We start from the raw sequence: 44058 nt of genomic DNA, 5'->3' as shown, positions 1-44058 counted from the left end.
GAGATCTCCACCGGGTGACCGTAGACAAAAGTAGGTTGAATCAGGGTCTCTTCCACCTTTTGCTCGAAGAACTCATTCACCACGTGGCCAAATTGGTGATGCGGCTCCACCTTGATGCCATGCTCTTTCGCCAAAGCACGAGCTTCCTCGTCGCTCATATGCGCCCAGAAATCAACGCCCGTTTGTTCTTTGATCAAATCAACCATGTGGGCACGGCGCCATTGCGGAGTCAAATCAACAATTTTGCCTTGGTATTCCACTTTGGTCGTTCCAAGCACTTCCTCGGCAATATGGGCAACCATATTTTCAACCAGGACCATGATATCGCGGTAATCAGCGTATGCTTGATAAAGTTCAATCATTGTGAACTCTGGATTATGTCGAGTTGAAATCCCCTCATTACGATACACGCGGCCAATCTCATACACTTTTTCCAATCCGCCGACAATCAGGCGTTTCAAGTGCAATTCGATTGCAATACGCATATACAGTTGCATATCCAACGCATTGTGGTGCGTGATGAACGGGCGAGCCGCTGCACCACCTGCGATCGCATGCAGTGTTGGCGTCTCTACTTCCAAGAAGCCCATGCTATCGAGATAACGACGCATAGAAGTCAAAATGCGGCTGCGAGTCATAAACGTTTCCCGCACCTCTGGATTCACAATCAAATCAACATAACGTTTGCGGTAACGAATCTCGACGTCTTTCAGACCATGGTATTTTTCCGGCAACGGACGCAGCGATTTGGTCAGGAACGTAAACTGCTTCGCCTTTACGCTCAATTCACCGGTTTTTGTTTTGAACACGACGCCGGTGATCCCGATCAAGTCGCCGATGTCGCTCATATCGAACAGCTTGTACGCGTCTTCACCCACAGCATCTTGGCGAACATAGATTTGAATTTGGCCACTGCGGTCGAGCAGCTGGGCAAAGCTCGCTTTCCCCATCTCGCGCTTCGCCATCAAACGACCAGCCAGCGTAACAGTCGCATCTGCCGCTTCCAGTTCCTCTTTCGTTTTATCAGCAAATTGAGCAATAACATCCTTAGCGTGATGTGTTTGCTCAAATTTCTGACCAAATGGGTCAAGACCCGCTTGGCGGATGCGCTCCATTTTGTCATGTCTTACTTGAAGAAGCTCATGCAAGCCTTCTTCCTGGGTTTCCTCTTGCAACAACTCTTCGTCTCTGTTCATCTTCCCTGTCACTCCTTGGCATTCCTTGGTAAACAACTAATGATAGCGAGATGGCGTACCTAAGAGTTTCCAGAGGTACGCCGCGCATAAATTACAACTTAATATCCAAGATTTCGTACTGAAGCGTTCCCGCTGGAGCATGAACCTCAACGGTCGTTCCCTTCGATTTGCCAAGCAGCGCTTGCCCTACCGGGGATTCGTTGGAGATCTTGTTTTCCATCGGATTGGATTCAGCAGACCCGACGATCGTGTACTCAACCACGTCGCCAAACTCAATATCTTTCAGGGATACCGTCGATCCCACGCTCACCACATTGGTATCCACGTCTTCATTGGTGATGATGCGCGCATTGCGCAGCATTTTTTCCAGCGTAATGATGCGCCCCTCGATGAAGGCCTGCTCATTCTTGGCTTCTTCGTATTCGGAGTTTTCGCTGATATCGCCAAAGCTGATCGCTTCTTTAATCCGAGCGGCCACTTCTTTGCGTTTGACCGTCTTCAAGTCTTCCAGTTCTTGCTCAAGCTTGGATAAACCTTCTGGTGTCAGAATCACTTCTTTTTCAGACATTGTACTATTCCCCCGTTTATATAAATTCGTAATCCCCTACAAAAAGTAAAAGGATTATATGTATATGTCTTGCAGAATATACAATTGTTAGTGAAACGTTTTCACGCCGGAAAACAAGTGAAGGCTACAAGTTCCATCATAGCTAAAGCTGCCAGTCACCCCGGCAGCTCCACTACGATAATACGCTGTATTATAGGATATGAAGGTATCCTTGTCAATGTTTGGATTCCCTTAGTAATTGACGACATCTTCGGTTTGGGCTTCCGTCGATTCGACAAAATCATCGCCATGCGCTTCTACCCATTCGACGTAATCATAGAGCGCTTTCCGCAGCTCCGCTTCCGTTTCCACCGCGTTGATTATGTTTTTGGTATGGGTCGAGCCTCTCAGCCCTTTCAAATACCAGGCTGCGTGTTTGCGCATCTCCAACACGCCCACGCGCGGCCCTTTCAACGCGATCAGACGCTCCGCGTGCAGCAGACAAATCTCGATCTTTTCACGCGGTGTCGGATCAGGCAAAAGCTCGCCTTTTGTCAAATATTGAATCGTGCGGTACAGCATCCACGGATTCCCCAACGCAGCGCGCCCGATCATGACACCGTCACAACCAGTCGTATCCAGCATGCGACGCGCATCCTCAGGTGTTGCCACATCGCCGTTACCGATTACCGGAATCGAAACCGACTCCTTCACACGGCGAATCCAATCCCAATCCGCTTTCCCTTTATACATTTGCACGCGTGTCCGCCCATGCACAGCAATCGCTTTGCCGCCTGCACGTTCTACCGCCTGCGCATTTTCGATCGCATACAGATGGTTGTCGTCCCAGCCCAAGCGCATTTTCACCGTGATTGGTTTATCGACCGCGTCGACCACGCTGGACACGACCTCATAAATTTTGTTCGGATCAAGCAGCAGGCGCGCACCGGCATCACAGCTCGTGATTTTCGGCACAGGACAGCCCATATTAATGTCGATAATGTCCGCATTGGTGTTCTCGGACACAAACTTGGCAGCCTCCACCAATGTTTCCTTGTCACCGCCAAAAATTTGCAGACTCAACGGTTTTTCCCGCTCGTCGACAAATAACATGTCCATCGTTTTTTTATTCCCGTGCACGATCCCTTTATCGCTTACCATTTCCGCACAGACCAACCCTGTACCGAACTCTTTGGCAATCAAACGGAACGCCGGGTTGCAAACGCCAGCCATCGGAGCCAGCACGACGTTGTTTTTTAATTCAATGTCACCGATTTTCATTGTATATAAATCCTCCTGCAGTAAGCCTGGAAGTTCTGATTCGAGCAAAGACGTATCATTTATTAGTTATAGCACATAATTCTTCATAATCGACCTGTAAAGTGATGGCGATTTTGCGCAGGATCGATTCGGCCGGCTTCCGTGTGCCTCGCTCCAGAGCGCCGACAACCGACAGCGAAACGCCCATCTCCTCCGCCAGCGATTGCTGTGTATAACCCTTCAATTTTCGAAATGAGCGGATCCGGTTTCCAAGTTGAGAGTTCCCCATCTGCGTACCCCTTTTCGATCATTTGCCTGTTCCAACCATTGTTTCAGTGATTTTCCCTTTATGATGAATTTTGTCTGATCACAGATGTCGTTTAGCGGCACTAAAACAAACGCGCGGCCTGTCATTTCTGGATGCGGGATGTGAAGATGAGGAAGCGCCACGCTTTCTTCCCCATACAGCAAAATGTCAATATCGATCGACCGCGGTCCCCAGCGGATGATCCTCACGCGCCCCAGCTCCTGTTCGAGCTGCAGCACGGATTGAAGCAACGCTTCGGGCGAAAGGGACGTCTCGATTGCCACCGCCATATTGAGGAAGGCAGCTTGATCGGTGTAGCCGACCGGATCGGTCTCATACACCGCAGAAAGGTCAACGACACTGATCCCTTCGATCGCTTGCAGCCCTTTGACCGCCTCCAGCAAGTTTTGTTCACGCTCGCCGATATTTGTCCCCAGCGCAAGATAAGCTCGTACTGCCATAGCCGATCAGGATCCTTTCCGCCGTGTCCGCACCATTTCGATCGCGACCGCCTCGTAATGCCCATTGATCGGCGGGTTCGGTTTGGTCACCTTCACTTTTACTTCCTCAAATGGAAATTGCTCGAGCAGCCGATCCGCAATGGTTGACGTCAACGCTTCGACCAATTTATAGCGCTCTTTTTCGACAATATGCGCTACCAAATTGAAAATGTCGGCGTAGTTGACCGTATCGTTCAAATCGTCGCTTCTGCCGGCTTTGGATAAATCGAGCGAAACCTCGAGGTCCACGTAAAACCGTTGCCCCAACTGTGCCTCCGCCTCAAATACACCGTGATAGCCGTAGAACGACATTTTTTCAAAATAGATTTTATCCATGTGTGGTTCCTCCCTTAAGCATCGCATCCATCATGACGCAGAGCCGCTTCATTTCCTTCACATCATGAATGCGCATGATATGACAGCCCTTTGCGACTCCGAGCGCTACGGTAGCTGCGGTCCCTTCCAGCCGCTCTTCGGGAGGCAGATCGAGCACTCGTCCAATCATGGACTTTCGCGATGTTCCGAGCAACACGGGATACCCGAGTGCGACGATATCGTCGAGGCGGCGCATCGTTTCCAGGTTCTGCTCATGCGATTTAACGAAGCCGATGCCCGGATCGAGAATGATGTTTTCGGCTTTCACACCTGCCTCGAAAGCGATCCGTACAGACTCGCGCAAATCAGCGACCAGTTCGGTAAAGAAGTCATTGTATTCACGGTTTTCGCGATTGTGCATAAGGATGATCGGAACTTCGTGCTTTGCCGCCACAGGGGCCATCTGTTTGTCGTACTTCGCTCCCCACACGTCGTTGATGATGTGGGCTCCTGCCTCGATCGCCCGATCCGCCACCTCCGCCTTGTAGGTGTCGATCGAGATCGGGATTTGATAGGCCCTGGACAAAGCTGTGATAATCGGAATGACCCGCTCCAGCTCTTCCTCCGCGCTGACGGAAACGTGGCCCGGACGTGTCGATTCCCCGCCGATATCGATGATGTCAGCACCAGCGTCAATCATCTCTTTTGCATGCGCCAGCGCGCGCTCGATATCGTTGAACCGCCCGCCGTCCGAAAACGAATCCGGCGTCATGTTCAAAATCCCCATCACCAGCGTGCGATCCCCTAACGGAAGGCGGTGCGGGCCGCAGACAAGCTCTTTTCTGCGCTTTAACGTTTCCTGCCGGTGCAAAAGCTCTTCAATCTCGCCAACAAGCTGCTTGAAACCAAATGGCTGATTGCACAACGCCCGCAGCGCGGCAAACAACTGCTCTCTGGTTGCAACAATCAATACGCTTGATTCGGCGATTTCCAACGCAGGCACGTTTCTGTGCACCACACAGTCCCCGCCAATTGCCAGCAATTCCTGCTTCAGCATGAGCGCGGCTTGCAGCGAAACGTTCTCCAAACGGATGTGCAGCATTTCTGCTTTCGATGCCATCGCATTCATGACGCTGGGATCTGACCCGATCTTATTCATCTCAGCGACAATCTGCTCGTGTGTCGTGGTGTGAATCATGTACGGATTATGCTTCATCGTTCGAACTCCTTGCTAATATTGTGGTTAGCATACCACAATTGCCCATTCAATTCTACCGATCCACCCTGCTCGTATCTGCTCGTTTCCACACAAAAACCCGGCGTTTGGCCGGGCTTTTCGCAAGTAGTGCCATCGCCTGTTCAGACCCGCTTTGTTCCTTCATTGGCGGTCTGCGCAAGCGCAGGTGCATTGTCTTTGTCGTCTTGTTCGTCTTTGGTCAGGTCTTTGGCAGCAGCTTTAAACTCCGTCAACGTGCGGCCGAATGCGCGGCCGATCTCCGGAAGCTTGCTTGGGCCAAACACAATCAGCGCGATCATCAGGATCAAAATCAGCCCGGGAATACCGATACTGGATAACATACCATCGTCACTTCCTTCCACTAAGTTGAGAGATACGAGCAGCTTGGGATGACATTACCTTATTGATACCCGATGGCTCTCGAAACCATACGCTGGAAACGGAAAAAAGAGGCCTCCGCCTTTACGGCAGAACCCTCTCGATACGCTCTGTTCATTAGCTGTGTGCCTTTTCTTTTGCATAATGCGCCAAAAAGTTCGCCAGCAGTTGTTTTCCATGCTCTGTGATAATGGATTCCGGGTGGAACTGAACCCCTTCAATCGGATACTCCCGATGGCGAATGGCCATGATTTCCCCTTCCGCTGTCCGCGCCGATACTTCCAGCTCAGCCGGCAAGCTGTCCGGCTCGACAATCAGCGAATGGTAGCGCGCCACGACAAACGGCGACGGAATGCCTTTGAAAATCGTCTTTTGGTCATGGAAAACACTCGATGTTTTACCGTGCATTAACCGCTCGGCCCGAACAACGTTGCCCCCAAACGCCTGCCCGATGGACTGATGTCCCAGGCACACGCCCAAAATCGGGATTTTTCCCGCAAAATGCTTGATGGCTTCCAGGCTGATGCCCGCCTCATTGGGGGTGCACGGCCCTGGTGAAATCATCAAATAATCCGGATTCAACCGCTCAATCTCTGCGATCGTCACCTTGTCATTGCGGAAGACCTTCAGCTCTTCCCCAAGCTCGCCTACAAACTGCACGAGATTGTAGGTGAATGAATCATAATTGTCGATCATCACAATCATGCTCAGCTCTCCCTTTCTCTTCTATACTCGGCTCATCTCACTCAGTATATCATACCAGGCACAATTAATCTTCAAATTGGAACAACGGTGTAGAGAGGTAACGTTCGCCATTGCTCGGAATCACGACGACGACCTTTTTGCCTTTGCCCAAACGTTTCGCCACTTGCAATGCTGCATGAATGGCTGCACCCGAGGAAATCCCGACCAGAACACCTTCCTCGCGTGCGACGCGGCGTGCCACCTCAAACGCTTCTTCATTTTCTACCTTAATGATCTCATCATAAACTTGCGTATCCAACGTATCCGGAACGAAGCCGGCACCGATGCCTTGAATTTTGTGCGGACCTGGTTTGCCGCCGGACAATACCGGGGAAGCCGCAGGTTCCACTGCGATTACTTTTACCTCAGGGAACGCTTCTTTCAGCACCTGTCCAGCGCCTGTGATCGTCCCGCCTGTGCCGATGCCGGAAATGAACGCGTCAATGCCGCCGAGTTCTTTTGCTTGCTGCACGATCTCAGGACCGGTTGTCAGGCGATGCACCTCAGGGTTTGCCGGATTTTTGAACTGCTGCGGAATGAAGTAGGAATCGTTTTCGCGGGCGATTTCTTCCGCTTTGCGGATCGCTCCTCCCATGCCCTCTGCGCCTGGTGTCAAAATCAATTCAGCACCGTACGCGCGCAGCAAATTGCGGCGCTCCAAGCTCATGGTGTCAGGCATGACAAGAATCGCGCGATAGCCTTTCGCAGCAGCAACCATCGCCAAACCGATCCCGGTGTTTCCACTGGTTGGCTCGATGATGGTATCGCCTTCCTTCAAACGACCTTCGCGTTCCGCCGCTTCGATCATGGAAAGCGCGATCCGGTCTTTCACGCTGCTGCCCGGATTGAAAAACTCCAGCTTCAAATAAATATCAGCAATATCTTCAGTTGCAACACGGTTCAGTTTTACTAGCGGGGTGGAACCAATTAATTCGGTAATCGATTGAGCAACTCGCATATTTCCCGTCCTCCTCAATACCAAGTAAAATGCTAGGTTTTATTGGCATTATTATAGCAGACTATATTCAGAAACGTCAATTATTTCTTCAAGGCGATTCCTGCGTCTTACATGGACTGAAGAATTTGCTCCAGCTGCTTTTTGTCATAGTGATAGCGCTCGTTGCAGAAGTGGCAATGAATCTCGGCAGACTCCTGCTCGTCGATCATGTTTTGGATTTCTTCTTTCCCCAGCGTGATCAGCATATTGCTCACTTTCTCTTCCGAACACGTGCACGAGAACGTTATGTCCATCCGCTCGTGGATATTCGGCTCATCGACGATCTTGGCGATAATCTCTTCCGGCGTCAGCCCCTCGCCGATCATACGCGATACTTGCGGCAGCCCGGAAACGCGCTCTTCGATCAGCGCCACGACATCATCGGTCGTGCCCGGGAGCAATTGCAAAATGAAACCGCCGGAAGCCAGCACCGAGCGGTCGTCCGGGTTCACCAGCACACCGACGCCGACAGCTGACGGCGTTTGCTCGGATGCTACGAAATAGTACGTGAAGTCATCGCCGATTTCCCCGGAGACAATAGGCACGCTGCCTTGATACGGTTCGCGCAGGCCGAGGTCTTTAATCACGTACAAAAATCCGTCCATTCCTACCGCACGGCGCACGTCGAGTTTTCCTTTCTCATTCAGTTCGAAATGAACATGCGGATTGGTTACGTATGCACGCGCTTCTCCCTTTGCATTCGCTTCCGCGATGATTTGGCCAATCGGGCCGCCTCCCTTAATTTTCACGGAAAGCGATTCGTCTCCTTTGAGCATCGCTCCCATCATGGTTGTAGCCGTCAGCGTGCGTCCCATCGCTGCAGTTGCTGTGTTCCACATATCATGACGCTTTCTGATTTCCTCTACAATATGTGTCGTGCGCGCGGCAAACACGCGAACGTTGCCTCCAAAACCGGTTGCCCGTACCATGTAGTCTTTCACGGTGCAATCCTCCCTTTCTTTGTTGCCCAATAAGTTGTATTCGCGTTTAGTGTACCACAAAACAGGAATCACGCCGAACGCAAGCGGCACCTCTGTACAGTTGCGGCATGGGTCTGCCTTTACAAAAAAAGCCACACGATACGCTCGTGTGGCCGTCATTTCTTCAAGTATATGCCCGCAAATCAAGATAGATATTCCTTTAACTGGCGGGAGCCTTTTTGGTTTCGCAAGCGATCGATCGTTGTCGCTTCGATCTGGCGAATCCGCTCACGAGTAAGCCCGAACATTTTGCCAACCTCTTCAAGCGTGTAGATCTGGTCATCGTAGAGGCCGTAGCGCATGGCGATAATCTCTTGTGCCCGCGGATTCAGCCGGGCCAGCGCTGCCAGCATCTGCGTTTTCAGATCCACTTTTTCAACGTGGTCTTCAATGGAGGTTTCGCCGTCATCAACGACCTCTGCATAGCTTAACAGCTCCTCATCGCGTTGGATGTCGTCAAAACAATCATACAATTGTTCATCCAACGACTCCATCCGCATCATGATCGCAGCCTCGATCGCATCGACCTTTTCCAAAGGAATATCGAGCGACTCCGCAAGCTCGTTGCGGTCGGGGTAACGATGCAGCAAATTGGCCAGTTGCATGACACGCTTCTGGTATTGGCGAATCTGTTCGTGCATGTGCACGGGAATGCGAATCAAGCGTCCCTTATCGCTGATCGACCGGGTGATGGCTTGTGAAATCCACCAGTGTGAATAGTGGTAAAGCCGCACGCCTCTGTTTACGTCAAATTTATCGATTGCCGTAAATAAGCCGAACGTTCCTTCTTGAATCAAATCAAGAAAAGGCATGCCCTTTTTCAAGTGACGAAGTGCTGTGCTGACGACGTAACGCAAATAAGCACGTACCAACCGATCGCGTGCATCCAGGTCACCGTCGTGTTGATAACGAATCAAGCACTCCATTTCTTCATCTTTTTCCATCATGGGCGTCGCAGCTACCTCTTCCAAAAAGAGCAGGACAGAAGTATCCGACTTCAGCGACTTGGGGACGACTATGCCCAATATGGTTTCAACATTCCGCCAACGACGGGGTGAAGATTCAAAAGAGGAGTGGCTCACGTTCATCTGCAACCCTCGCTTCACTAGAAGTATAGCTGATGCAGGAAGTTACTCGTTCTTACTTACAGCGTATTTCGACAAAAAGAAATGGATTCCTTCTCAATTTACAGAATATTAACAAGAGGATAAATAGATGATTGCTGGTAACCCACCCATAAAAATGAAAACAAGGCTCCTTTTGCGTTTATCAGGGCCTTGTTCGTTCATTTTTTATTGATAGACATGGCAGGCGACAAAATGTTTAGGTGCCACCTCCTGCCAAATCGGCTTCTGCTGCGCGCAAATGTCCTTCGCGACTGGACAGCGCGTGCGAAACACGCAACCGCTTGGCGGATTAATCGGGCTCGGTACATCGCCTTCCAGAATGATACGCTCCCGGCTAAGCTCCAAGTCCGGATCAGGCATCGGAATGGCCGACAACAAGGCTTGCGTATACGGATGCTTGGGGTTGTCGTACAGCTGTTCACTTTCAGACAGCTCCACCAGATTGCCCAAATACATGACGCCGATGCGATCGCTGATATGCTTGACCATCGCCAAATCGTGCGCGATAAACAGATAGGTCAAATTTTTCTCGTGCTGCAGCTTTTTCATCAAATTGACCACTTGCGCCTGTACGGACACGTCCAAAGCAGAGATCGGCTCATCGGCGATAATGAACTCAGGATTCACAGCAAGAGCGCGGGCGATTCCGATCCGCTGGCGCTGCCCGCCGCTGAACTCATGCGGAAAACGGTTGGCGTGTTCCTTCTGGAGACCGACCATTTCGAGCAGCTCGATGACACGCTCCACCCTTTGCTTTCCTTTATATAGGCCATTGAGCGCCATACCTTCGGCGATGATTTCCGTCACGTTCATCCGCGGGTTTAACGACGCGTACGGGTCCTGGAAAATCATTTGCATTTTGCTGGTCAGCTTCTGCTTTTGCGCGCCTTTCGCTTTGTGCACATTTTGCCCGTCAAACAAAACCTCGCCTGCTGTCGGTCCGTACAGTCCAATGATCGTGCGTCCGGTAGTGGATTTTCCGCACCCGGATTCGCCCACCAGCCCAAGGGTTTCTCCTTGATAAATATTGAACGATACATCGTCGGTCGCTTTTAATAGTTGATCTTTTCCCAAGTTAAAGTGCTTTTTGAGGTTTTTCACCTCGACGAGCTTCTTCTTTTGCACCCGGCCAAACCTCCTGCTGTATTTCGATTTACCAATATCTCCGTGAGATCACATGTTCCTTCTCCAGCTTGTAGCCTGTCAAATTGACGATTTCAATGCTGGAGCGCGAATCAGGCGAATGGATCATCTGATTGTTCCCATAGTAAATGCCTACGTGGTGGACTCTTCCTTTTCCTTCTTCATGCGCGAAAAACAGCAGGTCGCCTGGCTGAAGCTCGCTTTTTTCCACCCATTGTCCGTCCTGCGCCTGATCGACTGCATCGCGCGGGATTTGGATGCCCACGGAACGGTGCATGTTGTAGGCAAAGCCGGAGCAATCATAGCCATAGGAGGACATGCCGCCCCACAAATAGTGCAGGTTGAGGAACCGTTTGCCCGATTCGACAATCGCTTCGCCGCGGTTGCCTTTTATGTCCACAGGACGGTTTGCGTGGACGATCGCCATATCCTCACGTCTCAAAAAGCCTTCACCATCCGTTGTCGCGACTTTGACCCAACCGCCATTTTCCGCCAGAATCGGCAACCGAGTCAAAAACGCAAGTTCAATGCCCGGCTGCCCGGCCGCATTGTGCAAGCGAGCAAACGATGCCGTCACCAGGGCCATCCGCTGTCCGTCCTGCACATCGAATGCATCATTCCATGCTGCCAACTGACGGGTTGGCACCCACCCCGGGTAACCTCGCTCATCTTTCCGGCACTGCTGATCAGGGATCAGGATATGCGCCCATTCCCCTTGCTCTTCCATAATTTCGACACGAGTGCCGTACAACGCTTGCGTTTGAATCGCGTTATTGTCATAAAATCCGAGCTTTTCCTCAACCGACAGGGAATCCAGCCACCCTCTCACATCAACAGGGTTGGTTAACGCGGCCTGATCCTGTTCCAACGGTTTCTCCGGATTTGTCCAGACGGTCGCTACGGATACTGCGATGATCGCTGTTTTCATTTTTTCAACACTCCTCTACACGTTTACCGAGCGGATGCCCAAGCCCGGCAAATCAGGCAATGTCATTAAGCGCCCATCATAGCGCACACCGCCATCCACAACATCGTTCAACAGCATGAGCGGCGCGTCAAAATCAAAGCGAGTGATGTTTTTCTTGCTCGCGGCAAAATGCGCTGCGGCCGTGACTGACAAGCGCGATTCGATCATGCAGCCTACCATGCATGGAACGCCGCACTCTTCCGCCATTTGGTTGATCAGCTGCGCCTTGAAAATCCCGCCGGATTTCATCAACTTGATATTGATCAAATCGGCAGCTCTCGTATGCAGGATCTCAAATGCTTGCGCAGGAGAAAATACGCTCTCATCCGCCATAACCGGTGTATCAACGGCATGGGTGACGCGACGCAAACCTTCGATATCATGCGCTTTTACCGGTTGTTCCACCAGCTCGATGTCCAGACCCATGTCCTCCATTTTGCGGATCGAGCGGATTGCTTCTTTCATATCCCAGCCCTGATTGGCATCGAGGCGAATTTTCACCTGGTTGCCGACCGATTTGCGAATCTCCTGAATACGCAGAATGTCTTCGTCAATATTATCTTTGCCTACCTTGATTTTGAGTACGTTGAAGCCTTGCTTCAAGTATTCCGCAGCATCTTCCCCCATCTCCTTCGGAGAATTGACGCTTACGGTATAGTCGGTTTCCAATTGATTTTGGTAACCGCCCAGCAGCTGGTACAGCGGTAAATTGCAACGTTGTGCGATCAAATCGTACAAAGCCATATCTACGGCAGCTTTCGCACTGCTGTTGCCCACCATGGACTGGTGCAGCGTATGGAACACTTGCTCGTACGCCAGCAGGCTTTTGCCGATCAGCTGCGGCTTCATCGTATTGACAATTGCCGCCTCAATGCTTTCAATGCTGTCACCGGTTATCACGATCGTCGCGGGCGCTTCCCCCCACCCGACCATGCCATTGTCGCAGGTGATTTTGACAAGGATCGAATCGAGATTGTAAGCTGTGCGCAGGGCAGTTTTGAAAGGCTTCTTCAGCGGTACTGAAAACCGCTTTACCTCGATGTCCTGAATCATCATATTTGACTCCACCTTCACTTGCTCTTCTTGTATTAGATTACGCGCGAACACCGGATTCCTCCAATAGAAGAGATTTTTTATACGTATTCATTGTCCCCTGCGCCCCGATTGGGATTGCGAAATTAGGCGAGCAGTGCCCAATCAAAAATCCGCTTAGCACAGGCTTTCCAGCAGGCTGGATATGATCGATGAAAACTTGCTCAAGGCTTAACGTTTGGGAGCGTTTTCCCGCTTCGCAATTTTTGAAATCAGCCAGCAGAACACCAGCCGCATCGTCAAACTTGCCTGCCATCTTCAATTGGTTCAGCATGCGGTCGACGCGGTAAATATCTTCATCCACCTCTTCGATCAGCAGCAGCTTTCCTTTTGTATCGATCTCAAATTCCGTACCGATCCCGCTCGACAATAGCGAGAGGTTGCCGCCAACAATTTCGCCGGTTGCCTCACCCTCCACCAAAGTACGCAACGGTGAAATATCTTCCGTATAAGTGAACTTAATAGGCGCAAAAGCTTGCTCCAGCGTATCCAGCGTGAGGGGATGCACATCGTCTTGGCCAATATCGGAGCTAAGCATCGGACCGTGAAACGTAACCAAACCCGCTTTTTGATAAAACGCATTCAGCAAAAAGGTAATATCGCTGTATCCCCAGAAAATCTTCGGGTTCTGGCGGATCAGATCGTAATTGAGCATCGCTGCGATTCGACCTGTTCCATACCCGCCGCACGCGCAAAAAATCCCTTTAATCGCCGGGTTGGCAAACATTTGGTGCAGCTCATCCACCCGCTCTTGATCGGTTCCGCCCAGATAGCCGTGCTGCCGTGTAAGCGAGGTCCCGAATTCTACCCGTATGCCCCGTTGTTCAAACCATTTCGCCCCGCGCAGCCCTTTCTCCGCGTTTGGCCAGCTCGCTGGAGCCACGATACCGATTGTATCGCCCGCCTGCAACGCTGCTGGTTTCACCTTCATCGTCACGATTTTCACCTGATTTCATCGGTAATTTGGTAAAAAAAGGGGGAGAATCATTCACTAAACGCAAATGACTACCCCCGGCGCATTATTTTATTATTTTAAGTCAGCCCATTTCAGGTCCATATAGCCCAATGCATGGCGCACAATGCCTTCGACTTTGTCGCTTTGCAGGTATGTGCTGTTGTAGAAGTACAATGGGGCAATTGGCGCATCTTCAAACAGCGTTTTCTCCGCTTCATGCATCAGCTCGAAGCGTTTTTTGTTGTCCGGCTGGTTGTATGCATCCTTGATCAGCTTGTCGAATTTCGGGTTGCTCCAACCAGTACGGTTCATAGGGTTGCCTGTTTGGAAGCCATCGATAAAGTTGATCGGGTCACCGAAGTCAGGCAAGAAGGAAGAACGGGACAGCTGCAGTTGGAGTTTCTTCTGCTCGGCTGACAGCACTTTGCTCTCCATCTTCTGCATTTTGACTTCTACGCCGATGTTTTGTTTGAACATTTCTTGCAGAGCTTGCGCAACTTTCTCGTTCGTCGTGCCACTGGTATAGCTCAGCGTCACTTCCGGCAATTGTTTGTAGCCTTTTTCTTTCATGCCTTGTTCCAGCAATTTTTTGGCTTCCGCCGCATCGAACTTCACATAGTCGCCGCCAACTTGACGGAAATCGCCGCCTGCCGGATCAGCCATTCCTGGCGATACAAATGCAAAGGCTGGTTTTTGTTTCTTTTGCAGCACGTAATCAACCAATGTTTGGCGGTCGATCGCCATGCTGAACGCTTTGCGGATGTTTACATTGTCGAACGGCTCTTTCGTTACATTGAACCGGTAGAAAGAAGTACCCGCGCTGTCTTCAACCGTTACTTTATTGTCCTTGAACAATTGCTCTGCCATATCCGCTGGAACACCGGACGTGTGCAGCTCTTCGTTCTGGAACATTTGATATTCAGTGTTTTCATCATCGATCATTTTCCACGTCACGCCGTCAAGCTTGACGTTTGCAGCATCCCAGTAGTTCTCGTTTTTGACCATTTTCACTTCGCTGTCGTGTGTCCACTCGGTCAGCTTGAACGGTCCATTGCTCAAGATTGTTTTGGCATCCGCAGCCCATTTCGGATCTTTCTCTACGGTTGCTTTATGAACCGGGAAGAACGCCGGGTTGGAAACCATGTGAATGAGATAAGGTGCTGGGTAAGCCAATTTCACTTCCAATGTCTTGTCATCAAGCGCTTTGATTTTGACATCTTCCGCTTTGCCTTTGCCATTGCCGAACGCTTCTCCACCCTCAAACACATAGCCCAGGAAAGCTGCTGGGGATGCCGTTTTCGGATCTAACAGACGTTTCCATGCAAATTCGAAATCTTGAGCGGTAACAGGGTCACCATTCGACCACTTGATTCCGTCGCGCAAAATGAATGTGTAGGTTTTTCCGTCTTCGCTGACTTTCCATTCTTTCGCAGCCGCCGGCTCCGGATTGTTATCCTTGCCGAGACGAGTCATCCCTTCCATCATGTTGTTCAGGATGTCATACGAAATTTGGTCGAAACCGATTGGCGGGTCCAAAGAAGTCGGCTCTTTATAGTTGTTCAGGAGCAAAAGCTTTGCGTGTTGGTCTTGTGGTGTCGGGGTTTCTTTGGAACTGTCAGTTGGCGCTGGTGCCGCTTGATTGTTTTGCGCTGGTTCATTGGATGAACAGCCTACTGCTAACATGGAAGCTGCCAATGAAACGGAGAGCATGATCGCTGATCTTTTTTTCACTGAATGTTTCCCCCTTTTACATGTGTGTATATATGGAAGATGACGGGCGCCTGTGGCGACAGTTCATCCCTTCCTACAACCATTTTCTTACGAGCCAGTTTTGGTGAGCGACTGCAATGCCTTTTGAGCACGCGGGTCCTGCAGCCAACAAGTTACTTGATGAGTCGCTGTCACATCGGTCTGTTCAGGCTGATGCTTGCGGCACACTTCCAAGGCATAATCACAACGGGCCGCAAACGCGCATCCAACCGGCGGCGCGAACAAATCTGGCGGCGTTCCCGGAATAGGGCTCAGCGGAATGTTGCGATCCGCATCGAGGCGTGGCATCGAGGCGAGCAGCCCCTTTGTATATGGATGCTGCGGGTTGTAAAAAATTTCGCGAACCGGACCGGTTTCGACGACTTTCCCCGCATACATGACATTGACCCGGTCTGCGATTTTGGCTACTACACCCAAGTCATGTGTAATGATGATGATGGAGACGCCTGTTTTTTGCTGAATCGTTTTAAACAGGTCGATGATTTGCGCCTGAATCGTCACATCCAGTGCTGTCGTCGGCTCGTCGGCGATCAGGATGGACGGTTTGCAGACCAGCGCGATTGCGATCATGATGCGCTGTCGCATGCCGCCGCTGAATTGATACAAGTATTGTTTCAGCCGGCTTTCCGGATTCGCGATCCCGACCAGCTGCAAGATTTCGACCGCTTGGCGTTTCGCTTCGCTTCGCGATACTTTTTGATGGCGAATGATCCCTTCCATGATCTGCTCGCCGATGGACAGCGTAGGATTTAACGAGGTCATCGCATCCTGGAAAATCATCGAGATTTCAGATCCGCGCTTCGAACGCATTTCTTTTTCCGGGAGCGTAACCAGCTCCTCACCTTTGAACAAAATGCTGCCTTGCGTGATCTTGCCGACATGCTCAGGAATGAGCCGCATGATGCTGCGTGCAGTAACACTCTTGCCGCAGCCGGACTCCCCTACGATCGCGAGCGTCTCTCCTCGTTTCAAGGAAAAGTCAACACCGCGAACAGCCTTGATTTCGCCGCCATGTGTCTTGAAGGCGACGTGCAGCCCTTTTACTTCAAGCAAATTGTCCACGTGCGCTACCTCCTCTGCTTGGGATCGAATGCATCCCGTAATCCGTCACCGAGCACGTTAAATGCCAGCATGGTCAAAGAGATAAAAAACGCAGGGAAGAAAAGTCTCCACCAATGACCGGACAAGATCGTCGGCAATCCATCGTTCGCCATTACCCCCCAGCTGGCCATCGGCGCTTGAACGCCCAAGCCAAGGAAGCTTAGGAACGCTTCCGAGAAAATCGCCGTTGGGACAGACAGTGTAACGTAAACGATAATGATGCCGATTGTGTTAGGCAAAAGATGCTTGCGAATGATATAAAACGGCTTCGCACCCATTGTTTTGGCTGCAAGCACATATTCAGAGTTCTTCATTTGCAAAACCTGGCCGCGAACCGTCCGTGCCATCCCGATCCATCCAGTTGCGGATAACGCGACGATGATGGTCATCAATCCCGGCCCCATAACGACCATCAGCAGAATGACGACGAGCAGGTAAGGCAAGCCGTATAAGATATCAACGAAACGCATCATGAGATTGTCGACGCGTCCCCCCACATACCCGGCGATACCGCCGTATAAGATGCCGATAAAGAAATCGATCAACGCTGCCATCAGGCCGACGAACAAGGAGATTCGCGCTCCATACCACACGCGTGTAAACACGTCGCGTCCGAAATCGTCCGTTCCAAACCAGTTGGTTTCGGAAGGCGCCTTATTTTTGTTAATCACCGATTGTTTCGAATAGTCGTGCCCGGAAATCGCCGGACCGATCATGGCCATCGCTGCCAAAACGATGATGACAACCAATCCGACCAGTGCGAGCTTGTTCTTGCGGAGACGCATCCATGCTGCCTTCCAGTAGGATAGCTGCGGTCGCACAATCGCTTCGGCATTCAGGTCGTCTTTTTTCATGGGGATGAATAATTCATCTGAAACGATCATGCACCTAACTCTCCTTTCTGCTCAGTTTAATCCGTGGGTCAATGATGCCGTACAAAATATCGACCACGAACATCATCAAGATCAAGAATGCGCTATAAAATACGGTCGTTCCCATAATAACCGAGTAATCGCGGTTGTTGATACCCGCTACGAAAAATTTCCCCATTCCCGGGATCGCAAAAATCTTCTCGATGACAAAGCTTCCTGTCAAAACATTGGCGATGAGCGAACCGAGCAATGTAACTACCGGCAGAACCGCATTGCGCAATGCATGTTTCAAAATGATTTGAACCGGCGACAACCCTTTTGCACGAGCCGTCTCGATATATTCCTGCGTCAGAACCTCAAGCATATTGGTACGGGTAAGACGGGCAATAATAGCAATCGGACTAAAGGAAAGCGCCAATGCAGGCATGATGACATGCTTCCACGTACCCCATGTTGCGGTTGGCAGCAGCCCCCACTTTACAGCCAAATACTTGATCAATAACGTCGCGATGACAAAGCTCGGCACAGATATACCGATGACGGCGATGATCATGGCAACATAGTCGATAACTTGGTTATGCCGCAGTGCCGCGATTATGCCAAGCGCGATTCCCACCACGATAGCAAACAGAACGGAGACAATCCCTAATTGAAACGATACCGGGAATCCGCGGCCAATCATTTTATTAACGGAGTCAGATGCGTTTGCGATGGATGGCCCCAAATCAAACTGCACCAGTTTTTCTAAATAAAGACCATACTGTACCATCAGCGGCTTATCCAGATTGTAATAAGCCATCATGTTTTGAGCTACCTCATCGCTTAGCCCTTTCCCCTCTTTTTCAAAGGGAGAACCGGGAATCGCATGCATGAGGAAGAAAGTGAGTGTAACGATGAGCCAAAGCGTTACGATCAGAGAGATGAATCTACGGATGATAAATTGTAACAACAGTTTCCCTCCTTTACCAGTTTGCGCAGAAAGCAAAAACCCACCAAATGCGTTGAATCACTCGCATTTGCTGGGTTTTATTTACGCTGTATGCGAGGCATACGAATAAATAAAGCAGCTCTCTTATTCATTACAGTTCTGTTTTCTGCCGAGATGAGATAGCTAATTTGTACTTTTTCTGAGCATCTTTGTAGGCCACAATCAATGCCTTTTGGGAAGATCCAAAATATCGCGTCCGAATCTGGTTCTCCAATTCATCAGACGCCAAAATGGAATGGCCGACAAATATTGAACGAGTAAAATCGGAAGTTAATTGAACCGTGGCGGAACAACTTGCATCAACAATTTTGTTATTGGTGGTATCGACGACCAGTGCAATAAAAAAAGAACTAAATTGCTGCGTAATGGGATTGTTCGTAGATGATTGTGCATCTCCGATGACATAAATGGTATCTTTATCGTACAAGTTGGACTACCCCACTTCACATGCGTTTTACTTTGCGAGCAGACGGGGTGTTTGGAGAGTGAACCTCGAAACGACCGCTGATCGATAAAACGCTTTCTTACATATTAACAGAATAATTCGGCTCTTGTAAATAAGCCTAAGCACCGAAAAATCATTTATATCTGACATGGAACCCTGATATTACCATTTCAATTCCTCCACGCTCACAACAGGGAATGAATGGCCTGGCAGCAGCGGAAATAACGGCTGTTCATCTACATACCCGACCGCTACCAGCGATGGGCCGATCATCCGTTTCGGCGCTAATGACAACCGCTCGGCAGACTCGGTGGTGACGGTGATTTGCAGGACACCGCCTGACGGTTGTACCTGACTGTCGATCGCAACATTGTCTACGACCAGCTTGTTTCCCCTGTACGTCAAGGAAAGCTGTGTGTTTTTGCGCCACTGGGTAAAATCAATATAATAATGAAGAAAAGCGATTTGATCGGTGGTTACGCTTGTTTGATCAGGAATGAACACAGCGCCTTGTCGACGGTACCGTCCATTTTGTTCCATCCGGCGATCAAATCGACTCATTGCCTCCGCTTCCACCAAATCAATGATTCCTTCCGTCTTCAGCGCCTGGTCGATTGCCCAGGTTGCATCATGGTTGGCTAACTCCAGCAATGTTTTCACCTCTTGCTTCTTTTGCAGAGCCAAGTCGGTGTCAACAACGACCAAACCAAGCAGCAGGAAAAAGAGCAGCATGGAGGCGGTAAGTACATGTATGCCCGTACGAATGCCCTCCTATAAATCGTAATCCATCGTATTGATTGTACCGATCCTCATCACGTGAAGCGGCCTTTGCCACTGGGCAAAAAGCGTCGTAATGGAAGGGTACGGTATCTCCAGATTCAACTGAAACTCATCCTCATGGCTCCAGAGAACAGGGTCATTCATTTTGATTCGTGTAACGACAAGGGAGACATCATTTGCTTGCAGGCGTGAACGCTTCTGCACCAGCTCCTGTTGGATAAACGCGCTCACCTTGGCCTTTATTTCACCATCGTTTCTTCCACCGTGATTGCTGATGTATTTGGTTGCTGCCAAACTCAGTTCCAACAATTCATTTTCGGTTTGCAAAGCAGTATGAATTTGAACGATACCTAGCGGGACCAGCAGAAGGAGCATGATGCTTACGATCGTTGTGATTACTTGCCCCATCAGGCCGTACCAAAATGAGCCGCTGCTGAAAATAGCTTCGTGAAAAAACTCGTGCATGCCGTGAGCAAATTATCCGGCCCTTGTGTCAGCACATTCACTGTAAGCGGGGTAACAATCACCATAATGGCCAAAATCGATATTAACTTGGTCACAAGTCTACCACCCTTGATCAAAGTATTCGGAGGGGCGAGTGCCCGCAAAGCGAAACGTGGCCTCTCCCTCCACGAGCAGATTCATCCATTGCGATAGCTTTGACGGTTGAATCGACAAGGTTAGCGATACGTTTTCCGCCCTTTCTTTTCGAGCTCTGGTTGTTTCGCTCATCGGATAGCTTTCTGCAAAAAAGTCCGCTCCTGCCCCTGTCCATCCCCAATCCTGCATCTTGCGTCTGTAATAAGCTGCGAGGCTGCTGTCCAGATAGCCAATATCCTGCATGTCATCCAACAGATCAGTGTAGATGCCTCTGGCCAAGGAACGCTCCAAAGAATAAGTTTCCACACAGGCGATCGCTGAAAATACAAACACCATGACGCCAAGACAAATCAGGAATACCTTTAGCTTTGTCATCCACGCTCTTCTCCCGAAATTAGTGAAAAATCAGCGCCGTCGCCTTTTTGATGCGGATTTCTTGCCCTGCCGCCATTTGCGTTTCGACATCGGTTGACCAAAAAGAGAAGCATAGCGTGCAAACAAATGCGGTAATGATCAACAGGCTGATCAAATGGTTCATGACTAGCGGCTGGTGTATTGCGTTCCATTTTGTGTTGTGTACTTGATGCTTTCGCCTGTTGAATCGTAATTGAGAGATCCCACGGAACGATTGATATGGCTGGCCGATTCAGTAGCCGACGGGGATAGCTCATTGCCATAGCTGCTGACCCCGATCCCTAGTACCATTACGCAAGCAAGGAAGATAAAGAACATTTTTTTGGTTGATACCACTACATTCCGCTCGATGGCTTGTATTCAGTAGCGATGAGGGTTTCGGCTTCACGAGATACCTCTTCATTCCTTGCGATTCCTCGCGGACGGTTTGCAATTTGGTTTGCACGTTTGCACAAAAAGCAACGCCCTTCCATACCGGGAGGGCGTTTTACATTGGGGGAAACAACTTTTCATATGTTACGGTCGGGTCAAGGTCTTTTGCGGTGTTTAGAACTTTATCCAAAGTCTGCTTGCGTGAACTGTATCCCTTTTGACCAGCTAACGCATCGATGGTATTACGGTGAACCCCGCTTTTGCTCGCAAATTCTACAGAAGATTTTCCGATCGCGTCAAGCCACTTACCGAACGGTGTCCTGTATTTCCCCAAACCTTTATTTGCGCTCACTCATCCATCACCTCATCAACAGGATGGACAAACAATTCGAAATTTATTCTTTATCGTCACAGAGAATTGTGCATATTGGACAATCCGATCGGCATCTCATAGTTCCAAAGCCGATTCGCTGACCGGTTCGTTTACCGTGGCGGTACCGCGCACTCCAAAACGAACTGAAAAAAACCACTACTGCGGCGCTCGTCGCTGCACAGACACGTTCGGAATTGTCGCAACTGTTTCTACAAAACAACAAAGAGGTGGTGCGAGAACATGATCGTGGAAGTTTTCTCATCTGCTTTGCTGGGATCACTCGCCTTGTACGCAAAGTGGCGGATGGCCGGCATCTCAAACGACAGCGACAAGCTGCAACGAATTTTCGCGCTGACCGGCCTGAATGTCCGCGACAAGGATAAAACCTACACGGCGCAGCTGCTGAAGAAGGTAAATCACCAATGGGGCACCGAGTACCGGTACCGCATACCGCTTGGCCGGAGCTTTGAAGATTACCAGGCGAAACTGAAGCACATCCAGGACGGATTGAACACCAGGAAGACACTGATCAGCTTTTCTCTGGCTGATCTGAGATCGCTGGATTTATCAAAGCCGTTGATTGTCCAGTTGAAAGAGCTGCTCACAAAGAAAAAGACGTACCAGAAAGAAGTGGAGCTGTCATACGACGGACTGCTAAAGGTGAAAGTCTACAACAAGCACATGACCAGCATGCTGCGCTACAGCGACATCCAGCAGGCCGGAAACGGCTGGACGGTCCCTGTCGGCCAGATTCGGGAGGGGAACGCCATCATATGGCACGACTTCGAGCAAACGCCGCACATGGTTGTAGGCGGCGCGACGCGGTACGGCAAGAGCAACTTCCTCAACATGCTGATTAGCACGCTCATGAGCCAACAGCCGGAGAAAGTCCAGTTTACTTTGATAGACCTGAAGGGCGGTGTGGAGTTTTCCGACTTCCGCGACGCGAGGCAAGTCATCCATTACGCAGAAGAGCCAGAAGAGGCAGAAGCGGCGCTGGCAGCCGTAGTGGCAGAGATGAGAAGGAAACAACAGTATTTCAAGCAGCTCGGCGCGCGTAACGTTCAGGAAGCCCATGACGCAACCCGGCATTTCGTTATCATCGATGAGGTCGGCGAGCTGAACCCGGCAGAGGCCGTCACCAAATCCGAGAAAGAACTGAAAGAGCGCTGCCAGACCTACATGAGCCAGATCGCCAGGCTTGGCGCCGGACTTGGCTACCGGCAGATTCTCGCAACGCAGTATCCGACCGGTGACGTGATCCCGCGCCAGGCAAAACAAAACAGCGATGCGAAGCTATGCTTTCGTGTACAGAACGGCACCGCCTCTCGCGTCGTGCTTGATGAGACCGGGGCAGAAACCCTTCCGGAGATAAAAGGCCGCGCCATCTATCAGACGGCCGACAAGCGGCAGATCGTACAGACGCCGATGATCGACAGCAAAACAATACAACAGGCTGTAAAGCCGCATATTGTCATCAAGCCAAGAAGGGAGCAACGAGCTGATGAGAGCATTGGTCAACCGAGTGGAACGCCAGGAACAAATACTGAGCAGCCTGGACAGATTCGGTTTCATGAGTAGGTCACACCTTCAGAGATTGCACCGGCTTGGTGGCGATCGTAACGCCCAAAAAGTGATGCAGCAGCTACAAGAATACGTCTGTAGCTTCCGAGAACCGCGTTACGGTGCCGTTTACTACCTGAACCGAGAGGGACGTCAGATGATCGGCTCCACAAAACGGGTCCGCCGCACGTTGCAGACCACACACACGTTGATGCGAAACGACTTTTTCTTTCACGCTGGTTGCCCAGGCTATTGGAAAAATGAACTGAAGGTTTCGGTGGACGGAAAGGTAAAGGTCATTCCGGACGCAGTTTTCATGGCGAATAAGAGGTATCACTTCCTGGAAGTCGACAATACGCAGACCATGGCCGAGAACCGGTTGAAGATCGATCGCTACCGAGAGTTGCTGCAGACAGGACAGTTCCAGCGGCAGTACGGGTACTTCCCGATGCTCCATATCGTGACGGTGAGCAAAAACAGGATGGGTCGTTTTAAAGCCATGTGTGATGGGTTACCAGCACAAGTCTATTTGATCGACGACATCAAGTGAGGAGTGGTGACGATGGCAAGAGTAGAAACGATCAAGTTTCGGGATTTTATGGACGGTACGTGGCGGGAGAAAAGGAAGAATGCGGGCTTGGGGAGGATGACACTGGGCGGCGCGGTCGCAGCGCCCATAGCGATCATGCCGACAGGCTACACCAACACGGCAGTCGTCACCGCGACGGCTACAAACCTGGTCGCTGGCACGACGCTGCAGATATTGGCGCATGCACTGGACCCGGTCACGCAGATTCTAGTGGCGATCTCACTGCCGGTGGCGTCGATCGTGATCATTGGCGGATGCTTTTTCTTCATGTTTGGCCAGCCAGAACGCGCGTGGAGCACGATCTCCAACGCGGGGCTGGGGTACGTACTGATTCAGCTATCGCCGCTGTTCATCAAAGTTTTGGAGCAAGTTGGGAAAAGTTTTTAGAACCGTGGTCTCTCCGATAAAAAAAGGAACCGCCCCGACTTTACCGTGGCTGCTCTCAACCAGGAGCCCGCCTATCGCCTGCAACGGATTCTTCGATGTTGACTTCCGTTCACGGAAATGATAAAATCGAAGTATAAATTCCGTAAACGGAAGTCGAAAGGTGGAAAATCAATGCGTAAAGTAACTGTTTCTGACTTACCAGATTGGGTGTTCGCTCATATTCAAAGAGAAGATCACGATGGACCTTGTGCCAACCGCCCTGACGAAAATGGTGAAGTAGAAATCTATGCTTCCTGCGACGTCTGCAACAGTTTTAATGATAACCTCTCCAACCTTTTGGCTAATCTTGAAAGCACCGGCGAGTTAGAAGTGTTTGAAAAGGGGTCTTATGAAGAAGGTTGGCGCTATTATGGAAAATTTTACGACAGTGAAGATATTTTCTCTTTAGGTCAACTAGCATATCATGAGAACGCCGGTCTATGCGTAAAAGAGATAACCTCTCCACTTGACGAAAGTTGGATTTATAAAGAATGAGGCTATATCACATCATCCGTAAGCTTGAAAAAAACCCTTCTACACATAAGTGTATTTGGCGACTTTATGCTTCCGAAAATTTCAAGTCAGCGATTAAAATACGAGCCAAAACAGAAAGAGAAGCATTGACCATCTTTCGGGAAATAGAAAAACTGAACTTTCTCCAAGTAGCGCAATCCTATGTTCCAAACGGAAACCATGATATTCTTGCCGATGCCTTCTTTTTTATCTGTATGTCAGGCTTTGAAAGCAACAACATTGTTAAAAAGATAATAGAAGGCAAAGAAATTAGCCGTAATGATATTAGGCATAATGTTTTCAAATACATCGCTATGAATGATAGTGTTTTTAAGTTAGGCAGTGACGAGAGAATCATTCGAAATAAAGTTGATGAACTGCTAGGAGAAGAACCATGAATAACCCATTTGAACACATCGTCAGTACAAAGCAGGCTGCAACTATCTTTGGTAAGTCTGAGCGCCAGATCCGTAACGACTGCACGAATGGAAAGCTGACAGCGCAACAACTCGATCCCTCCGATCTTAAATCACCTTGGATGATATATCTTCCGCCCGATCAGTACCCTAAAAAGGGGACTGAAATTTATTGACCTGATAAAGGAGATTTTGATTTACAGCGCTCTCTTCGGATCTTCCGTTAGAGAGTTTTTTATTTATCATTTTGAACAGTTGCCAATCGCTGCCCGCGCCTCTTCGTCGGCAACGGATCGCCGCCCTGTACCCCCAAAAAATAAATACCCCGCCGCAGCGAGGTTGGTTGAGGTGAAATACATGATGTACTTCTAATATGGCTTCACATCGATGATTTTATCCAGTTCAATCCACTGGACATCCTCGTCGTTCACCAGCTTCAAGCGACGCCCGTTCTGATCGATCCACTTGATCACGCCCCACATGCTGCTTGTCGTTCCGGCGTCGCTTTTGACTGGATTCCACCATGTGATCGTGACCGCGTAATCCTCGCGCGCCGAGTCGCGAATCAGATAGTCGATCGAGGCCAGCTCATCGCTCTCAAGCATTGGCTTTGGCACCAGCTTTTGATCTTCCTGATATTGCAGGTACGCCTGCCGCTGTTCCGGCAGTACAAAGCGGCTTGAACCGAACAGATTGGCTTTCTTAGTAGACACGCTTGAATCTCTCCTCTCGTTCCCAGGCTTCCAGCAGCTCCATGCGCTCCGGCCAGCGGCGGTCCCACTTGATGTACTCCTCTCGGTTTAGCACCTCAAGCACCTGCATTATGCCAGCCGGGTCACGACCTGTCTTAATGCACAACTCGTCGATAGTCGGCGGCCTACGCCGCATCGCGTCAAAGTTGGCGATGATCCGCAGCACTTTGCGTTCGATGTCAGCCAGCATGGCGGTTCACCACCGGCATAGCCGCAAGGATATTATCGATGTAAAACACACGGTTGGCGCGGCGCGCAAAGCAGTACGCTTTAACCTGGTTGCCGCAGATCGAATGCAGGCGGAGCTTCCGTTGACTCGTATTGCCGTGGCGGTCAAGGTAGATGATTTCGATGAGTTGGTTGTGCTGCATATATCGTTGAAGATCACGGAGCATGTTCGTATCCCCCCATAAACAAGAACGTTTGTTCGTTTATTATATGCGAACGTGAGGGGAACGTGCAAATAAAAACCACCTTATTCAGGTGGAATGTTAAATGCTCTGTGTGCTTTCAATAGCAACCGGTATGTATATACTCTTTTTAGTTCGTCTTGTAACCCATTGTTCGTTGAGCTGGAGAATTGAATTAAAAATATTGTGATTGATATTTATTAGATCACATATTGGATTCTCAATTCTCAGATTCTTCACATGAGACCAAGTTATTTTATGCGTCCTTATGTAACTCGGCTGAGTGAGCGACAGTTGTTGATATAGTTGATCATCAACAAAGTAATCGTAAGTGGGATCAGGCATTGTATTGCTGAGACTGGAAATTGGTAATAGTTCATAATCGACATCGTGAATTGAGCGAAAGTTGGTTTCATAACCAATAATAAGGGCAGGGCGGCGTTTAACGCTCATTCTCCCTGCCTGAGCATCAAAAAATTTTTCAAGCAATGAAACTATTTTTCCTACATTATCCTTTGGCAACGGCAAACCTAGTGCACCCCACAATCAGTCGTGTAGTCAGGATCGTTGGATGTAATGTCTTTTATGATGTTTTCTTTGAGGATTATTCTGTTTCCCACATCATCTTCACTTAACCCTATTCGTGATTTTTTATAGCACGAGTCATCGTGAGAAAGATTTCTTAATTGCCAAGCTGGCATAGTTCCATACTCGTAAATTACCTCACGAATTGTAAACTCTTCTTCTGGAGATAATTCACCATCAAAAGTCGAAAGGAAATGAAAAGAACTACGTACCGTTCTATTAACCGGACCATGTTTCCACCCTTCAAAATCTTCATTAAAGAGCCATTCACCGAAGTTACTATAGTGGTTTTTCTGCGCAAAATACAGTAACTTATGCATTTTCATCTCAGTTAGATCGCTTTCTTCGCCAGAAACATTAAATATGGCTTCATACAATGTCTTGACGGCCGACGCAATTGTTAAAATATCACGTGGCATGGGACTCCCCCCACCAGTTAAAATTTTACATCAAAATAAATATAACCTTATACATTTTACGGCGCAAATCATTTTTTGTTTCTCAATGTGTCAAATTAAGTAATTTAAGAAAAATAGCCCTCCATGGATTTCCAGGGAGGATGGTTCCCTATTGCTCATCTGGTTTTTCCCAGCAAACCAATGTCCAGCCCTTCCAACTGCCAACAGGGCGTTTGGTTTTGCCTAGCCGAGATCGCTTGATCTGTCCAAAACCAGCCCTGGCCTGATCGACGGTACCCGGTAAAACGTCTGCGTTTTCGCGCAGCCATAGATTTAAATTCCGGAAGGTGTACGTCGCACCTTCCGGAGATCGGATCGTCCAAATCAGAGCGTTTCGGTTTGTCTCAAAGGGGCCTGACTTAGGGCTACGTTGAGCTGCAGGTGTACCTTTTTTGAGATTTGGTGTCTGGCCGCGCTCGGCCAGCGCCTTTTTGCTCGCCTCTCCCCATTGCTTGCCTTTTCCGATCTGCACGCGCCTCGCTCTTTCACTACGGCAAGGTGCGGAGCATGTGACCTTCTTGTCGCTGGGGCGGCAGGCAAACTCTGTGTCGCAGATTACACAGCGTTGGATCATTGATTGTCCCCTGTAAATAGGTGACGTATCGTCTCATATCGCCAATAGCCTCGACCGACGTGATCGTGACCATCATACGGCGGCAGAGTCCCACGTTTAAGGCGCCCAGTGATAGCCTGCGGCGACACACTTAATGCTTTTGCGAGGTCAGCCTGCGAAAAAGTACCTGCAATATCCCCGGGACCGAACGCGCGCCCGTCCGGCGAAACAAGTACCGGCTGGTTGTATGAGCTGGCGGAGTGGTCGGTCGTTAGCCGCCACCCATCCCATATACCTGTGCCTGTCCAGATGTCCATGTTACGCACCTACCTTTTGGATCAACGACTCATCAAAGCAGATCGCGCCGTCTTGTGTACGTACTGCCAGTATGTTTTTTGGCAAGAGAACTACATCCCACAGCCAGCAAACCAACTCACAATCAAATGCTTGAGCGCTATTGACGATGTCTTCAGGACAAAATTCATCGAACGCTTCATCCGCTGCCAAGTGAGCGTATCCAGAACAAGGATCATTTTCCCAAGCTTCTTTGATGATTTCCTCCAGTTCGTAGATGCTGACGGTATGCGCTTTGTCGAGCGTGTACTCGTTTTGTCCATAATGTTCGACTGCATTACGATCTTCAGCAAACATTGCATGGCCCCAGTCGCTCATCGGGCTGCTGCTGTTTGTAAAACGGTAATATTTCATCATCTCAACCGCTCCCATGTCCTTGTTATGTTTTAATGATACCCATACATTGATAAAATATCAACGGGAACAAATGAGAACAATTTATAAATTTAGGAAAAAACAAAAAGACCTCCCTGGGGTTAACCAGAGAGGTCTGTCGCCATTGTCTATATGTATTTTCGTAACCAATCCCGCACTGCTGGATAGAGCAGGTTAATCCCGCGCCCGCCAGGCACTTGCTCGGACACATTGCCGTTCTTCACCATAACTGATGATGTCTGAATAACGATCCCTACCAACTCGCCGTACTGGTTAACAATTGCACCTCCACTATTCCCTTTGTCCACGGGCAGCGAGCAGTCGAACTTCCACGGCCAGGTTGCATTGCTCAGCTCGCACGCAATTCCCGTGCGCACCGCCTGTTTTGTGTTCTCTGCTTCGACGGTCATTAGCTTCTCTCCGATCTGAAGCTTGTCGGTTGCAAGCGTCAGATAAGGAAGGCTGGCCGGAGCATTATCGATCCGGTAAAGGGCAAGATCCACCTCTTCCTTTCCAATGCCCGGATGCTCCGACACCAACGTTGCGGTGAGTTTCTTCTTGTCCTGCGTTTTGACATCGATAGATGGTTTGCCGCAGGATACGTGTTTTGCCGTCAAGAGATACCCGCCTTTCAGCAATACTGCGGTACCTTCACCGATCAGCTCGACATGTACGGATGCCGCCTTGACCATTTTCTCGATCTCGGCCCAGTCCTTCGGCTCCTTTTTTGGCTGCTCCGGCTGCGGTTTCGGTTGCGGCTCCGTTGGCGCCGGATCAGGCTTTGGTGCCGGGGCGGCAGGTGCTTGCTTCAGCACGCTTGCAAAGCGCTGGATCATCAAAGCCGCATAATCACCGCGCACGACGCCGCCGTCGCAGGCGTTTTGTTGCCAGTATTCAGGCGATTGGATGATGCCCGCAGCCTGCAACTCTTTCAACGCGGCCTGAGTGGCTGCGTCAGCCGTCTTGCTTGCAGGCTTATCAACAGGCTTTTGTGGTTGCTGTGGATTAGTGTCCCACCAGCCCTCGTCACCGTAGGACTCGTTCAGGTCAACGCTGTGATCGGCCATCGTCTGGCCGTTTTTGTATTGGTAGACGTTGGCCTTGGCCGATTTCTTGCCGCCGCTCCAAGCATACGTCTGCCAGAAGTGTTTTGCCGCACCGCGCCGTGCCATTTCCTCGACGACAGCGTAGGACGCGTAAACGCCGACCTCGTACCCTTTGATCTGCGTTGCAGCCGCGCGCAGGTACGCTTCAATTGCATCGTAGTCCTTGGCCTGCGCGTCGTAATCCACGGCAAAATAAATGGCGCTGCCGACCGGTTGCCCGATGAGCTGCGCCTCTTTGTATGCTTCCGCTCCATCCTGTTTGCCCGCTGCGGCTCCGCCTGCTGGACGGCTTGCTGTCGTTTCGTATACGCTGACTACCTGCATGCCTGCTGCCGTAATAGCCGCTGCCTCTGCTTTGGTCAGGCGCTTCCACGCGTATGCTTCCGGGACCAGATAGCGCGCCGCGAACTTATAGCCCGCTGCCGCCATCGCTTTTGCCTTGTCAGCTGTCAGTGGTACTGCGCAGTCAATCCCCTTACTTACTCCCACGTTGATCACCTTTACCTTTCAATACTTCTACTGCTTGTTTGATAAGCTCAGGCACCGGTAGACCGATGCGGCCAGCGTTCTCGATGATCGACAACAGCTCATTAGCTAGGTAGAAAAAGATCGTCGCGTCGCGCATGAAGTTCTGGTCGCCAAGTGACGTGTCAACCAAGTGTGCGATCGCGACCATGCAGAAGATGAACACCTTGCGCGCAATACCGATCAACCCAACCTTGCTTTTCAGCTTGCCTTCCGCACTGGCTGCCACAACGCCGCTGACATAATCGAAAATTACGAATGCGACCAGCACGCTCAGCAGCGCCGACCACCCGCCAAAAAGAAAAGAGGCTGCCGCGCCTCCGACTGCGATTACTGATTTGATGATGTTTTCCATATCTCTCTTCCCTTCCCCGCTCGGGGTTGTACTGCTCTGCTCGGCACAGGGCGGCTGTGGTCATGATGTAAAAAGAAAGAGAAGCCGCCTCAGCAGCTCCACATGAAAAAACGCCCTCTCCGGTGGGAAAGAGCGCTATGCAATCCGCTGTAGCTTGCTGGACCTTGCCAGATCAGCCGGTGATACCTTGCCCAGCTCGGCTGACGTCAGCCTGATCCCGGCAGCGGCAAACATCCGGTCAACTGTCTCGCTGCAATTCATCCGGTTCGGCGCGTCGCGGATCGGCAAACCGGTAAGCAGATACAGGCCGTTGGTTACTGTCTGCCAGAAGTCGTACGGCGTGCCGATATGCGCGCGGATAAAGGCGTCCATAGCGCTTACCTGCGCCGCCGTCAGCTCGCCGCGATACCGGTACACGTCGCATTGCCACGGCGGGTAGTTGTTGTGGTTCCATCGCAACGGAAATCGCCAGTCCGTTTCTGCGATGTGATGCTCGTCCAGCACGATTGCAACATGGCTATATGGCGAGTGCGTCACCCGCTCGATCAGGCGAGCAAGCGGCGACCTGCCACGAACAAAAAGAAGGTCAAAGCGCTGTAGTTGCATACGCTCGACCTCCTACCAGTTGATAGCATCGACTTCATCTTTTGTTGTGGCAGCTTCGATCTGTGCTTTCAGCCCCCAATACTTCCCGATCTGCTGCTGCTTGTGCTGTCCGGCTTCAAACACCACTTCAATGAACTCCGCGCGCGACAGAGTTACAATCCCGGCGTCCTCCGTCTTCCATTGGGTTTCGGCAAGGTCCGGCTTTAGCAGAAAAAGCGTGCTCTGCTGATTGAAGTTCGCCTGGTCTTCTTCGTTGAATCGGAAAGTATGACCGGTCGTCGCAGAAGTGAAGCCTGCATAAATCGCTTTGAAACACTCACCGTTTAGGAAGTCAATCTTTGCCTGCTTCACCTGTTCAAGCGGCGCTGTAGGCGGAGTCAGATCCCAAATGATGGTCAGCTTTTCCGGATCGACTCGATATTGGTATTGGGCAAACTTGTCCGAATCTTGGCCGTATTCAAGCTGTAGGCAGCCTACGGTGGCCGGGACACGCTCAGAAAGGGCTGAGTAGGATTGGAAGTCCTCTTCCTGAGTTGTTTCGCGAACAAAGCCCGCGCGCTCGCCGGTGTCTACCAAGACGTTACCTGAGAGCTTGTCAAAATAGATTTTTCTTCCTATTGTTTGCATTTCGATTCCTCCTTTTACTCGTATGCGAACCAGCTAACCGACGCAGATGCAACTGGACAATGCGTGCTAAATGAGTTGCTTGTAATTGTAAATTTATCATTATTAGAAAGCGTTCCGTACCAGTTCATAGCAGGGTTATACCCGTTACCAGGGTCGTACCAACTTTCCCAAGCCACTTCAATTGGCCAGGTGCCGCCAGTAGATGCGTCAAAGTTGCCTGAGGAAGCATCATGAAAGATCTTTCGGTAATTGTTAGTTCCTGCCTTCATTTTCAAAATTATTACGCTCGGTTTAAAGGCTAACCCACTAACGTTCAATATTGCGCCAGAATCGGTTGTTCCAGTACCGCTCGCCCATCTCCGTACGCTACTTCCCACCGTAACCTTGGCGGCAAGCGCTGACAAACTTTCTGTACCCGTTGCGCTTGTCCCTTGCGTAGTGATATTCGCAGCAAGCGTATTTTTCGCAGTCTGTAATTTCGAGATAATGGTCGCTACATCATCTGTGCTTAGTGCTGGACTGCCAACAACAGAAACAAGGTCCGCCTTCTGGTTGATAGCTTCCATCGCTTGCAGCGCTGCAATAATGTCCTTTATCGAGGCTGTGCTTGGTAATTGCGCCATGTGCTACCTCCTTTATTCGAGAGCGAACCATTTAAAACTTGCGTTCGCACTTGCGTTTATCAGTGCAAGGTTGAATCCTGTTGCGTTTACAAAAGTCGCTTTGTCTCCTATGTTGTAGTCGTAATTCCCAGCGATCGCCCACGCAAAAGTATGCGCATTGTATGTGTTGAATCCACCATCCCTCATGGTGTAGGTCGCGGAATATACCCCCATAGAAAGATCGCTAGTAACGATAATTATGGTGGGCGTGAATGATAACCCTGACACATCAGCTCGAAAGTATCCTTGAGGATGAGTGGTCGATCCAAGCTTCCCTGTTCCGCTTGCCCACCGCTTACCTGTCTTTACTTGAGGAATTGCCGCCTGTATGTCCGCCCATGTCGATGCAGCAACCAGCCCAAGCGCCTTGTCCGTGCTGACGGCATTCAACGCATTGACAATGTTCGTCTTGACCGTGCTTTGGTTCGTGTCAGCGACATTGACGATGTCGATCAGCGCCTTCTTATCCGCAGCATTCAAGCCTTTACCAAGCCCGTGGTCCCGGAGGATGTCACTTACACTCATGCGCTCGGCACCTCACTTAATAGATCACCATCCGCGTCATATGTGAGCGTAACGGTAACCGTAGTGTCCACTGTCGCGCCATCCAATTTGTAGAAGACACGGGTATCGGTTTGGTAATTGCCCTTTGCATCCGGATTGGACAGTGTGGAACGCATGTACAGCGTATTGTCGGCGATCCTTCGGTATTCAACCACGGTGTAGATCCCGCTGGCATCTTTGCTACTCTTCGTCTTCTTGAAGTTGGTTAAGATGTCTGCGGTGAGGACGCCGGTTGCAGAGCGCGTCGGAATCTGGTTTGCTCCGCCACCAATTACTCCACCGGTTAGAATAAAAGATAACGCCGTGGTCCCGAGCGTAATAGTTCCGGTTGTAGCCAATGTCCATCGGCTTTGAGCGTTCGCAGTTCCTTGCTCCACATAGACAGTAAGCCCGGTTGTTACCTTGGCTGACGTGTCCGCATCTGCCGCCCTGGTCCACGCGCCAGTGGCAACGACGTAGATGCCATTTTGAGACGCCGTTGTTTGATTTTTAACCAAGACACGATCGCCAATGGCAACAGCAACCCCGTCAATCGTCTGCGTGCCGCTCAAAGTGATGTTTGCAGTTGTTGCGACTTTTACGGACGCCTTCTGCTTTAACGTCTGGATCGCCGCGTCAAGCTGATCCTGCGTGATCACGATTGCTGCTTTGCTCTGATTCGTCGATGTAATCACGTTGCTGGCATCTGTTGCAAAGTACCACAGCGGGCACTTTGCCTGTGCGGTCGCTTGGCTCGTAGTTTTCTTCACGATACCATCGCTATCCAGGTAGATGTATTGCCCCTGTGTTGGATTCAGCGCGAGCGATCCGGCGGCAACATCAAAGCGCACGCCGTTTACGTAGGCAGTACCTGCGGTAAAGTTGGCCGTCAGACCAGTATTGGTGAAGGTCAGACCAGAAAGGACGGCGCTGCCCACCGCTGTCTGCGCAAGCCCCTCCACAAGTGCAAACGCATCTGCTGCAGCCTGCTCCAGCTTGTTCATTCGATTAGCCGTTACCTTTGTTCCCTGCTGGACGATCGCACCCGTGCCCGGATCAACGATGTGGTCCACCCAATTTGTTTTTGAGTATGGCATTATGAGGTCACCTCTGCTTTCACTTCAACAGAAAATTCAAAGGCGATCAGCAGCCCGCTGTCGCCCTTTGTGATGCTTAACGGTTTATTTGCCAACGCATTTCCGTCGCTGTCCACCAGCGTGGCCCCGAGTATCTGTCCTTGTGCCTGGACATCGTCCAAATAAACGTATTTGGTCACTTTCAAACCTGCTGTAACCGTGTTGAAAATCGGGTACGTCTTGATCTGACCGTCTACGTTCACAAGGGCACTTGCGAAATGGCCGCTCAAATCATCGCGCAGTAATTCAAGTAATCGATTTTGAATGATTGGATCTGCCAATCGTTACACCTCCGGCGTAGGATAAAAATCATTGGTGATTGGGTAAGCGATCACGTTTGCCCGCGCCGCGCTCGCTATAGCCACCGTTTCGCGGAAAATCCGCCCTTCCGCCTCATCTTCGGGATAGAACATCCCACAAAGCGGGTAGTCGACCACGAATGATCTGGATGAAGCTGAAATCATGATTGATTCGGCAGGTTCCGTGTGACTGAAGATATGGGTTTGATGGCCAGGTTCAGCTTTGAGCAGGAATGCTTCAAGCTTTGTAACATCGAATTTCCGTTCCTGAATGTCTACCTGATAGCAGAAAGGGCGGAAATGCTTGATCACTTTGGCTGTGTACCCGAAATTTTTCGCAACCGATATGATTTTGGCTTGCGTCAGCACGCCTTTGGCTTGGCGTTTTACCAGCAGATCAATTTGCCGATCTCGGATGGAGGCTGTCTGGCTGGGTATCACGTCGTAAATCTTTTCCCATCGCTCAATCAACATCTCTGTTGTGTCCAGCGCCATCTCTCGTTTCATCTGCTGCTGCCATGCCAGCAGGTCATTGAGTTGCCGCTCGTATGCCTTCAGCTCGCCGCGGGATATTGGATCGCTTTCGCTATAAAGACCGGTGCTGGCCAACTGCTCGCGTAAATTAAACAAGCGTCACCACTCCCGGTAGCGGCATCTGTGTTGGTGAAAGAACAATCTGCGCGCTCGGCTCCTGTACCTCGGCATACTGCGCACCGGCATTTATGAGCGCCGCTACAATACGGGATGGGTAAATGGTGCCGCCCCCACCAACCGACGCTAGGTAAGCCTTATAGACAGTCTCAGCCTGTGCCTGCGTGATTCCTGGTGCTTTTGCTGTCAGGTTGATAGCCACGCCTTCTGGTGCAATCACTCGTAGGTCGACGTTAATCGGCTCGCGTGTCGGATCAGACAGATATGCCAGCACCTCGGCCAGTTTTTCGTTGCTCGGGATGCCATTTCCGGAAGTGACTAAAACATCCATCGTTCCTTCGCCACGCGCATTCTTGATCGCTGTGGCAGATGTGATGCCAGGTACTTTCTTGGCCTCCGCCTCCATCCAAGCTGGTGACCCTGCCCATTCTTCCTCTTGCGTTGCCTCGAAATACCGGTCGCGCAGAGTATCGTCGCTTTCTTCATCCGAACCATCAACAGCAGCGTCGAGGTTGGTCACGTAGTTGATGCCCGCTGGTGGCTGTCCGTAAAACGAAACAATCTCTCCGATCGATATGTTGCCATTTGCACCGGCATCCACTGCTTGAAAAGGTACCGTGGCATTCAGGATATTCGGTGCAAGTGTGGCATCGGCAGTTGATTCAAATATGACGCCTCTGCTTGTAACAACTCGGGTGCCCGCTGGCACGGTGACTGTAGTATCTGTGCGCGTTTGGTTCGGATCGCGTCGGTATTGCAGTTGCTCTCCATGTGCTCTGGTCGCGAGTTTCTTTTCAAGCCCTTCCTCTTTCACATGAGCCACAAGGTAGTCACCGGTTGCCGTGTCTGGCATGTACTGGTTCACTCCGACCGCGCCGCTGACGTACAGGGCGTAGAGTTGTCCAGCGACGGCAGATGCGCGAATATGTGCATCGCTCGCTGGCAGGATGTCTAGTTCTTGCACCTCTGCGACCCATTCTGAGAGAATTTCGTCTCTTATTTGCTCGAACGATTTGATAGGGACGCCGTTCAGGTCCTCATCAAAAGTGATGCCGTTAATTTCCGCCAACGTTCCCCACCTCCAAATCTAATATTTCTCCGTCTGATAACTCTACCGCGACAGCCAATTGATAGATTCCGTCATCCGTCAGACTGAGTGTGACCTCTGCCACCTTGGTAATCTGGCCGATGTCCACTTCAGGCTGCAGGGCCTCTTCCACAAATTCGCGCGCCCGGGCAGCAAGCTCTGATCGCTTGTATCGGTTAAGCGTGTATAACTGGCTGCCAGTTTCCTCATATCCGGGGATGGATGTTGCTCCACGCTGGATCACAAGCCGGTTCATAAGCCGTTGCTTCAGCTTCTGTTTATCTGTTTTCCACTTTTTAAGGTTGCCAGCGGCATCCAGACTATAACCGGTGGGGATTTGTATGATAGGGTCCACGTCATCCACCCCCTGTCTGCGTATGGCTAATTGACTCTGCGACGACTGACCAGCTCTTGGTCTTGATGCTGATGCCGTCCTTGTTCGAGGTGATGTCAGTGATTACCTGAAGTTTCGGGTCTGGTTCATCCAGATTCAATGTCTTCCACTTCACGCTGCCGTCCGCTTTGAAATGCAGGTACTGGACATACCCCTCGCGCAGCATTGCACCAGCTGCAAACAGAAGCAAATCCCCCGGTACATAATCCGGCAGGTTCCGCACCTTTTTCGCCAGCATCTCCATCAGCTCTTGTTCCTCTGGCCAATCAACCATCAATCCAGCACGTGGCCCCTCATCGGTATGAAGGAATTCAACCTTGGAGCCAATAGGGGGAATGGCGTATACACCAGGCGGCAGCATTTGCAGCGCATCGATCGGCGCGCCAATCCCATCGGTTGACACGGTAGGACCCTGCGGCGAGGCTTCCACACGGTCTACAACGCCGATCTCTGTTGGCCACTCTGCATGTAAAGCATCATATGTTTTGCTCACCCGAGCACCTCCTCTATCGGTCTGCATATGACCGTTGTCGTTTCTCCACGCGACGATGAGCATGTGTACCGTACGGAGGCGATTACCCACTTCACAGTGTAGCCGCGCGGCCCCCACCGGCGTACAATTGTCGCCCATCGTCCCGGATGAATAACCCGAGTACCCTTGATGACCAGTTCAATCTCGTTGCTGCCGATCTTGTTGCGTGCCATCCGTTCTTTGGCTGACTTCTCGGTGTCCGCCCTTGTCTTCCCGCCGGACACAACCTGACGACGCTTGAATGCAGCTGGTAGTGAATTGTCGGCGAGTTTGACAACAGGTTTGGCCTTTCCGGTCCCATAAGCCCATATCTCCCGCTTGCGGCTTGATCCAGCCTTTTTCCGGTTGAGTGACATATACGCGATTTCCTTTTCGTTCAACCGGTTATCAACAAATGTGTACTGAACATCTGTCATCGGCTGGAACTTACCGATGTAGACTTTTCCATCGATCCTGTAGAGCCGCAGGTCATTTTCCAAAGCATGCGCCTCGATCGTATCCCACCCATTCTGGCCGATGCGGATTTGCTTACCGTCGATCTTGATTGTTGGTCCCGAATACGAAAAAGGAATCCCGAACTCTCCCAGGATTCCTGCTGCCAAATCTTTCAATGTGATTGTTTTGTGTGTCGTCGGAATCGCGTCATTCTCCAGAATGTAGACGCCTGAATCCCGACCGTCGATCCGGAGTGTATTGCCTTGGATCGAGTAATTCTCAGTGAGGTCATCGATAAAACCTGCCAGGACTGTTTCAGGCTGGCTGCCGTCCAACATTTCAGCCCGCAGCGTTACCTTATCACCAAAACCGAATAGGTCAGTGTAATTGCCCTCCACGTTGGCGATGTCCAGCACAAAGCGATCCGCCGCGCGCGAAATATCGATCGTGATGTCCCACTCTTTGACGCGGTTCACTTCCCAGCGTGGCCCTTTCAATGTATCAACGACGGCCCGCAGTACCTTCTGCCAGTTGTCTGCCATTAGACCGGCACTCCTTTCAACTTGAGCTTCAGGCCAGGCTTCATGTCAGCTACCGTGACGTTGTTGTCCATGCTGATCTTTTTGTGCTGCAACGGGTCTTTGTAATAGACCTTGGCGATGTCCCATAGCGTGTCGCCTGAGCGAACGGTGTAAACGATGTCCTTGGTCTGTGGTTTGGCAGCGACAGCAGTTTTTGTAGAGTTACCTGTTTTGCCTGAGCTGGCGGCTGCGATCGTCGCATCTTTCCCAATTGCCTGCGGCAGATAATGTTCCAAGAACGTAAAAGAGTACGGTATATCGCCTACCGTACCCTCTTCACGACTGCCTTTTAGGTCAATGATCCGAAACAGCCGTCCTTCTACGGCTGCACCTAACTCGCTGCCCAGTACCTTGCCGATCGCACCTGTTTCGTGCAGATTCCATAGATTGTTCATCAGGACCAGCGGTTCCGGCGATTCAACAGACGGATTCTGCAAGAAGATACCGCGTACATCCACGCGAACCGACTTGCGGCCCATGTCCTCTGTCTCCGCGCCCCACCGATGCGGGTACTCATGTTCGACTATCAGCTTTGTGCTGCTGAACTCGATCTGTTGTGGGTTGTAGGGCCATTTCATAGTGCCGCGGTTTGATTCGAATCGCAATGGCATGTTTGTCACCCCTAAAGAAAAAGGAGCCAGTAGGCTCCTTTGGTTACATACAGTGTACGGATTGATTAAGACGTTATCGAGATCGCTTTTTTGCTTAATTACCGCTTGATGGTATAAAGCTACACCTGCAACCAAGGTAAAAAGGTGGCAGATCATCTAGCTTAGCTTTATTAAGTGGAATCATAATATTCATGATGTTATGGCACATAGTCATTTCATCTGGAGAGGAAATCACTTTTGAGTAATACAGTTTCTCAGATGAACTAAACTCATTAATTAGTTCTTGCGAATTGAATTTCATTAGCAAAAAGTGGTAAACCAATCTTCCAATTCCAATCTCGTATTCCATGATGTCTAGTAAGTCATCTGGCAATTCCCATTTTAATTCGAGCAATTCAGGATGTGTAACGTGTTGAGGGAGTAAAGCCATAATTTCACTTTCATCTATATCTGTAGTGATTCTATCAATGAGGTCGCCTTTCTTTCCGCTTACTCTTCTTCCGATTGACTTTAATATTACCTTAAGTTCGTTTATGGTAAGCTCTTGCAGTCTTGTCTCAATTGAGACTCTTTCTTTTAATATTCCAACCTTAAATAATTGTTCTAAACCCTTCTTGACCGTCGTTTCCGACAATTGCAATTCCTCGCTCAATTTAGCGACAGTGGTTAACGCATTACCAAACATACATCTTGTTTGTCCGATTATCACCCTTGCTGCGTTTGATAATTTTTTTACTATGTCTCTGACTGTTTTGTAATATCGGTCTGGAATATAAGTAGGCAGATTAGTTAGATTATACACTCCCCACATTACTGGAAACCTGTTTATTTTACTAAACATTTCGCGCTCTTCAATAAATCTCGGAGATACATTCTCAAATCCAAGATGGGAAACGAAAACGCAGTTATCATATGAATCTTCTCCACATTTATGCCTTTGATAAGCCTCATATGCAAATCCCTCTATCACATCAGCATCGGCAACAAAAATCCGTTCAACCTCATTCAAAAAGAATTGTTTAGCAGTAACTTTCATTGTTCGCCGCCTTGATGTGTGGTTACGTCATTTTTTGGAATCTTTTTGTCTTTAAAACGATAAAATGTAAGTCCTGTAATTACGATAGCTAAAGAATAAAACAATACTAGTCCAACAAAAAAACTTTCTTCATTCTTATGGAAAAACGGAATGCGCATTATAACAAATTCAGCAACTAACACCATAAAGGCAGTTTTAAAAGCTTGCCAGATTGGATATTTCACTCGCCCTTTAAAGAAAAATAGCCCTCCAACAAATATTAATGCCGTTAAAATTAAATCCATAAGTACACCCCTAAAAAACTATCTCATTAATTTCATGTGGGTGCAATCATCTGATCACGACATCATTCGACATTATTCGAGTTGTCTCATTTTGACCGCTTGCATTGGCGTTAATGTTCGCTGGTTGTGAGTCCTGTTCGCATATGACGTGATGCTCTCGGAAAACTCAGCGCCGATCTCCAATGGAGTTTTATTAAATATGGTAATGGTATTGTTACTTTGTGATTCAACCTTCACCGGTTGTTGTAATACCTGTGCCAGCGTGCCAAGAATCGGACTGAATTGTTGCAGAAGTGATGTCATCGCTGTCGATGCAGTTGGTTTTTCTAAGATCATTGCGGTCATCTTGTCCTTGTAAGGTTCAACCTGGGAATCAGTATCCATGAGACGACCGTACTGCATCTCTTCTTTTGTCTTTCTTGTTCTGGCTGGCGATGTGTAATTAGTGTTTGCTTGACTGATATACTGCTGAAGACGCTTTTCAAAGTACGCATCAATGTTCTTTTCATCGTAACCGCTGAACAAATGAGGTTTGCTACCAGCAGAGTTCCGCTTTGCCTCATCGATCAATGAGTCTGAAAATCCTGGTAAGTACGATAATACTTTAGGATCTCCTTTTTTACTCATAAGAAAATCCATAACATGCGCCCGATCTTCCATGTAATAGTAATCAGGGAATGTCGCAACGCTTTTGTCTGCTGGTTTGAATTTTCGGTAAACCCATTTATCTATGCCTGTTGGATTGTAATCCTCTTGAAAGTGTTTGCTGGTTTGTTCGTTTGTATATTGACCATATGCATCTAATCCTTTGTACCAAAAGTAGCCGATTGCTGCTGGGCCTTTGCCGCCCTTTAGTGGATTACCGAGAAATTGATTAAGAAACGCCCCTATTCCTAATCCGCTTAGATACTCATTCAGAAAGTTTGGCATATAATCAGTTGCTCCAAACATATCGGCTAGTGAATACGCCATCAATCCTCGCGAACCCCATTTTTCTAAGTTAGTATCGACCTTACTTTCACCAGAACCTTTGTCAAACCAACCTTTTTTCTTTTTTTCTGGCTGTTCATTTTTGTTTTCTTGATCGCCTTTTGGCTTTTGCTGATCCTCAGAGCCTTTACCGCTATTAGCCGGAACAGGGGTGGTATTACCGCTACCACTACCATTAACTTTACTGCCATATACATTCACAACATTCGCGCGAATATTTCGCTCATCACCGAGTGTAGATGGTGTGTTTTTACCTTCGTTACCACGTAACTTTTCCCCAACCTTTTGACCAGCATCCCAAATCTTCTTTCCATTCTCGGCAAGTTTAATCCCTTTGTCGACTGCTATCATGGCCGCCAAGAAAATGGCTGCGTTCTTCGCAGCGGTTGCCAAACCTTCCAACTCACCTGGTAAGTTCTCGATTTTGAGGTCAGTAGCATCGATCGCCAAGACAATTTCATGGGCTGCACCAGATAAATCGCCATTCAGTAACTTCATGATCGCTTTACCGGTTCCTTCAGCAAGCGGTGTTAGTGCGACACCTATCTGGAAGCCGTTCACGGTAAGGTCTGATAGCTGTTTAAATACTGACGCGATTTCTGGGTTCAATTCTTTAGCGAGAGAGTCGGCAGATTCGTCTACCCCCTTTTGAATCTCCTCAAAGCTGAACTTCCCCTCCGTCGCGAGGTTAGTCATTTGCTTGGTCGTCGCAGCGAGTAACGGCTCCAATGATCTGCCGACTTTGTTCTGGATTTCATCGACCTCTTTTCCCAGCGCAACCAGTTGACCCTTTGAAGTGTTCGCCCGGTCATCTGCATACCGCTTGGTGATTCCGCTGCTGCCACGAATTGCGTCAATTGTTTCAAGTAGATTCTGATAACCATCGTTCGCAAAAATCGTCGTGACGCTCGCTGCTTCTTTACCGAACAGCGTCGCCCCAACTTCAAGCTGCTGATCCGCTGTCAACTGGTTCATGTATTTGTTCATGATGGCGGCTTTTCGAAGTATTTTCTCATTTCCTTTTTGATCTGCAGCTACCGATTTATCAGCATCAACAGCAGCATTGACCTTGTTCACCTGCGAGATGATGGCATCGATGGCGCGGCCAACCTTTTCGGAAGATACGTTGCTTCTGGCGCTGTCCGAAATACTCATGTTCGAGCTTTCTAAGAAAAGCGTACGCAAGGCCGTACCGCCCGTTTCACCCTCAACGCTGATTTTTGAGAGTAACACCTGCATGGCCTGAGATATCGCATAATCAACGTTTCCGATGGCATTACCAAAGTCCGTGTATTTCTCGGCATACAATAGGTCCTGCGGGTCCAATGAGGACATGTCCACCGTTTTCATAAACTGGTCAGCGACCTTGGCGAAATTCTCCGGGGTGTATGCCATTTTTGCCGCTTCCAGCTTGTTGGCCAGATACTTGGAGGCGACGTCTGGTGCCAGACCGGATGCCTGGGCAAAGTCGGATACAACCGGCAACGCGGCTTTGATCTGCTGCGGCCCCATATTGTTTTTCGCCAGCTCCGATGAAATTCCGATTGCACCCATGATGTCCGTTTCGCGGTCTGATCGCAGCCCCTGCTGGCGGATGTATTCCTTTAGGGCGGCAAACTCGGCGTTGTACCGCTTCTCATCCAACACTCCTTTAGCGTCCATATACCCCGACTTCACGACAGAACCAAGCTTTGCGAATTCATACTCCTGGTTCACTTGCTTATGCAACGAGCTGGCAGCAAATCCTATGGTTGCAGCTCCACCTACCACTACTCCACGCTTAATTTGATCACCAACGAATGTTTGAAATCCCATCGTTCCCTCGTTGATGGCGCTGAACATATTGCGCATCTCACGCGCAACCTCCGTCACCCGAGATTTCAATGCTTTTACCTTGCTTTCAGCACGTTCCGCTGCTTGTCCACCATCCCTGAATCCTCGCTCCATCTCCCTACCAGCATCCCGCGCACTATCCTCAGTTTGATGCAGTTCATTATTCAGCTTTTTCAACGTGGCCGTCTCTTGACCAAGTCGTTCCAGCCGATCGCCAATCGTTTCAACGCCATCGCTTGCACGCCGGGAGGACGTGGACATGTCATCCAACGAGTGGTTCACATCTCGCCCAGTTTGCTGGGTTTGATTCCTGACGTGTTGCAGTTCACTTATGATCCCCTTGAATATCTGCGTTACGTTATCGTCGCCTGCGATGATAAACTCAACGTCACCCTTCTTGCTTGTCTGGCTCATGGTCAACCTCCTCTCCAGCTTCCAGCTCCGCTTCCAACTCCGCCTCAATTCGCGCGCGTTCTTCTTCCTGCTTGCGTGCTTGTGCCTCTAATCGCTGACGACGCTGTTCAATCATGACCGCGATTTTCTCCTCGCGCAGCGGATCGGCGTGGTTGTGTACCTCTTTGCCACATGACGGGCAATTATGCGGCTTCTGTGTTCCGGTGGCGCGGTCTACTCGGCATTTGTCGCACATGCTTTTCGTTTCATTGACCTTATCCGCCGAGCGCATCACGTACAGCCATAAGAGCTGGGTGTCTGTGAGAGTACCTGATCCGTTCAGTGGCCGAAAGTCGTTCATATCCTGACACATCCGGTAGATCAGATACTCTCCATGGGCTTTCCCGCAGCAACACCCTCAATCAAAGCGCGCAGCTCATCTTCCTTGATGGTGTCCATCGTTTTGTAATGAAGCAAAAGACCTTCGTATGCAGCGAGTAGCGTGCCGCATTCAGGGTCGGTAAATCTGGCGCGCAGTTCCGTTCCATTGTTGAATATCCGCTTACCATCCGCATCCTTCAAGGCAATTGCCAGGCGTTCAGTTTGGTAGATCAACCGATACACCGCTTCCGGAAGTTTTGAATCGGTCAAGTATGATTGCGTATTGATTGTTGCTTCCAACTCCTCGGCGCTCGTCAAAACGCGCAAAACAAAAACCGGGGCGTCTTCTTCCCCGGTCTTGAAGCGCATTTCGGGCGGCTGGCCGAGTCGCAGGACTTTCAGTTCCTGTGTCACGTTCATGCGCGATCCCTACCTTCCTAGTGCAGCTACTGCTTGAGTGGTTGATACTGGCTTGCCTTTGAAGAAATCCTGCCGCTTTGTCGCTATCAGTGTGATACTTTCATTTGCCGATTCGAG

At 49.9% G+C, this 44058-nt stretch carries 61 protein-coding genes and 1 pseudogene (2 of these 62 running past the window's edge); 6 read left to right on the top strand and 56 right to left on the bottom strand.

From position 1 onward, the window contains the following. From lysS to ACTID9_RS01215, 27 genes are all read right to left on the bottom strand, one after another. Positions 1 to 1196: the 5' portion of a lysine--tRNA ligase gene (lysS, locus tag ACTID9_RS01345; RefSeq protein WP_441069525.1), read on the bottom strand. The gene continues 331 nt to the left of window position 1, outside the view; the window shows 1196 of its 1527 coding nt (coding positions 1-1196); it begins with the start codon at positions 1194 to 1196; its stop codon lies off the left edge, out of view. 91 nt (positions 1197 to 1287) lie between these two features. After that, complete coding sequence (greA, locus tag ACTID9_RS01340) at positions 1288 to 1764, bottom strand: transcription elongation factor GreA (RefSeq protein WP_122920329.1); 477 nt, start codon at positions 1762 to 1764, stop codon at positions 1288 to 1290. Positions 1765 to 1995: 231 nt separating this feature from the next. Further along, positions 1996 to 3024: a tRNA dihydrouridine synthase DusB gene (gene dusB / locus ACTID9_RS01335; RefSeq protein ID WP_441069524.1), complete on the bottom strand. Its 1029-nt coding sequence runs from the start codon at positions 3022 to 3024 to the stop codon at positions 1996 to 1998. A 55-nt stretch (positions 3025 to 3079) separates the two neighbouring features. Beyond that, the gene (locus ACTID9_RS01330; protein WP_441069523.1) at positions 3080 to 3292 is read right to left on the bottom strand and encodes a helix-turn-helix domain-containing protein; all 213 of its coding nucleotides are present in this window, start codon (positions 3290 to 3292) and stop codon (positions 3080 to 3082) included. After that, the gene (folK, locus tag ACTID9_RS01325; RefSeq protein ID WP_441069522.1) at positions 3244 to 3771 is read right to left on the bottom strand and encodes a 2-amino-4-hydroxy-6-hydroxymethyldihydropteridine diphosphokinase; all 528 of its coding nucleotides are present in this window, start codon (positions 3769 to 3771) and stop codon (positions 3244 to 3246) included. Before folK ends, ACTID9_RS01330 begins: the two co-directional genes overlap by 49 nt. A 6-nt stretch (positions 3772 to 3777) precedes the next feature. After that, complete coding sequence (gene folB / locus ACTID9_RS01320; RefSeq protein ID WP_441069521.1) at positions 3778 to 4146, bottom strand: dihydroneopterin aldolase; 369 nt, start codon at positions 4144 to 4146, stop codon at positions 3778 to 3780. Next, positions 4139 to 5341 carry a dihydropteroate synthase gene (gene folP, locus ACTID9_RS01315; protein ID WP_441069520.1) on the bottom strand — a complete coding sequence of 401 codons (1203 nt, stop codon included), beginning with the start codon at positions 5339 to 5341 and terminating at the stop codon, positions 4139 to 4141. Before folP ends, folB begins: the two co-directional genes overlap by 8 nt. Positions 5342 to 5484: 143 nt before the next feature. Further along, on the bottom strand, positions 5485 to 5703 hold the full coding sequence (locus tag ACTID9_RS01310; protein WP_122920323.1) for a twin-arginine translocase TatA/TatE family subunit: 219 nt from the start codon (positions 5701 to 5703) through the stop codon (positions 5485 to 5487). Positions 5704 to 5857: 154 nt separating this feature from the next. Continuing rightward, positions 5858 to 6445, bottom strand: coding sequence for an aminodeoxychorismate/anthranilate synthase component II (pabA, locus tag ACTID9_RS01305; protein WP_441069519.1), 588 nt, complete (start codon positions 6443 to 6445; stop codon positions 5858 to 5860). 64 nt (positions 6446 to 6509) lie between these two features. After that, the gene (cysK, locus tag ACTID9_RS01300; RefSeq protein ID WP_441069518.1) at positions 6510 to 7442 is read right to left on the bottom strand and encodes a cysteine synthase A; all 933 of its coding nucleotides are present in this window, start codon (positions 7440 to 7442) and stop codon (positions 6510 to 6512) included. A gap of 107 nt (positions 7443 to 7549) precedes the next feature. Continuing rightward, on the bottom strand, positions 7550 to 8422 hold the full coding sequence (gene hslO / locus ACTID9_RS01295) for an Hsp33 family molecular chaperone HslO (RefSeq protein ID WP_441069517.1): 873 nt from the start codon (positions 8420 to 8422) through the stop codon (positions 7550 to 7552). Positions 8423 to 8604: 182 nt separating this feature from the next. Then, positions 8605 to 9549 (bottom strand): sigma-70 family RNA polymerase sigma factor, encoded by a 945-nt coding sequence (locus ACTID9_RS01290; RefSeq protein WP_441069516.1) that lies wholly within the window; start codon positions 9547 to 9549, stop codon positions 8605 to 8607. 204 nt (positions 9550 to 9753) lie between these two features. Next, a complete protein-coding gene (locus ACTID9_RS01285; protein ID WP_441069515.1) occupies positions 9754 to 10713 on the bottom strand; it encodes an ABC transporter ATP-binding protein in 960 nt (319 codons plus the stop codon). Between the two features lie 28 nt (positions 10714 to 10741). Next, entirely contained in the window at positions 10742 to 11659 is a 918-nt protein-coding gene (locus ACTID9_RS01280) for a C40 family peptidase (RefSeq protein WP_441069513.1), read from the bottom strand. 15 nt (positions 11660 to 11674) lie between these two features. After that, positions 11675 to 12754, bottom strand: a complete 1080-nt coding sequence (locus ACTID9_RS01275; protein WP_441069511.1) for a mandelate racemase/muconate lactonizing enzyme family protein — start codon at positions 12752 to 12754, stop codon at positions 11675 to 11677. Between the two features lie 37 nt (positions 12755 to 12791). Then, positions 12792 to 13721, bottom strand: coding sequence for a S66 peptidase family protein (locus ACTID9_RS01270; RefSeq protein ID WP_441069509.1), 930 nt, complete (start codon positions 13719 to 13721; stop codon positions 12792 to 12794). A gap of 96 nt (positions 13722 to 13817) precedes the next feature. Then, a complete protein-coding gene (locus ACTID9_RS01265; RefSeq protein ID WP_441069507.1) occupies positions 13818 to 15476 on the bottom strand; it encodes a peptide ABC transporter substrate-binding protein in 1659 nt (552 codons plus the stop codon). Between the two features lie 87 nt (positions 15477 to 15563). Further along, positions 15564 to 16577 carry an ABC transporter ATP-binding protein gene (locus tag ACTID9_RS01260; protein ID WP_441069505.1) on the bottom strand — a complete coding sequence of 338 codons (1014 nt, stop codon included), beginning with the start codon at positions 16575 to 16577 and terminating at the stop codon, positions 15564 to 15566. 5 nt (positions 16578 to 16582) lie between these two features. After that, positions 16583 to 17500, bottom strand: a complete 918-nt coding sequence (locus ACTID9_RS01255) for an ABC transporter permease (protein ID WP_441069503.1) — start codon at positions 17498 to 17500, stop codon at positions 16583 to 16585. A 4-nt stretch (positions 17501 to 17504) separates the two neighbouring features. Then, positions 17505 to 18437: an ABC transporter permease gene (locus tag ACTID9_RS01250; protein WP_441069501.1), complete on the bottom strand. Its 933-nt coding sequence runs from the start codon at positions 18435 to 18437 to the stop codon at positions 17505 to 17507. A 130-nt stretch (positions 18438 to 18567) separates the two neighbouring features. After that, positions 18568 to 18903, bottom strand: coding sequence for a DUF3870 domain-containing protein (locus tag ACTID9_RS01245; protein ID WP_441069499.1), 336 nt, complete (start codon positions 18901 to 18903; stop codon positions 18568 to 18570). Between the two features lie 180 nt (positions 18904 to 19083). Continuing rightward, entirely contained in the window at positions 19084 to 19653 is a 570-nt protein-coding gene (locus ACTID9_RS01240; RefSeq protein WP_441069497.1) for a hypothetical protein, read from the bottom strand. A 39-nt stretch (positions 19654 to 19692) separates the two neighbouring features. Then, the gene (locus tag ACTID9_RS01235) at positions 19693 to 20109 is read right to left on the bottom strand and encodes a hypothetical protein (RefSeq protein WP_441069495.1); all 417 of its coding nucleotides are present in this window, start codon (positions 20107 to 20109) and stop codon (positions 19693 to 19695) included. Then, positions 20109 to 20261 carry a hypothetical protein gene (locus tag ACTID9_RS01230; protein ID WP_441069493.1) on the bottom strand — a complete coding sequence of 51 codons (153 nt, stop codon included), beginning with the start codon at positions 20259 to 20261 and terminating at the stop codon, positions 20109 to 20111. The genes ACTID9_RS01235 and ACTID9_RS01230 overlap by 1 nt, the downstream gene beginning before the upstream one ends. Before the next feature lie 4 nt (positions 20262 to 20265). After that, entirely contained in the window at positions 20266 to 20676 is a 411-nt protein-coding gene (locus ACTID9_RS01225; protein WP_441069491.1) for a hypothetical protein, read from the bottom strand. A gap of 19 nt (positions 20677 to 20695) precedes the next feature. Continuing rightward, positions 20696 to 20839, bottom strand: a complete 144-nt coding sequence (locus ACTID9_RS01220) for a hypothetical protein (RefSeq protein ID WP_441069489.1) — start codon at positions 20837 to 20839, stop codon at positions 20696 to 20698. A 363-nt stretch (positions 20840 to 21202) separates the two neighbouring features. After that, positions 21203 to 21439 (bottom strand): hypothetical protein, encoded by a 237-nt coding sequence (locus ACTID9_RS01215; protein WP_441069487.1) that lies wholly within the window; start codon positions 21437 to 21439, stop codon positions 21203 to 21205. A gap of 261 nt (positions 21440 to 21700) precedes the next feature. On the opposite strand from ACTID9_RS01215, the gene ACTID9_RS01210 reads away from it, so the two are divergent. The 6 genes from ACTID9_RS01210 to ACTID9_RS01185 all read left to right on the top strand — a co-directional run bounded on the left by ACTID9_RS01210 (position 21701) and on the right by ACTID9_RS01185 (position 25143). After that, positions 21701 to 23041, top strand: a complete 1341-nt coding sequence (locus ACTID9_RS01210) for an FtsK/SpoIIIE domain-containing protein (protein ID WP_441069485.1) — start codon at positions 21701 to 21703, stop codon at positions 23039 to 23041. After that, complete coding sequence (locus tag ACTID9_RS01205) at positions 22965 to 23573, top strand: replication-relaxation family protein (RefSeq protein ID WP_441069483.1); 609 nt, start codon at positions 22965 to 22967, stop codon at positions 23571 to 23573. Before ACTID9_RS01210 ends, ACTID9_RS01205 begins: the two co-directional genes overlap by 77 nt. A 12-nt stretch (positions 23574 to 23585) precedes the next feature. Beyond that, complete coding sequence (locus tag ACTID9_RS01200; protein WP_441069481.1) at positions 23586 to 23999, top strand: hypothetical protein; 414 nt, start codon at positions 23586 to 23588, stop codon at positions 23997 to 23999. Between the two features lie 171 nt (positions 24000 to 24170). Then, positions 24171 to 24533, top strand: coding sequence for a hypothetical protein (locus ACTID9_RS01195; RefSeq protein WP_441069479.1), 363 nt, complete (start codon positions 24171 to 24173; stop codon positions 24531 to 24533). Then, on the top strand, positions 24530 to 24949 hold the full coding sequence (locus ACTID9_RS01190) for a hypothetical protein (protein ID WP_441069477.1): 420 nt from the start codon (positions 24530 to 24532) through the stop codon (positions 24947 to 24949). Before ACTID9_RS01195 ends, ACTID9_RS01190 begins: the two co-directional genes overlap by 4 nt. Next, positions 24946 to 25143 carry a hypothetical protein gene (locus ACTID9_RS01185; protein ID WP_441069475.1) on the top strand — a complete coding sequence of 66 codons (198 nt, stop codon included), beginning with the start codon at positions 24946 to 24948 and terminating at the stop codon, positions 25141 to 25143. Before ACTID9_RS01190 ends, ACTID9_RS01185 begins: the two co-directional genes overlap by 4 nt. Before the next feature lie 192 nt (positions 25144 to 25335). Here the strand turns inward: ACTID9_RS01185 and ACTID9_RS01180 are convergent, their stop codons facing one another. From ACTID9_RS01180 to ACTID9_RS01040, 29 genes and pseudogenes are all read right to left on the bottom strand, one after another. Further along, positions 25336 to 25680 (bottom strand): YolD-like family protein, encoded by a 345-nt coding sequence (locus tag ACTID9_RS01180; protein WP_441069473.1) that lies wholly within the window; start codon positions 25678 to 25680, stop codon positions 25336 to 25338. Beyond that, the gene (locus tag ACTID9_RS01175) at positions 25670 to 25909 is read right to left on the bottom strand and encodes a hypothetical protein (protein ID WP_441069471.1); all 240 of its coding nucleotides are present in this window, start codon (positions 25907 to 25909) and stop codon (positions 25670 to 25672) included. Before ACTID9_RS01175 ends, ACTID9_RS01180 begins: the two co-directional genes overlap by 11 nt. After that, entirely contained in the window at positions 25899 to 26114 is a 216-nt protein-coding gene (locus tag ACTID9_RS01170; protein WP_441069469.1) for a WYL domain-containing protein, read from the bottom strand. The genes ACTID9_RS01175 and ACTID9_RS01170 overlap by 11 nt, the downstream gene beginning before the upstream one ends. A gap of 96 nt (positions 26115 to 26210) precedes the next feature. Then, positions 26211 to 26657 carry a hypothetical protein gene (locus tag ACTID9_RS01165; RefSeq protein ID WP_441069467.1) on the bottom strand — a complete coding sequence of 149 codons (447 nt, stop codon included), beginning with the start codon at positions 26655 to 26657 and terminating at the stop codon, positions 26211 to 26213. A gap of 2 nt (positions 26658 to 26659) precedes the next feature. After that, positions 26660 to 27133, bottom strand: a complete 474-nt coding sequence (locus tag ACTID9_RS01160) for a Panacea domain-containing protein (RefSeq protein ID WP_441069465.1) — start codon at positions 27131 to 27133, stop codon at positions 26660 to 26662. A gap of 148 nt (positions 27134 to 27281) precedes the next feature. Next, the gene (locus tag ACTID9_RS01155; protein WP_441069463.1) at positions 27282 to 27644 is read right to left on the bottom strand and encodes a hypothetical protein; all 363 of its coding nucleotides are present in this window, start codon (positions 27642 to 27644) and stop codon (positions 27282 to 27284) included. A 98-nt stretch (positions 27645 to 27742) separates the two neighbouring features. Then, complete coding sequence (locus ACTID9_RS01150) at positions 27743 to 28042, bottom strand: DUF3653 domain-containing protein (protein WP_441069461.1); 300 nt, start codon at positions 28040 to 28042, stop codon at positions 27743 to 27745. A 1-nt stretch (position 28043) separates the two neighbouring features. Continuing rightward, positions 28044 to 28436 (bottom strand): hypothetical protein, encoded by a 393-nt coding sequence (locus ACTID9_RS01145; RefSeq protein ID WP_441069459.1) that lies wholly within the window; start codon positions 28434 to 28436, stop codon positions 28044 to 28046. A 146-nt stretch (positions 28437 to 28582) separates the two neighbouring features. Next, positions 28583 to 29146 carry a S1 family peptidase gene (locus tag ACTID9_RS01140; RefSeq protein WP_441072350.1) on the bottom strand — a complete coding sequence of 188 codons (564 nt, stop codon included), beginning with the start codon at positions 29144 to 29146 and terminating at the stop codon, positions 28583 to 28585. Positions 29147 to 29416: 270 nt separating this feature from the next. Next, a pseudogene (locus tag ACTID9_RS01135) lies at positions 29417 to 29989 on the bottom strand (glycoside hydrolase domain-containing protein); the annotation flags it as partial. Between the two features lie 46 nt (positions 29990 to 30035). Further along, positions 30036 to 30440, bottom strand: coding sequence for a phage holin family protein (locus ACTID9_RS01130; RefSeq protein ID WP_441069457.1), 405 nt, complete (start codon positions 30438 to 30440; stop codon positions 30036 to 30038). 135 nt (positions 30441 to 30575) lie between these two features. Next, the gene (locus tag ACTID9_RS01125; protein ID WP_441069455.1) at positions 30576 to 30899 is read right to left on the bottom strand and encodes a hypothetical protein; all 324 of its coding nucleotides are present in this window, start codon (positions 30897 to 30899) and stop codon (positions 30576 to 30578) included. Between the two features lie 159 nt (positions 30900 to 31058). Beyond that, positions 31059 to 31673, bottom strand: coding sequence for a DUF4376 domain-containing protein (locus ACTID9_RS01120; protein ID WP_441069453.1), 615 nt, complete (start codon positions 31671 to 31673; stop codon positions 31059 to 31061). 14 nt (positions 31674 to 31687) lie between these two features. Continuing rightward, on the bottom strand, positions 31688 to 32296 hold the full coding sequence (locus ACTID9_RS01115; protein ID WP_441069451.1) for a hypothetical protein: 609 nt from the start codon (positions 32294 to 32296) through the stop codon (positions 31688 to 31690). Positions 32297 to 32308: 12 nt separating this feature from the next. After that, positions 32309 to 32860, bottom strand: a complete 552-nt coding sequence (locus tag ACTID9_RS01110; protein ID WP_441069449.1) for a hypothetical protein — start codon at positions 32858 to 32860, stop codon at positions 32309 to 32311. Next, positions 32857 to 33975 carry a hypothetical protein gene (locus ACTID9_RS01105; protein ID WP_441069447.1) on the bottom strand — a complete coding sequence of 373 codons (1119 nt, stop codon included), beginning with the start codon at positions 33973 to 33975 and terminating at the stop codon, positions 32857 to 32859. The genes ACTID9_RS01110 and ACTID9_RS01105 overlap by 4 nt, the downstream gene beginning before the upstream one ends. Next, a complete protein-coding gene (locus tag ACTID9_RS01100; RefSeq protein ID WP_441069445.1) occupies positions 33975 to 34295 on the bottom strand; it encodes a hypothetical protein in 321 nt (106 codons plus the stop codon). The genes ACTID9_RS01105 and ACTID9_RS01100 overlap by 1 nt, the downstream gene beginning before the upstream one ends. A gap of 3 nt (positions 34296 to 34298) precedes the next feature. Continuing rightward, a complete protein-coding gene (locus tag ACTID9_RS01095; RefSeq protein WP_441069443.1) occupies positions 34299 to 34943 on the bottom strand; it encodes a putative phage tail protein in 645 nt (214 codons plus the stop codon). Beyond that, a complete protein-coding gene (locus ACTID9_RS01090; protein WP_441069441.1) occupies positions 34936 to 36033 on the bottom strand; it encodes a baseplate J/gp47 family protein in 1098 nt (365 codons plus the stop codon). Before ACTID9_RS01090 ends, ACTID9_RS01095 begins: the two co-directional genes overlap by 8 nt. Continuing rightward, the gene (locus ACTID9_RS01085; protein ID WP_441069439.1) at positions 36020 to 36406 is read right to left on the bottom strand and encodes a hypothetical protein; all 387 of its coding nucleotides are present in this window, start codon (positions 36404 to 36406) and stop codon (positions 36020 to 36022) included. The genes ACTID9_RS01090 and ACTID9_RS01085 overlap by 14 nt, the downstream gene beginning before the upstream one ends. Position 36407: 1 nt before the next feature. Continuing rightward, positions 36408 to 36938 carry a hypothetical protein gene (locus tag ACTID9_RS01080; RefSeq protein ID WP_441069437.1) on the bottom strand — a complete coding sequence of 177 codons (531 nt, stop codon included), beginning with the start codon at positions 36936 to 36938 and terminating at the stop codon, positions 36408 to 36410. Further along, positions 36935 to 37954: a phage baseplate assembly protein gene (locus ACTID9_RS01075; protein ID WP_441069435.1), complete on the bottom strand. Its 1020-nt coding sequence runs from the start codon at positions 37952 to 37954 to the stop codon at positions 36935 to 36937. Before ACTID9_RS01075 ends, ACTID9_RS01080 begins: the two co-directional genes overlap by 4 nt. After that, complete coding sequence (locus ACTID9_RS01070; protein WP_441069433.1) at positions 37954 to 38604, bottom strand: DNA circularization N-terminal domain-containing protein; 651 nt, start codon at positions 38602 to 38604, stop codon at positions 37954 to 37956. The genes ACTID9_RS01075 and ACTID9_RS01070 overlap by 1 nt, the downstream gene beginning before the upstream one ends. A 94-nt stretch (positions 38605 to 38698) precedes the next feature. Continuing rightward, positions 38699 to 39640 (bottom strand): SAP domain-containing protein, encoded by a 942-nt coding sequence (locus ACTID9_RS01065; protein WP_441069431.1) that lies wholly within the window; start codon positions 39638 to 39640, stop codon positions 38699 to 38701. Continuing rightward, positions 39637 to 39924, bottom strand: a complete 288-nt coding sequence (locus ACTID9_RS01060; protein ID WP_441069429.1) for a hypothetical protein — start codon at positions 39922 to 39924, stop codon at positions 39637 to 39639. Before ACTID9_RS01060 ends, ACTID9_RS01065 begins: the two co-directional genes overlap by 4 nt. 72 nt (positions 39925 to 39996) lie before the next feature. Beyond that, positions 39997 to 43161, bottom strand: coding sequence for a hypothetical protein (locus tag ACTID9_RS01055; RefSeq protein ID WP_441069427.1), 3165 nt, complete (start codon positions 43159 to 43161; stop codon positions 39997 to 39999). After that, the gene (locus ACTID9_RS01050) at positions 43136 to 43501 is read right to left on the bottom strand and encodes a hypothetical protein (RefSeq protein WP_441069425.1); all 366 of its coding nucleotides are present in this window, start codon (positions 43499 to 43501) and stop codon (positions 43136 to 43138) included. Before ACTID9_RS01050 ends, ACTID9_RS01055 begins: the two co-directional genes overlap by 26 nt. 20 nt (positions 43502 to 43521) lie before the next feature. Continuing rightward, the gene (locus tag ACTID9_RS01045) at positions 43522 to 43941 is read right to left on the bottom strand and encodes a hypothetical protein (protein WP_441069423.1); all 420 of its coding nucleotides are present in this window, start codon (positions 43939 to 43941) and stop codon (positions 43522 to 43524) included. 9 nt (positions 43942 to 43950) lie between these two features. Then, positions 43951 to 44058: the 3' end of a hypothetical protein gene (locus ACTID9_RS01040; protein ID WP_441069421.1), read on the bottom strand. It continues 330 nt past the right edge of the window; only the last 108 of its 438 coding nucleotides appear in the window; the start codon falls outside the window, past its right edge; its stop codon occupies positions 43951 to 43953.

It is taken from the genome of Brevibacillus fluminis (assembly GCF_052072235.1).
Lineage (GTDB): Bacteria > Bacillota > Bacilli > Brevibacillales > Brevibacillaceae > Brevibacillus_D > Brevibacillus_D fluminis_A.
Note: the sequence above shows the minus strand (reverse complement) of the source record. Positions and strands in the feature narration are given on the sequence as shown.

Coding starts and splice junctions, on each gene's coding strand:
- greA (WP_122920329.1), bottom strand. CDS start 1,764: ATGTCTGAAAAAGAAGTGATTCTGACACCAGAAGGTTTATCCAAGCTT.
- dusB (WP_441069524.1), bottom strand. CDS start 3,024: ATGAAAATCGGTGACATTGAATTAAAAAACAACGTCGTGCTGGCTCCG.
- ACTID9_RS01330 (WP_441069523.1), bottom strand. CDS start 3,292: ATGGGGAACTCTCAACTTGGAAACCGGATCCGCTCATTTCGAAAATTG.
- folK (WP_441069522.1), bottom strand. CDS start 3,771: ATGGCAGTACGAGCTTATCTTGCGCTGGGGACAAATATCGGCGAGCGT.
- folB (WP_441069521.1), bottom strand. CDS start 4,146: ATGGATAAAATCTATTTTGAAAAAATGTCGTTCTACGGCTATCACGGT.
- folP (WP_441069520.1), bottom strand. CDS start 5,341: ATGAAGCATAATCCGTACATGATTCACACCACGACACACGAGCAGATT.
- ACTID9_RS01310 (WP_122920323.1), bottom strand. CDS start 5,703: ATGTTATCCAGTATCGGTATTCCCGGGCTGATTTTGATCCTGATGATC.
- pabA (WP_441069519.1), bottom strand. CDS start 6,445: ATGATTGTGATGATCGACAATTATGATTCATTCACCTACAATCTCGTG.
- cysK (WP_441069518.1), bottom strand. CDS start 7,442: ATGCGAGTTGCTCAATCGATTACCGAATTAATTGGTTCCACCCCGCTA.
- ACTID9_RS01290 (WP_441069516.1), bottom strand. CDS start 9,549: ATGAACGTGAGCCACTCCTCTTTTGAATCTTCACCCCGTCGTTGGCGG.
- ACTID9_RS01280 (WP_441069513.1), bottom strand. CDS start 11,659: ATGAAAACAGCGATCATCGCAGTATCCGTAGCGACCGTCTGGACAAAT.
- ACTID9_RS01275 (WP_441069511.1), bottom strand. CDS start 12,754: ATGATGATTCAGGACATCGAGGTAAAGCGGTTTTCAGTACCGCTGAAG.
- ACTID9_RS01270 (WP_441069509.1), bottom strand. CDS start 13,721: ATGAAGGTGAAACCAGCAGCGTTGCAGGCGGGCGATACAATCGGTATC.
- ACTID9_RS01255 (WP_441069503.1), bottom strand. CDS start 17,500: ATGATCGTTTCAGATGAATTATTCATCCCCATGAAAAAAGACGACCTG.
- ACTID9_RS01240 (WP_441069497.1), bottom strand. CDS start 19,653: ATGCTGCTCTTTTTCCTGCTGCTTGGTTTGGTCGTTGTTGACACCGAC.
- ACTID9_RS01235 (WP_441069495.1), bottom strand. CDS start 20,109: ATGGGGCAAGTAATCACAACGATCGTAAGCATCATGCTCCTTCTGCTG.
- ACTID9_RS01225 (WP_441069491.1), bottom strand. CDS start 20,676: ATGACAAAGCTAAAGGTATTCCTGATTTGTCTTGGCGTCATGGTGTTT.
- ACTID9_RS01220 (WP_441069489.1), bottom strand. CDS start 20,839: ATGAACCATTTGATCAGCCTGTTGATCATTACCGCATTTGTTTGCACG.
- ACTID9_RS01210 (WP_441069485.1), top strand. CDS start 21,701: ATGATCGTGGAAGTTTTCTCATCTGCTTTGCTGGGATCACTCGCCTTG.
- ACTID9_RS01205 (WP_441069483.1), top strand. CDS start 22,965: ATGAGAGCATTGGTCAACCGAGTGGAACGCCAGGAACAAATACTGAGC.
- ACTID9_RS01200 (WP_441069481.1), top strand. CDS start 23,586: ATGGCAAGAGTAGAAACGATCAAGTTTCGGGATTTTATGGACGGTACG.
- ACTID9_RS01195 (WP_441069479.1), top strand. CDS start 24,171: ATGCGTAAAGTAACTGTTTCTGACTTACCAGATTGGGTGTTCGCTCAT.
- ACTID9_RS01190 (WP_441069477.1), top strand. CDS start 24,530: ATGAGGCTATATCACATCATCCGTAAGCTTGAAAAAAACCCTTCTACA.
- ACTID9_RS01185 (WP_441069475.1), top strand. CDS start 24,946: ATGAATAACCCATTTGAACACATCGTCAGTACAAAGCAGGCTGCAACT.
- ACTID9_RS01175 (WP_441069471.1), bottom strand. CDS start 25,909: ATGCTGGCTGACATCGAACGCAAAGTGCTGCGGATCATCGCCAACTTT.
- ACTID9_RS01170 (WP_441069469.1), bottom strand. CDS start 26,114: ATGCTCCGTGATCTTCAACGATATATGCAGCACAACCAACTCATCGAA.
- ACTID9_RS01160 (WP_441069465.1), bottom strand. CDS start 27,133: ATGCCACGTGATATTTTAACAATTGCGTCGGCCGTCAAGACATTGTAT.
- ACTID9_RS01150 (WP_441069461.1), bottom strand. CDS start 28,042: ATGGACATCTGGACAGGCACAGGTATATGGGATGGGTGGCGGCTAACG.
- ACTID9_RS01145 (WP_441069459.1), bottom strand. CDS start 28,436: ATGATGAAATATTACCGTTTTACAAACAGCAGCAGCCCGATGAGCGAC.
- ACTID9_RS01140 (WP_441072350.1), bottom strand. CDS start 29,146: ATGGTCAAGGCGGCATCCGTACATGTCGAGCTGATCGGTGAAGGTACC.
- ACTID9_RS01130 (WP_441069457.1), bottom strand. CDS start 30,440: ATGGAAAACATCATCAAATCAGTAATCGCAGTCGGAGGCGCGGCAGCC.
- ACTID9_RS01120 (WP_441069453.1), bottom strand. CDS start 31,673: ATGCAAACAATAGGAAGAAAAATCTATTTTGACAAGCTCTCAGGTAAC.
- ACTID9_RS01115 (WP_441069451.1), bottom strand. CDS start 32,296: ATGGCGCAATTACCAAGCACAGCCTCGATAAAGGACATTATTGCAGCG.
- ACTID9_RS01110 (WP_441069449.1), bottom strand. CDS start 32,860: ATGAGTGTAAGTGACATCCTCCGGGACCACGGGCTTGGTAAAGGCTTG.
- ACTID9_RS01105 (WP_441069447.1), bottom strand. CDS start 33,975: ATGCCATACTCAAAAACAAATTGGGTGGACCACATCGTTGATCCGGGC.
- ACTID9_RS01075 (WP_441069435.1), bottom strand. CDS start 37,954: ATGGCAGACAACTGGCAGAAGGTACTGCGGGCCGTCGTTGATACATTG.
- ACTID9_RS01070 (WP_441069433.1), bottom strand. CDS start 38,604: ATGCCATTGCGATTCGAATCAAACCGCGGCACTATGAAATGGCCCTAC.
- ACTID9_RS01065 (WP_441069431.1), bottom strand. CDS start 39,640: ATGAAAGTTACTGCTAAACAATTCTTTTTGAATGAGGTTGAACGGATT.
- ACTID9_RS01060 (WP_441069429.1), bottom strand. CDS start 39,924: ATGGATTTAATTTTAACGGCATTAATATTTGTTGGAGGGCTATTTTTC.
- ACTID9_RS01055 (WP_441069427.1), bottom strand. CDS start 43,161: ATGAGCCAGACAAGCAAGAAGGGTGACGTTGAGTTTATCATCGCAGGC.
- ACTID9_RS01050 (WP_441069425.1), bottom strand. CDS start 43,501: ATGAACGACTTTCGGCCACTGAACGGATCAGGTACTCTCACAGACACC.
- ACTID9_RS01045 (WP_441069423.1), bottom strand. CDS start 43,941: ATGAACGTGACACAGGAACTGAAAGTCCTGCGACTCGGCCAGCCGCCC.